Here is a 56176-nt window from a genome sequence, read left to right on the forward strand (position 1 = left end):
TGATACACGGAATAGCACGTATAAAATCCCATTTTTTAATTTAAAATCGTTTATGTGAAATTTTCAAGGTACAAACCGTTTTTTACGAGGTGGTTTTGACCCTCAAATCATTCAATTGTTTAAGTTTTATGAATCAGTTAGCAAACATTTGAGAATCAGCTAACTATTGACAGATAGGGGTGAAAGAAAATATAGCCTTTCTTTTTTCGGCAATCGTAAGCGGTATCTTTCTTTGCTTGTAATCGTTTCAAAAGAATTATATAATAGGCATATATGATTTTAGGAGAAGAAAGTATGGCACAGACTATAAGCATCGGAAAACAGGATTTTCTATACCTTCGTGAAAACAATTATTTTTATATAGATAAGACTGATTTTATCAGGCAATGGTGGGAGAGTGCGGATGACATCACGCTTATTACCAGACCACGCCGCTTTGGAAAAACTCTGAATATGAGTATGCTTAATTATTTTTTCTCAAATCATTATTCGGAAAAAAGTGAGATTTTTGAGAAACTTTCTATATGGAACAGCGTAAAATACCGCAAGCTACAGGGAGCATATCCTGTTATATTTATAAGCTTTGCTGATGTAAAGCAGGGAAATTATAAGGATGCGGTACAGAAGGTTAAGAAGATAATTGCGGATGTATACAGGCAGTATCGTTATCTGATAGATTATCCTGATTTCACAGTAGCTGATAGGCGTAAGCTGTCAGACATGACAGATAGGATTGATGATGTAACAGCTCAGGATTCCCTTAAAGATCTGTCATATTTTTTAAGCGAGTACTACAAGAAGAAGGTTATTATTCTACTTGATGAATATGATACACCTATGCAGGAAGCTTACATTCATGGATATTGGGATGAATTCGTTAATTTTATGAGAGGATTGCTGAACTCTACTTTTAAGACCAACCCATATATGGAACGTGCAATAATGACAGGAATTACGAGAGTCTCAAAAGAGTCTGTTTTTTCAGATCTGAATAACCTGGTAGTTGTTACGACTACATCAGAGCAATATGCTGATTGCTTTGGTTTTACTGAGAAAGAGGTTTTTGAGTCGATTGAAAAGTATGGCATGAGTGATAAAAAAGCTGTTGTTAAGCAGTGGTATGATGGATTTACCTTTGGTTCGCTCAAAGATATATATAATCCATGGTCTATCACTAATTTCCTGAAAGAAAAAAAGTTAAAGCCTTATTGGGCTGCTACCAGCTCCAATGCTCTTATAAGCAAACTTATACAGGAATCATCTGCAGAGGTAAAGAGCCTCATGGAAAGTCTGGTTAATGGAAAGAGTATTGAGGTTAATTTTGATGAACAGATAGTATTCAACCGGCTCGAAAAAGATGAGAGCGCTATATGGAGCCTTCTTCTGGCGAGTGGGTATCTGAAGGTTGATAGCATTGTCCATAAGGGAATTACTCTTGAGCCCTGGTATAGACTTAGTATAACGAATCTTGAGACTATAAGTATGTTTTCTAATCTGTTCAAAGGATGGTTTGCGGATGTATCATCCAACTATAATGAATTTGTGAAGGCTTTATTTAGTGGGGATGTAAAAGCAATGAACGTGTATATGAATGATGTGGCGATGTCTACTTTTAGTAGTTTTGATACAGGCAATCATCCATCAGAACGTAGTCAGCCGGAGCGTTTTTATCATGGCTTTGTGCTTGGACTTTTGGTTGATATACGTGATAATTATGAAGTCTTTTCAAATCGTGAAAGTGGCTTTGGAAGATATGATGTAGTTCTGGTTCCGAGGGAGAAGGGACGTGACGCATTTGTTATGGAGTTTAAGGTGTTTGATGACAGTGAAGAAAGTGGACTCGAAGATACGGTTGCGGCAGCACTCAGACAAATTGATGAGAAAAACTATGATACTCAATTGCTGGACAGGGGAATATCTGAGAATAATATCAAGCATTACGGATTTGCATTTTGCGGGAAAAAAGTGTTGATCGGATGCTGAGAGAAATTATGATACGAGAAATTGAAAAATATGATTATTTAGCAGGAGGTATTATATATGTACAATTTCACATTCAACATTCCAACAAAAATCCATTTCGGAAAGGATACCATTTCGAGTTTATCAGAGCTTAAGGCATATGGCAGCAAGGTGCTTTTAGTGTACGGAGGCGGCTCTATAAAGAAAAACGGTCTCTACGATACCGCAATGAAGATCCTTAAGGATGCGGAGCTGACCGTGTTTGAGCTTAGCGGAGTGGAGCCAAACCCAAAGATTGAGACAGTCAGAAAGGGTGTTGAAATCTGTAAAAATGAGGGTATCGACATGGTGCTTGCAATAGGAGGCGGCAGTACAATTGATTGCTCAAAGGTTGTTGCAGCAGGTGCAAAGTATGACGGTGATGCATGGGATCTGGTGCTTGATGGCTTAAAGGTCAAGGCGGCACTTCCGATATTTGATGTGCTTACTCTTTCCGCAACCGGAACAGAGATGGATCCTTTTGCTGTTATCTCTGATATGTCTAAAAATGAAAAGTGGGGAACAGGATCGCCGTATATGGTGCCAACTATGTCAATATTAAATCCTGAATATACTTTTTCAGTATCAAAAAAACAGACTGCAGCGGGAACCGCAGACATGATGAGCCATACAATGGAGAATTATTTTTCTATGGAGAATGCTGACTGCCAGAAATTTATGGCGGAGGGATTGTTACGTACAATGATTAAAAATGGACCGGTTGCCCTCGCACAGCCTGACAACTACGAGGCCAGAGCCAACCTGATGTGGGCAGGCACACATGCAATCAACGGTGTTGTGGGCGATGGCTGTTCACCTGCATGGTGCGTACATCCTATGGAGCATGAGCTGAGCGCTTTCTATGATATTACTCATGGAGAGGGACTTGCAATACTCACACCGGCGTGGATGGAGCACATACTAAATGACGACACACTTCCAATGTTTGTGGAGTTTGCAAAAAATGTCTGGGGACTTTCCGGTGATGATAACTATGCACTTGCACACGCAGGCATTGATGCACTGAAGAAATTCTTCTTTGAGACAATGGGCATTCCTGCAAATCTAAGAGCGGTAGGAATCACAGACGACAGGAACTTTGAGGTGATGGCAAAGAAGGCCTGCGAGGGTTCAAAGGGATCGTTTGTACCGCTTAGCAAGGACGATATTGTGGAGATATACAGAGCGGCATTCTAATCAATCATTCTTGCAAATAACCGGATTAATACCTTGATTGAAATTCTATTTGAGGTATGAGAACAAAATATATTTATCTTTAATAAGCCATGTTACCACCACAGCGGTGAGAACATGGCTTATTTTTATGTGCTATTATATAAAAAATCACTTTATAGGGAATGCAACAGACTCTATAATGAACATAATCACAAATAGAGCAAAAATCACTGCCACATCTAGCAGTATTATGCCGACGTAGTGCAGGAAACGGTTTTTGCTCTTGCAAAGTGGCAGTATATTCTGTACATTGAGATAGTTAAAGCCACAGAAAATCGTAAATATGAACATACCAAGGCAGAAAATTCTTTCAAGCCACAGCTTTGCTCCGTAAGTATTTTCTAATTCTAATGACAGGCAAAGCCATATTATGAACAGATATGCGACTGAGGATAGCAGCATTTTCCATGGAGTTCTCGTGCGAAATCCGGGTGGGAGGAAAAGGGAAGAACTGTCGTGGATAGCTCGTTTAGCAGTATTGGCATTGGCTGCATTGTTTGCATTATCATGGTTCTGGTGTGCATATTGACTTGAATTACCGGCAGCAGAAGTGCTGTGCTGCGCAGGATAATATGACTGCGATACGGCATTTTTTAACTCTGCCACAGACTGGTATCTTGCGGCTGGTGTCATCTGAGTACATTTTTCTGCAATCAGGTTAAGCCGGTGCAGAATTGGAGCAATGTCGGGAACCGGAGTGATGCTGCCAAGCATTTCGCGCAGTACTATGCCGAGAGAATATATGTCTGTTTTCGGAGATGAAGAACCAAAGCCATACTGCTCGGGAGCTGCATATCCGGGAGTGCCGATCAGCACGGTATCAGACTCGTTTTGTCCGGAAAATTGTTTTGCTGCATTGAAATCTAAAAGCATGGCATAGTTATAACTGGTGATTATGATATTTGAGGGCTTTATATCGCGATGGATTATAGGCGGAGTCATCGAGTGCAGAGCTTCAAGTATATTGCAGAGCATAATCATGTAGCTTCTGATATCGGAAACACTAAGGTCAGAGTTGTCTATTTTTTCCTGCAGGGAGGTTCCGCTTATATATTCTTCGATTACGATAAGCTGATTGCCATCTTCATAGTAATTGATAAGGCGCGGAATACCGGCCACAGGATTGCGATAAAGGTATTCGTACACGCGGATATTGTATATATCAAGGATTTTCTGGACATAAATATTGCCGGAAAGCGCAGATTGAACCAGATAAACCTTGTGTTCTTCATTTAAGGCTGAGATTATTTTGTAATCGCTCATGGTGCATGTATCCTTTCAGGTATCGCTAATGAGGTAGGAATAGTTACAAGTACAAGTATAACAGATGGGAGAAATTTATGAAGCAAAAAAATACAAAAGAATTGGATGATATCCTTGGAAAAACTCATATATCGGATTTTGATAAATTTTGTGTTGAGCAGAAGGACAGCATGAATCCGGAGCAAAATGCGTTTTCGGAGTACATAAAGGATTTGCTTAAGGAAAAGAAAATAACACAGCAGATGGTGTTTTTGAAGGCTGATATTCCGGAAAAATACGGCTACAAGCTTCTGTCAGGCGAAAAACATACCAGGCAGAGGGATATTATCCTGAGGATATGTTATGCTGCAGAGCTTACATTGGAGCAGACCCAGAGAGCCTTGAGAAAATACGAGATGCCGCAGCTCTATGCAAAAATCCCGAGAGATGCCCTTCTTATGCTTATTTTTAAAGACCGTCCGGGCGGAATCATAGAAGTGAACGAATTACTCAGCAAAAATGGTATGGAAATGCTCAGGACAAGTGGTGTGCAGGAGTAGGTTTAGAATATAATTTTACCACCGCTGCGGGGAGAACGGTATTCATACTGTGATGGTATAATAGTCCTACAATTTACAGAGGAGGACTTAACCATGAAAAAAAGAACTAATTTACTGGCTCTTGTACTGAGTATCACAGCAATTACTTTTACATTATTGGGATGCAGCTCGGATACAGGGCAAAAAAAGAGCATAGCTGCACCGGGAAGCGCAACAGAGACCGGTGGAGGCGCAGAGAGCAGCGGAACTAATGGAGGCGGCGCAGATCAGGCATCAGCAGATGAGAGCATCAATGAGCAGGTGCTTGTAGACCAGGATGGCATCAAAATAACTGCGACTGAATATGTGACGGACAGCATATGGGGAGACGGAATTAAGCTTCTGGTTGAAAATAATTCGGCCAAGGACTATACAATAGGCTGTGATGCACTTATCGTGAACGATTATATGATCACAGATCTGTTCAGCGCGGATGTTGCGGCAGGAAAGAAGGCGAATGAGGTTATGTATTTATCGTCAACAGAGCTTAAAGCAGCCGGAATAGATACAGTAGGACAAATTGAGATGTATTTCCACGCATACGATTCAAACTGGGATAATCTTTTCAAGAATGTATATTCAAAGCTTGAGACCTCTGAATTTGCAAACATGGATACGACACCAAACGATGCGGGACAGGAGCTTTACAATGCAAATGGTGTAAGGATTGTTGGAAAAACAGTTGATGAAAATTCCTTCTGGGGAACAGCAATTTTACTTTACATCGAAAACACCTCAGGTCAGAATGTCGGAATAAACGTGGACAATATGTCTATCAATGGATATATGATGACACCGCTGTTTTCAACCACAGTCTATGACGGAAAGAAGTCTATAGATGATATAACCATTATGTCAAGTGATCTTGAGGCAAACGGAATCACGTCGGTCGATCAGGTGGAGCTTAAATTCCATATATACAATGCTGAGAGCTACGATACAATAGCGGATTCAGATGAGATAACATTTACGGCACAGTAAATAATTTAAACATCATATGAAAGTATGATTATTAAACAGTAGAGCTACGCAATATTTAAATAGATAGGAGAAATTCATCATGAAGGTTTGGAAATTAGTTTCAGGTATTTTATCAATAATTTTATTTGTTTTTGTATCATTTCAGTCATGCGCTGCAGGAGTATCTAATGCATTGGAGGCCAATGGTGAGGCATCAGGAAGTGCAGGAATAATTGTGGCAATTCTTATGCTTGCAGGTGGAATTGTTTCAATCGCTACGAGAAAATCGTTAGGCAAGGGTGGGAATATCGCGCTCATAGTACTTTTTGGATTGGCAGCAATTATCGGATTTGCGGGTTATGGAAGTTTTTCGGATCTGGCTATATGGGCAGGCTGGTGTCTGATAAATGCAGTTCTTGCGGTAGTTGCACTGGTTATGGCAAAGAAGAACAATTAAATATTACTATTTGAATTCATATGAGGAAGATTCTAAGGAGAATCTTCCTTTTTTGATATTTAAACTAAGATGAAATATGATATAATTAACTCGATAGATTATATAATGTGTAAATGAGCATCAGCCAAAGAGCTATATTCATATGTGTATACAATATAAAATTATGAAAGGTGAGAGATATATGGCAACAAAGATAAGAAAAGTAGGGAAGATGTCCGTAAAAATTGTTACAGATAGAGGGAGACTGATAGATAATAATATTATAAGTGAACATGATGCTGAAATGGATAATAGGGCAGCAGCCGCAGTCAGATCAGCAATAGATAAAGCTAGGGTTTGTAAAAAACCTATAGCAAAATATGATCCTGTAACTCAGAGGGCCTATATAGAGTATTCTGATGGGGAGAAAAAGTATGTCAACTAGAAAACCAATGATCCTTGTATTAGCAGGACCTAATGGCTCAGGAAAGAGTACAATTACTCAATATTTTGAAAAAGTAGGAGAATACACTAACGCAGATGATGTTGTAGCATCAACAGGCATGGATAATGTAGAGGCGGCGAGATTTGTAGACGAAAAAAGATATAAGGCGATTTCAGGGAAAAAAGATTTTACTTTTGAGACTGTTTTGTCATCCGAATATAAACTTGAGATATTAAGAAAAGCTAAAAGAGAAGGTTACTTTATAAAATGTGTATTTGTATTAACCGCAAGTCCATATATTAATGTTGCAAGAGTTGAAGCAAGAGTTGCACAGGGTGGACATGATGTTGAGAAACAAAAAATTGTGTCGCGATATGAAAAATCATTGAAAAACATTAAGGAATTATTGCAGATTTGTGATATCTTACATGTATATGATAATACGTTTGAACCTGTGCGAATAATAAGAAAACACAAGGATGATATATCTATATTTGCAAATGAATTGTGGGATGAAGAAAAAATACTAAGTTTGATGAAATAATCTTAACCTGAAAGACCAAATAAGCGGCAGACTACCAGCAAAGAGGGTGTTTGCCGCCTGTTTTTTGTATAATTTCATATACAAACGATATGTAACAGCATATTTAAGTATGCAATTTAAGGCAGTCGGTGATATAATATCTCTGATTTTGATAACACGGAGGAACTATTATAATGAATACAGCCTCAAAGACAAGACATGTCTTTATTTTGTTTTTGGCAGATATAGTCTGGGGAATAGCCTTTGTAGCGCAGTCAAAGGGAGGGGATGCAGTTGGAGCATTTTCATTCAACGGCATCCGCTTCCTTATTGGTGCGCTCTGCCTTCTGCCGGTCATAAAAATACTGGATGTAAAAGAGCTGACGGTAAACAGGCCTGAAAGCAAAAAGCAAAAGAAAGAGCTTTGGATAGCCGGAAGCTGCTGTGGAATAGCACTTTTCTTTGCAAGCAACCTGCAGCAGCTTGGAATCAGCATGGGCGCAGAATCCGGCAAGGCAGGATTTCTTACAGCTACATATATACTTATGGTGCCTATACTTGGGATTTTCCTCAAAAGAAAATGCGGAGCCAAAATATGGATAGGTGTATTTATTGCACTGATAGGCATGTATTTTCTGTGCATGAATGGGGCATTTTCACTTAGTGGGTCGGATTTGCTCCTGTTGGCAGGAGCATTGTGCTTTGCGATACAGATACTTGTTATAGACCATTTCGTATCACATGTAGATGCGGTCAGACTTTCATGCATTGAGTTTTTTGTCACCGGACTTGGCTCATGTATAGTGATGATTTTTACTGATATGGGACCGTCTGCCAGCGGTATAGCGCAGTGGGCACAGTCGCTTTGCACATGGGATGCATGGATTCCGATTCTCTACGCCGGTATTTTCTCAAGCGGAGTGGGCTATACGCTGCAGATTGTCGGACAAAAGGGCCTAAATCCGGCGGTGGCATCGGTGGCGATGAGCCTTGAATCGGTGGTTTCTGTGATTGCAGGATGGATTCTGCTGGACCAGATGCTAGGTGGCAGAGAAATTTTTGGATGTGTGCTCATGTTTATTGCGATAATTATTGCACAGCTTCCGGATAGGGAGTATACTAAATAGGTTACAGTATAAAAATGAAATGTGATTATTCAGAATCACTGAGAACAAAAAAGCACAAGTATAGTGCGGTTTTGCGAATGTGCGTGGGGATGAATAGTTACAACGAAATAGGGATTGGATATGAGAAATAATAGCAGAAAAAATTACAGACGCCGCAGACGAAATACAGGAACTTCACAGATTAAGCTTGTAGGAATAGTGGCTGTGACAGTCGTTATAGCGATTATAATAGTTATATCGTGCTTTAATAAGGCAAAAAAAGACAGTAATAAGGCAAAAAACACAGGGACAGCCACAGAAAATGTGACCGCTGTGACTGAGCAGGTAAGTGAGACAGAGGAAGCAAAGGAGCTTTTTGTGCCAAAGGAGTCTGATGCTACAGCAGCAATCGGAGATGAGCTTGAGAGCTCTTATGCCGTAGTGATTGATGAGCAGGACGGCACAGTTGTTGCGGGAAAAAATGCTCATGAGAAAATGTATCCGGCTTCCATGACAAAGGTTATGACAGTGCTTGTAGCAGCAGAGCAGGCTGAGAAAAATGCAATTGCTGCAGCGGAGAATGAAAACACCGAAATAGACAGGCAGGCTGTGATAGAAAACAAGCTCAACGAGGTTGTTACAATTACAAGAGAAGCCACAGATTATTCATATGTGCATGATTGCAGTACAACAGGCTTTTTAGACGGTGAGCAGGTGCCGCTTCGCGATGTGTTTAACGGAACCATCCTGCCATCAGGTGGAGAATCGGCATATCAGCTTGCGGTTTATACAGCAGGCTCCATGGAAGCATTTGTCGATATGATGAACCAGAAGGCAGCAGAGCTTGGGATAGGTCAGACCACACATTTTACAAACCCTGTCGGCATATATGATGAGAACAATTACAGCACAGCCTATGATATGGCGGTCATCATGCAGGCAGCGATGCAGGACGACATTTGTAAAACAGTACTTTCAAATCATACATATAGCACGGCTGCAACACCGCAGCATCCGGAGAACCTGAACATATCAAATCTGTTCCTGCGCCGAATAGAGGACAGGATGACAAGTGGCGAGGTAATCGGTGCAAAGACAGGCTTTGTAAATCAGTCCGGCAACTGTGCGGTCAGCTATGAGAAGGCAGCAAGCGGAAAGACATATATATGTGTGACAGCAGGCGCTTCAAGCGGATGGCACTGTATAGATAATCATGTGTATTTATATAATACATACGGCAAGTAATCAGCACAGCTGATTTTAAGGAGCACGGATATGGCGGAAAATCAAGGCAATTACAGGGGAAAAACCACGCGTAATGAGAAAAAATACAAAAAAGCCAACGGACAGCCGAGACTAAAGGAGAAAAGCAACCGGGCAAAAAGCGATAACGTATGTCCGTATGCGAAGAAATGTGGAGGCTGCGACTATCAGGGCGTAGAATATAAGGAACAGTTAAAAACCAAGCAGGCATACATGAAAAAGCTGCTAAAGCCTTTTTGCTTTGTGGAGCCGATTGTCGGCATGAAAAATCCGCTCTATTATCGTTACAAGGTTCATGCAGCCTTTGACTGTACGAGGCGCGGTCAGATTGTGGCGGGAGCCTACAGGAAAAACACACATGATGTGGTGGATATCGAAAGCTGTATGATAGAGGAGCAGGAGTCAGATGAGATAATAAGGGACATAAAGGATATGCTCCGCTCATTCAGGATAAAGACCTATGATGAGGACACCGGCTATGGGCTTCTCAGACATGTGCTTGTAAGAAAGGGCTATGCAACAGGGCAGATAATGGTAGTGCTTGTCCTGGCATCGCCGATACTTCCATCGAAGAACAATTTCGTAAAAGCACTCAGGAAAAAGCATCCCAATATCACGACAGTGGTGCTCAACGTGAATGATAAAAAGACAAGCATGGTGCTCGGAGACAGAAACATCACACTTTATGGCAAGGGCTTCATAGAGGATAAGCTGTGTGGCTGCACCTTCCGCATCTCACCAGGCTCGTTTTATCAGGTGAATCCGGTACAGACGGAGCTTTTATACGAAAAAGCCATTCACGAGGCACACCTCACCGGCAAGGAACGTGTAATCGATGCATACTGCGGCACCGGAACCATAGGCATCATAGCAGCGAAAAATGCAGGTGAAGTCATCGGAGTCGAGCTAAATCGTGATGCAATCCGCGATGCAGTCATCAATGCAAAGCGAAACGACATCAGAAATATCCGCTTCTACAATGACGATGCCGGAAAATTCATGGTCGAGATGGCACAAAAGGGTGAGAAAGCGGATGTTGTCATAATGGATCCTCCAAGAACCGGCAGCGACGAGGCATTTTTATCATCGGTTGTCAAGCTGTCGCCGGAGAGAGTGGTGTATGTGTCGTGTGGTCCGGAAACACTGGCGAGGGATTTAAAGTATCTCACAAAGCATGGATATACAGTGAAGCGTGCAACACCATATGACTGCTTTCCATATACAGAGCACATAGAGACTGTTGTGTTACTTTGCAGGTAAAAGGTCAATAATAGTATTCCAATTCGCCGTCAAATGGTGTAGAATAAAAACTACTTTCCATGTATACTAATGAATGATTACAGCCCATATACGGAGGACAAACATGAGAACGCTATATACATTTGACAAACACAATTATTCCGATGATATGGAGGTATTTGAGCGCTTCGCGGTGCGCGCGGTTATTATCAGAGACGGAAAGCTTGCCATGCAGCAGGCCGGTGAGGGCTACTACAAGATACTGGGCGGCGGCATCGATGCGGGCGAGACCAACGAGGTGGCGCTGGCACGGGAGGTGCGCGAGGAGGCAGGGCTTCTTGTCGTGCCGGAAAGCATCAGGGAGTGCGGCAAGGTCATAGAAAAGAGACGCGATATATTTGAGGCTGACAAGATATATTACTGTCACACCTACGTGTATTTCTGTGATGTGAAGGACGAGCATGTGGCAGCACAGATGACAGACAGCGAGATAAGGCTTGAGTATCATCTGTCATGGGCCACGCCGGATGAGATAATAAAGGCCAACAGCGCTTTTCTTGATAAAGAATGGATAGCAAGAGATACTAAGATTGTTGAGTTGATAAAAGAAATGTGTTAAAATAATGCCTGGATGTAAATCCGGGCATTTAATATAAGGAGAAGCAGTATAAATGGATAAAAATAAAAATAAAATCAAAAATAAATTAAAGGATGATCCGGCCTTCACTCTTGAGGTGCAAAACCCGGAGGTTGAGGCGCTGCTGACACAGTATTCAAGCGACAAAAAGGCGGAGTCACTCAATAAGCTCATTGAAAAATGCACTAAGAGCAGATTTTTGGTGCCTGCAAATGTCGGAGAGAACAACAGGCCGATTCCGCTATTTATTAAAAACGGTGAGGGAGAGGCTTTCTTGCCGATTTATACATCAAAGGCACAGCTTTCTAAGGATCATCCGTCACCATGCATTGTAAATATGCCGTTTCTTGCAGTCAACAATATGGTGGCAAATAAAGAGTTAAAGATTGATGGTATCGCATTCAACCCGTTCACTCACAATCTGATTTTCAAAAAGCCTCTTGTAGAAAAGATTGAGGCAGTGGAAAAGGCCAGAAGAGAGGGACATCCTACATCACCGACAAAGGGCAAGACTGTACAGATGACAGCAGAGCAGTATGTCATCTTCGAGCGTATGCAGTATGAGCATATTTTCCTGCCGGCAAAGATGTTTGAGGGCGGAAAAGAGTTCATGGACCGACTTGCCGATGAGAAGGAAAAGCTAATAGATGAGCTGTACGAGGAGGCATATCAGCAGAAGCGTATGTATCCATATATGGAGGAGGATTTCTCTGTTATGTCTATGCAGATTTCTGATACGCTCAATATCACCAGAGTTGATTTCCCAACAAGAGATATGGCTCCAAACTGCGCAATCCGTGCTTATCTCGTGTGGGATGATGCTGCGTCACAGGGCAGATATTTTGTAATTGATGCGAAGGCCGATAAAACTACTGAGCTGGCCGAGATTACAGAAGATCACAAGCGTCTTGGATATGGAGCTGCACCGGTTGAGGGGGCTGAGCTTCAGACTGTTCTTGACCTGGTCAAGAAAAGTGCAGAGGAACAGAATCAGAAAAGTAATGTAGGGCAGGATATATAAAGGAGGTCGCGTATGAAGGAGTTTTTAGGCAGAATAAAGGCTGATTTTCTATTGTCATCAGTGCTTTGTATAGCGCTGGGACTGGTATTTATCATATGGAGAGCTTCGGTGCTCACGATTGTGGCCAATGTGCTTGCGGTAGTGCTTATCATCATCGGAGTGGTCTATATGTGCAGCTATTTTTTGAATATAGTCACGAATGGTTTGTCAGCGATGCTGGGGCTTGTGGTTTTAGCAGTGGGTATATGGTTTCTGGTACAGCCAAAGGTTGTTGTGAGCCTGATACCTATAGTAATTGGTCTGGTGCTCATTTTTCACAGCATCAGGAGCATTATTGAGGCAGTGGATGCCAGAAAATACGGTTACGGAGGCTGGAGTGTCGGCCTGATTTTTTCAATAATCAGTCTGATTTTTGGAATAATCTGCGTGACAAATGCATTTGATGTAATGAAGACAGCCACTGTTGTTGTCGGAATCATATTGATTTTCAACGGAGTGTCCAATATCTGGATTACAAGCCGTGCCACAAAGGCTGAGAGCGCTTACAATAAGCAAAAGGAGTATGAGTCAACGTTTGTTGAGGACAGAAAAGATGACAATTAAGCAGTAACAGAAAGGCGACAGAATGCGTCGGATGGAGTTTAAGATGGAGAGACCCGGACTTACCAAGGTCGGTGACCATCTGAAGGTAACAGAGAGCAAGCTTCCGACTTCATATTATTATACGATAGAGCATGCGATTGCCATGTCGGGAAACTACGTGGTCAGTGAGAGGCTCAAAAGCCGCGAGGGCGATGTCGTGGATGTGAGGGAGACCGAGAAGGGCTACTTTGTCACGATGGAGTTTGATGAGTAATGACACAGCAAGGTAAGAATGCAATAGATCTGGTGCTCGCTGAGAGCCTTATAGAGCTTTCAGCGAAAAAGCCAATCGACAAGATTACAATTAAAGAGATAACGGACAAGGCCGGAGTTATCCGCCCTACGTTTTACAATCATTTTCAGGACAAGTACGAGCTGATAGAGTGGATCATCAAAAACGAGCTGCTTGAGCCCATCAAGCCACTGCTCAATGCCGGAATGATTTTTGAAGCGATTGTGCTGATGCTCAATAATATCTCGGCAAACAGTGTTTTTTACAAGAAAGCACTAAAGCTGGAGGGCGCTGTGACGTTCAATCATATTGCCATGAAGTGCGTCTATGAGATGTTTATGAATATTATAAGCGAAAAGAGCACAGGAAAGAAATCCAAATACCGCTGGCTCACACCGGAGGTGATTTCTACATATTATGCGCAGTCGTTGTGCTTTATCACAGAGGGCTGGATAGCCCAGGGCATGGATGATATTGAGCCGAAGGAGATGGCTGAGGCATACATGTATCTGATTACGCGTTCGATGGATGATATACTAAGTGAGCTGTAGAGGACAATTACCATGTAAAATGACGGCTTAAGCAAGCTCATAAAGCAGAATCATAAAGAGGCATGCGTTCATATAAATATGAAAATGCTGTGAAAAAGTGTGAGAAATCAAATACAATATCATATATGTGTCATATCGGATATACAAATTGATGGATTTGTATATCTCACATGACAAATCGAAGAGATTGAATATTTATTTATTCGGTCTTTTTTTTTATACTTCAATACGAATAAAAGAAAGAGTGGTGAATCTAATGATTAAATTTGGAAAAGGAGTCGTAAAACATCGTGTGCTGATACTGATAGTTGCATTTGCACTGCTTATACCGTCGGGCATCAGCTTTATCAACACGAGAATCAACTTTGATATCCTTTCTTATCTGCCAAGCCAGATAGAGACTATGAAGGGCCAGGATATCATGGTAGATGAGTTTGGAACCGGAGCGTTGTCATTTGTGATCTTAGAGGATATGAAGGATCAGGACATAGAGACTCTGGCGGATGACATAGAGGACCTTAAGGGTGTAAATGCTGTCATCTGGTACGGAACAATCGCTGATTCCACATTGCCAAGAGAGGCAATTCCGGATGAGGTGTACGACGCATTTAACAACAAGGATGCAAACAGCCAGCTCATGCTCGTCACCTACAGTGACACAATGGGTTCGGATGAGACGATGGAAGCCGTTGACAAGATGAATAAGATGGTGAAAAACCATTGCTTCGTTGCAGGAATGGCGGCGGTTAATACCGATACCAAAAACCTTGTTATACAGCAGGCTCCAATATATGTCATCATAGCAGCATTGCTTTCAATGCTTGTCATGGGAATTACAATGGACTCAATAATTGTTCCGATGTTATTCCTCCTAAGCATAGGAATGGCTATTATCTATAACCTGGGAACAAACTTTATACAGGGACAGATTTCATATCTGACACTGGCACTGACAGCAGTATTGCAGCTCGCCGTAACAATGGATTATTCGATTTTCCTGTGGCACAGCTATCAGGAGCAGATAGACAGATATGACGGAGACAAGAAGCGAGCCATGGCACATGCCATTTCCCACACAATTGTCTCAGTAACAGGAAGTTCAATCACAACAATCGCAGGCTTCGTAGCCCTCTGCTTCATGAGCTTTACACTTGGACTTGACCTGGGAATCGTAATGGCAAAGGGCGTTGTATTCGGAGTTATCGGATGTGTAACTATCCTTCCTGCACTGATTCTTGCATGTGATAAGGCAATCGAGAAGACAAAGCATAAGATTCTTATGCCGGATGTTTCCAGGATTGCAAGCTGGGTAACAAATCATTATAAGATACTTGCAGTGATTTTCATCGTAGTGCTCATCCCGGCAATATACGGATACACTCATGATCAGGTCTACTATGACCTTGCAGGAACCATGCCTGACAGTGCATACAGTAAGCAGGCCAATGACAGACTCGACAAGGAGTATGCTATGGGTGCCACACATATCATCATCGCGCCGAGCGATATGCCAAAGGCAGACAGCATAAGCATGATAGATGATATCAATAAGGTCGATGGAGTAAAGCTTGCGGTATCGCTTGACTCAATACTCGGACCTACCATACCGGATGATATGGTGCCGGATGAGGCAAAGGAGATATTCAAAAACGGTGATTACCAGATGATGCTTGTTTCATCAAAATATGCGACAGCATCTGATGAGGTAAACAACCAGATTACAGAGATTAAAAAGATAGTAAAGAATTACAGCGAGGACGCAATGCTTATCGGTGAGGCACCTTGTACAAAGGATCTTATCACTATCACAGATACAGACTTTAAGCGTGTAAGTGCGGTATCAATCGTATTGATATTCCTTATCATCCTCATAGTATTCAAATCGGTATCGCTTCCAATCATACTTGTAGCGGTCATCGAGTTTGCAATCTTTGTAAACATGGGAATTCCGGGATTTACAGGAACGAAGCTTCCGTTTATCGCGAGCATCGTAATCGGAACCATACAGCTTGGTGCAACGGTTGACTATGCGATACTTATGACCACAAAGTACAGAAAGAACAGATACACCGGAATGGACAAAAAGCCGGCAATCACAAAGGCACTTGCAGATTCGACAAACTCAGTTATAGTCAGTGCACTCTGCTTCTTCGCCGCAACCTTTGGTGTAGGACTTTATTCAAACATTGATATGATCAGTGCTATCTGTATACTGCTTGCACGAGGCGCAATCATCAGTATGTTTGTAGTAGTATTTATACTTCCGTCAATGTTTATGATTTTTGACAAAGTAATATGTGCCACAAGCGCAGGCTTTAAAAACAAGAATCTGACAGCTTAGTAATCTGATTAATCATAAATGAGGGATAAAATACTTTTTGGCCCTCATAACATAAAAATATGACCTCAAAAACAAAATCAGGAGGAATAAGACATGAAATTACCAGAATTGAAAGAAAAGTTAAAAAGTAAATATATTGTCCGTGTTGTAGCCGGAGTCCTCACAATAGCACTTGTAGGTACAGGAATCGGAGCAACAGCGGTTTTTGCCGAGAAGGACAGCACAGCAGTCACAGCCGAGGCAGACAGCACAACAGGAAGCAGCAAGGATGCTGATGACATAGCAGATAAGCTCATGGACAGCGTATCATTAAAGGATAACGATGCAGACAAGGACGAGAGCGTATACCTCATCTCAGATGCAAACGGCAACGTGAACAAAACAATCGTAGTAGATCACCTTAAAAATAAAGACAAAAAGGATACCTTGGAGGATGCTTCAAACCTTACGGATATCGAGAACGTAAAGGGCAAGGAAAAGTTCACTCAAAGCGGTGATAAGCTCACATGGCAGGCCGGCGGCAAGGACATTTACTATCAGGGCACAGCAACAGAGGAACCGCCTGTAACACAGAAGGTTACATATTACCTCGATGGAAAAGAAATCGCACCTGAGGATCTTGCTGGAAAATCAGGAAAGGTTAAAATCCGTTTTGACTACACAAATACCACATCATATACAGAGACAGTAAACGGCGAGAAGCAGACAGTTTCCGTACCATTTGCAGCAGTAACAGGACTTGTACTCGGTGATGGCTTCGAGAATATCGAAGTGACAAACGGCAAGGCTGAGGTAAGCGACTCATCAAGCGTAGTGCTCGGCTATGCACTTCCAGGCTTAAAGGACAGCCTCGGAATCAAGGACAAAGACCTCGATGGCGATGTAAATATCCCTGAATACGTGGAAATGACAGCAGATGTGGAGAATTTCTCAATGCCTGCAGCCATGACCTTCGTGGTAAACGCATCTGATTATGTAAGCACAGACGGAATTGACACATCAGACCTCGATGATATGATAAATGACTTAAAGGATGCCTCAACACAGCTTCAGGATGGTTCAAAGACACTGGCAGAGGGTACCGACACACTTGCTGACGGACTTTCAACATTGCAGAGCAAGCTCGGCACATTCGCATCAGGAGTTGGTACACTGCAGAGTGGACTTAAGACATATACTGATGGTGTTAGTACATTAAGTGGTGGACTGAATACACTTGGAAACAGCACAGGAGCCCTTGTGTCAGGAGCAGATAAGCTTAATAGTGGAGCAGGTCAGCTTGCAAGCGGAAGTGCAACACTTAAGGATGGTTTGAAATCATATACGGATGGAGCAAATGGTCTTGCAAAGGGAGCAAGTGATTTAGATGCCGGTATTGGAACTTTGGCAGAAAAATCAGGAACATTGGTGGATGGAGCTACAAAGCTTAATGATGGTGCAGCAGATCTTGCAACAGGAGCTAAAGCTCTTTCGGACGGAATGGATAAATTAAATACAGGAATACAAGATGTCAATGCTGGCGCGGCGGATTTGGCTAGTGGAGCAGATCAGTTAAAAGCAGGGGCAGATAAGTTGAATGTTAGTGTAAATGGTGCTGTCGATGAAAATGGAAACAAGATAAGTGGTGATGTAGTTGAGACACTTTCTACAGACATGAAGGTTCAAATCCAGACAATGCTTGATTCAAAATTTAATAATAATGAGGTGATAAAACAATTATTACCACTTTTGAAAGTTGATAAAATAACTGTTGATAATGTGTCGACAGTTACAGAAGTAGTGGCTAAAAAAACTGACCTTGGTACAATTATAGGTGTAGAAAACTATAATAATTTATTAATTGGTTTGTATCAGATGCAGGGAGCTGTAACTCTTTATACACAGTTTTCATCTGAACTTCCAAGTAATGAGCAGATAAAAGCTCTTAAAGAGGGAGTATCATCATTAAGCACTGGAATTAATAGTATTGAAAGTGGATCAAATGCTTTGGCAGCTGGAACTAAACAACTTGCAGATAGCGCTCCAGCCTTAAAAAATGGAGCTATAGCATTGAAAAACGGAACTTCTAACTTGAAAGACGGAACAGACTCCTTGGTAAATTCAATTCCAACTCTTACAGGCGGAATCAAGCAGCTTAAAGATGGCTCGTCTCAGCTTAGCGCCGGAGCAGCAAAGCTTACATCAAACAATGATACACTTAATGCCGGAGCAACAGCACTCAATGCCGGAGCAAGCCAGCTTTCAGCCGGAACACAGTCACTCATGAACTCAGTACCAACCCTCACAAGTGGAATCAAGCAGCTTGTAGACGGCTCAAACACACTTGTAGCGAACAATGCACAGCTCAACAGCGGAGCCTCACAGCTTGCAGATGGAACAAATCAGATAGTTTCAGGTGTTGACCAGCTCACAACAGGCTCTAAGACACTTTCAGAGGGTGCACACACACTTGCAGATGGTATGGTACAGTTCAATGAGGAGGGAATCAACAAGATTCTTGACGCATACAACGGTGACTTAAAGCCATTCACCGACAAGCTTCAGGCAGTAATTGACGCAGGTGAGGAATATCAGACATACTCAGCAATTGCTGATGGACAGACGGGTAGCGTTAAGTTCATATATAAATTAGCTTCAATAGATGCTAAGGCAGATAGCGACAAATAATTATAATTAACAGTTACGGATGTTTAAATATCATGGGAGGCAAAAATGGGCTGGATAGAATATCTGTTAATCGTGGCGGGAAGCTCGCTGGAGATTTTCGTTGCGATGGAATGTCAGGGATCCCTGATCCAGAAAGTAAATAAGAAACAGCTTACAGCCATTTGCTTCATAGTTGCAGTTTGCCAGTTGTTAGCAATGTACATCGGGTATTTCCTGTCAAACTTTCTTAATGGGAAATACTCGGTGAAGGATGAAGCACTTTTAGGAGAGATAATTTCTATCGGAATACTGATAGGACTGGGGATCAGGCTTATAGGAAAGGCTATAAGAAACGAAAGGATTGAGGAGCATTGTCAGGCGCAGCTTGACATGAAAAGAGTGTTAAGGATAGCAGGAATCACCGCATTTTATACGGTTCTTGCAGGAATAGCATTCGGATTCCTCGGTACCGGACTTTTCACCATTATGATAATGGTGGCGCTGCTCACTGTCATCTGTATAGTGGCAGGCATTTACACAGGATACCACTTCGGTTTCGAGCAAAAGACAAAGGTATATATCGTGGGGGCGATACTCTTTTGGGCGGCTGGAATTGATGTGATAGTAAGACTTGTAAGTGCAAAATAATGCATAGGGCTCTGTTCGTAAGAATAGGGCTTTTTTGCTGTCCATTGAAGTATGAAATACTTTGCTTGCAATGTCAAAGTAAATGCTATAGAATATTTTCATACTTAATAACACGCAAATGAGGAGATTTAAAGTTATGAAACAGAAATTGAGAAAACTTTCGGCACCGGCAAATATAATATTTGCCATTCTTGCAGTTTTTATTTTCATTGCACCATTGCAGTGGAGCGGAAAAGTATTGGGACTGATTCCGGGCATGGAAAAGGCGGATGACTATCTGCTGCAGGCTATTGTAGAGACCGCTATTTTAGTTCTTTTTCTTGGCATCACATATATATTCGGGTTGTGGGATATCTTTAAGGAAAATGCAGCAGGATGGACAAGAAGCTTATACACAGGCGGTTTTTTCATAGTGTATTGTCTGTATGCTGTTGTTTCAAGCATATATTTGTGCTTTTTGAGCGAGCATGGTGATGTGAAGGCATTTTACAACATCATCTTTTTCTTTATTGCGGTCTGCCTTGTAGGGCTCGTTGAGGAGCTGGTGTTCAGAGGCGTGGTGTTCAATCTGTTGCTGAGAGCTTTTCCAAAGACGAAAGCTGGAATCACAGGAGCCGTAGTTTTGGGAGGCGTACTGTTTGGATTGATGCATTTTTCCAATATGGGCGCAGGGGTTAAGTTCAGCAGTTGTCTGATACAGGTTATTTCAGCAGGTCTCATGGGTGTGCTGTTTTGCATGATATACGCGTCTACACGTAATTTCTGGATGCTTGCCATTTTCCATACTGTTGTAGATATGGGAGGTCTTTTATCATCGGGAATATTTGAGGGAGGCGGAGTGGCCGACAGGATTAATGAGTTTTCGGCAATGAACTGTGTCGCATTTGTTGTACTAGGTATTCCTATGCTTGTTATGCTGCGTAAGTCAAGGCGTATCCGTCTTGAGATGCTCTACAATAATGAGACTATCATAGATGACGAGAGAGAGGGTGCTAAGCTTGCAGTGGTTTCACTGGTGCTTGGTATTTGCAGTATTATTTTCTCGTTTTTTGGATATCTGATGGGACTTGGAATTGTCGGCATGCTTGCTTCCAAAATGTCAAAAAAGGCAAAGCAGTATGACAATGCAATAGCAACTGCCGGTATGATTACATCGATAATAGGATTTGTGCTGTCGGTCATCTGCACGATTGGCATGATGGTGCTGTTTGCAAGCGGCATGTATGACAGACTTGTTAATATGTCGATGTAAATTAAAGTAACTGATTTGACAATATGGTAAAAATACCATATAATATTTTGTGAGAACAATGGAGAAGAGTTATGGGTGGATTTATTGCTGAATTTTATGAGAATGGGGATAAAATTCCGGTAAAAGATTTTTTAGATAGTTTAAATGTTAAGATGAGAGCTAAGCTATTAATGGAAATTAAACTATTGGAAGAAAAAGGTACGTTGCTGAGAGAACCATACAGCAAGCCGCTCGGTGATGGAATTTTTGAATTGCGAGCTAAGGTAGGATCAGATATTTCGAGAGTATTATATTTTTTCTATTATGAAGGAAGAATAGTATTGACACATGGATTCATTAAAAAAACTCAGAGGACACCGGCTGGTGAAATTGAAAAGGCTAAGAAATATAGAAGAGATTATATAGAAAGGCATGGTAAATAATATGAGATATGACGATTATTTACAGGAGCAGCTTAAAAATCCTGACGTAAAAAAAGAGTGGGACGATCTCCAGCCTGAGATGGATGTCATAAGGGCTATGATAGATGCGCGTATTAAAAATAATTTGACTCAAAAGGAGCTTGCAGCACGTACAGGCATTGATCAGGCGGATATTAGTAAGCTTGAGAATGGAACGAGAAATCCATCTTTGAAACTTTTAAAGAGGCTTGCGCATGGAATGGGGATGCAGTTGAAAATTGAATTTGTACCAATGCAGCCGTTAAAAAAATAAAATTGAACGGATGCTGCAATAATACGAAGCAGACCTTTGAATGTGGCATAAAGTCTACATTCAAGGGTCATTTTTTAAGGAGAAACCATGAATATTTTACTGACAGCAATCAATGCAAAATACATACATTCAAACCTCGCAGTTTACTCACTGCGCGCCTGTGCCGGGGAGTACAGGGATGCTGTGGAGCTTGCGGAATACACGATAAACAATCAGAAGGATTACATTCTTGAGGAGCTTTATAAGAGAAAGCCCGACGTACTTTGTTTTTCGTGCTATATATGGAATATTGATTATGTGACTGATATTGCACGCGAGTATAAAAAGCTTTGTCCGTCAGTGCCGATATGGGTTGGAGGCCCTGAGGTGTCTTACGAGGTGGAGGCATTTCTGAGGGAAAATCCATACATAGATGGTGTGATGATAGGCGAGGGTGAGGATACCTTTAGAGAGCTGTGCGGTTACTATGCGCATAAAAGAAAGCTGAGTGATATTGCAGGCATTGCTTTCAGAAAAAACAGCACAGGTAATAGTACAAGTAATAGAACATGTGTGAACAACGCAGGCTGCAAAGCGGATGAAATAGTATTTACAAGTCCCCGCCCAATTAAAAACATGAGTGGAATCCCATTCTGCTATGATACGCTTGATGATTTTTCAAACCGCATCATCTACTACGAGAGCAGCAGGGGATGCCCGTTTTCGTGCAGCTACTGTCTGTCATCGGTGGACAAGACACTGCGTTTCAGGGATACTGAGATTGTCAAAAAAGAGCTTAAGTTTTTTATAGACCAGAAGGTGCCACAGATTAAGTTTGTGGACAGAACTTTCAACTGCAATCATGCTCATGCCATGGAGCTGTGGCGCTTTATAAAAGCGAATGACAATGGTGTGACAAACTTTCACTTTGAGATATCAGCGGATCTGCTGAATCAGGAGGAGCTTGAGCTGATTTCTGATATGAGGCCGGGGCTGATACAGCTTGAAATCGGTGTGCAGTCCACCAATGAGGTCACGATTAAGGAGATTCACAGGACTATGAAGCTTGAGAGGCTTAAGGAGGTTGTGAGGCTCATTCAAAGCGGCAACAATATCCATGAGCATCTGGACCTGATTGCAGGGCTGCCATACGAGGACTATGACAGCTTTGGGCGTTCCTTTGATGAGATTTATGAGCTTAAGCCAAACCAGATGCAGCTAGGATTTTTAAAGGTGCTCAAGGGTTCGTATATGTTTGAGCATGCCACGGAATATGGTATTGTGTTCCATGACAAGCCACCGTATGAGGTAATGTCCACGAAGTGGCTTTCGTTTGATGATGTGATAAAGATTAAGCGCGTCGAGGATATGCTTGAGGTGTATTACAACAGCGGACAGTTTGAGATTACGATGAAGCTCATGGAGTGTATCTTTGACAGTGCGTTTGAGTTTTTTCAGGAGCTTGGAGATTTTTATGAGGCAAACGGCTATTTTGGAATGAGCCATTCGCGCATCAGAAGGTGTGAGATACTGCTTGAGTTTATGGCTTTATACCTGCATTGCCATGACAGCGATGCTATGACTTCTGTGGGATTATCCGAAAATCACGGAGATAGAGATGATACTGATTGTGACGAACATGCCGTAGATAGAGATAACACTGATTGTGACGAACATGCCGTAGATAGAGATAATACTGATTTTGATGAAAATGCGCAGATTTACAACATGATTCAGGAGTCACTCATTTTTGATTTGTACTATCGTGAGAACTGCAAGAGCCGTCCGGTGTGGGCCACAGATATAGGAAGCTTCAAGCATATGACACATGCATACTGTAAGAATGGAAAGCTGTCGCATGTGGAGCCGTTCCACTATATTTTTCCGGACAAGCACACGCGCAAGCTGGATGAGCTGCCAGAGTATCATAAGGAGCCGGTGTGGGCGCTTTTCCACTACGACATGAGAGACCCGCTTGACCACCAGGCGCTGGTGGAGTATATAGAATAACAGTAACGCGAAATGGCTATAGCGGAGTATATAAAATAGCAGTAAAGCGATATAACTATAGCGGAGTGTATAAAATAGCAGTAAAGCGATATGGCTATAGCGGAGTATATAAAATAGCAGTAACGCGATATGACTATAGTGTTAAAAGCCGGAAAGGTTTACGGACTAAGAAAAATGAGCAACATAGATAATATAAAAAATTACACGGTGATTGACCTGGAAATGACAGGGCTTTCAGCTAAAAATGACAAGATAATAGAGATAGGTGCGGCACGTGTGAGGGGCGGCGAGATAGTGGATACGATATCCACACTGGTAAATCCGAAGCAGCATATTCCACAACGTGTGCAGGAATTAACGGGAATTACCGACAGTGATGTGGAAAACGCGGCAGATATGGATGAGGCTGTGGATAACCTGCTTAATTTTATCGGAGATGATATCATACTCGGGCAGAATGTGACCTTTGATTACAGCTTTTTAAAGCAGTGGGCGGTAAATCACAAGCGAACCCTCTCGCTGAATGCATATGATACTCTGAAAATAGCCAGAAAATGTCTGCCTGCTGAGCAGTCGAAGAAGCTGGAGGATTTGTGTGGGTATTTTGGTGTGAGCAGGGAAAATGCCCACAGGGCGCTCGATGATGCGATAGAGACAAAGCTGATATTTGAAAAGCTGCTTGCACTGATGGATGAAAAGGGTGAGCCGGTGGAGTCAAAGCCACTTGTATACAAGGCAAAAAAACAGACACCTGCCACAGCACATCAGGTCAGACAGCTAAAGGAGCTGATGGCTGAGTATGGGATAGCAGATGTCATATCGTGGGATAACCTGACCAGAAGCCAGGCCTCAAGGCTGTACGATGAATATCGCAGTAAGTATATTAATATGTGTGTGGATGGCTCGGAATAAGTTTCAATACAATAAGATATAATACAATAGGCTATAACGAAAATAAGCTACAACAAAATAAGCTATAACGCAAATTAATTATCGGCCGGGGCGGCATCAGCCTGTAGGCTCTCAAGCATAGAAACGATTCCATCCCTTGAAAGAGAATTGAGCTGTTTTGCTTTCTGGATAAGCTCTGCAAGCCGGTCAGCTTTTGACATGCTGATGAAGGCGTTGGCTAACAGACTGTATACGTTCTTTGAATCGGCACCCTGCTCCACTGCAAAGTCGAGCAGCTCATTGGCCAGCGATTCATAGCCTGCCTCCTTAAGCCTATTGTAATAGTCCGGCAGCATTGAAACAAATTTCGTGAAATTATCATCATATTCAGACAGCTTTTTAAAATTGAGAATGCCATATTTAAGCTTTAAATCAGTGTTTGTCATTCCGGTGAGATTGACAAGGGTTTTATCCCTTAAATCATTTATTTTATCATTATTTAATGGAAAAAACTTTTCCGGTATGGTAATATAACACAGGTCAGTGGTATCTCCGCGGAGGGTTGAGTTGGCCTTACGCTCCTTTTCCCAGAACTCCTCGGTGACCTTTGCCTGGGCAGAATCAGCTCTCTTTATGGCAAAAGTAATCACTGCAATAAATAAAATGAATAAAATTAGACAAATTGGAATCATATGTTGGAAAATCCTTTCTCATATATGAAAATAGTATAACTCATTTTTGAACAGAGGTGAATAGCATGTACGATTTTAATAAAAAAAGAAATCAGAAGGTGGTTGCTATAGTGATAATAGTGGTTATAGCAGCGATGCTTGTGACAACATTTGTGTCAAGTCTTGTATAGCTTTTCTTGAAATATGGAAAAAATATGATAATATGATATAAAATGCAGTTCAGTTAAGCGATGACAGGGGCGTTTTTAACAGCCTCAGTAAAAGGAAGCGGAAATGAAGATTAATAAAAAAGCATTATTACTGGGTACAATGGCATTTGTGCTTGTGGCAGCATCAGGCATGGTAAGTGCATATGCAAGCGGTTCGTCAGGCACAAAGAAGGCAAAGGTACAGACAATTACAGAGGGTGTGTGCATTGGCAGTGTGGATGTAGGCGGTATGACAAAGGAAGAAGCAAAAAAAGCAGTTGATGCCTATGTTGACAGCATAAAGGATACATCCTTTTCATTAAAGGGCGCCAATGGTTCATTTGATGCAACCGCACAGGAAATGTCTGTTTCGGCGGACACTGATGCAGCGGCGGACGAGGCTCTTTCAGTGTGCCATGAGGGCAGCCTGATTGACAGATTTGTGGAGTCAGAGGAACTCAAAAAGGGCAATGTTGCCGTCAATATGTATCTGTCGGTTGATAAGCAAAAGACCGCAAATATGATTTATGACAAGAGCGACGAGCTCAATATAAAGGCAGTTAACAATTCGCTGCAGAGAAACGGTGACAGCTTCGATTTTGTCCCGGGACAGGAAGGCAAAGAGGTTGATGTGGTAAAATCTGTCTATGCCATAAATGATTTTTTGCAGAATAGCTGGGATGGTTCGGCGAATGAGATAGAGCTGGTCACAAATACGGTCCAGCCGAGGGGCTCAAAGGAGGAGCTCTCAAAGATTAAGGATAATCTGGGAGGCTTTTCTACAGATTTCAGCAGCTCGGCAGCAGGGCGTGCAGCCAATGTAAAGAACGCGTGCAGCCTGATAAACGGCAGTGTCATATATCCGGGTGAGCAGTTCTCGGTTTACGAGGCTATCAGCCCTATCACAACTGACAACGGCTATCAGATGGCAGGCGCATACGAGAACGGTCAGGTAGTGGACTCGGTAGGCGGAGGCGTGTGCCAGGTTGCTACCACACTCTACAATGCGGTTATAAGGGCTGAGCTTGAGATAGTGCAGCGCTACAACCATTCCATGATAGTAAACTACGTAAAGCCATCTGACGATGCGGCAATCGCAGGTACCTACAAGGATCTTAAGTTTAAAAATAATCTGGACAATCCGGTGTATATAGAGGGATATTGCAGTGGTGGAGTCATCACCTTCAATGTGTACGGAGTGGAGACGAGACCGGCAAACAGGGAAATTTCATTCAGGAGTGAGACGATTTCCGAGGAGGATCCGGTTACGCAGTTTAAGTTTGATGCAGGTCAGCCGGTTGGCTATTTCCACACTGAGCAGTCTGCGCACAAGGGACTTACAGCAAGGCTCTGGAAGACGGTTACAGTCGATGGTGCAGTGCAGAGTGATGAGGTATTCAACAACAGCAAGTACAAGTCATCACCAAAAATCCTGACGGTTGGCACAGGAGGAGCATCAGCGGAGGTTGTTGCGCAGCTTCAGGCGGCGGCAACGGCTAATGATGAGGGCTCGGTTAAATCCATTGCTGCGTCTGCGGCAGCACAGGCACAGGCGGCACAGGCACAGGCGGCACAGGCAGCACAGACTCAGACACAGGATTCGAATGCGGCAGGGCAGACACAGGGCGCGCAGACCCAGACTACAGATCCGAATGCAGCAGGGCAGACACAGGGCACGCAGACACAGCAGCCGACAGACCAGAATGCAGCAGGGCAGGCACAGGGCACCCAAACACAGCAGCCGGCGGGACAGACACAGGGAGCACAGACGTAGTAAATGCCCGCAGGTAGTTGTTTCTGATGTAGTTATTTGCAATCAATGCACCGGGCTGCAACAGTATACAAAACATATTATTATTAGGAACAGGAAAACACATGAAAAACGGTAAAATATCAGAGTCGGTTTTAAAGCGCTCTGTCTTAAAACAACTTCATACCAAAAGCGACAGAATACTTTTTAAACCGGCAGTAGGTGAGGACTGTGCGGTGATTTCCATGCAGGCAGGCGGCCAAACTAAGTTAGTTACTGCTACCCAGACGTTCACACTTGATGTATCGGATAAGCATGTGCGTGCTAACTGCGCAGTTTATGATGCATTGAACAATATTTATGCCATGGGGGCAGGTCCTATTGGGATAGAGCTGGCACTGCTTGTACCTACCACAGAAAACGAAGCCGTGCTTCGTGAGACGGTGAGAGCGATTGATGCTGTATGTGAGGAAGCAGGCATTGTGGTGCTTGGTGGGCATACACAGGTGAGCCGTGCGGTGAAGAATATAGTGGTGACAGTTACAGCAATAGGTGAGGCCTATGAGCAGGCGCTTACACCATCATCGGCAGCAGCACCGGGCATGGACGTAATAGTGACAGGCTATGTGGGGCTTGAGGGCACCGCAATTCTTGCAAATGAGAAAAGAGCCGAGCTTGAAACGAGATTTTCCAAGGCATTTATAGATAAATCAGCAGCATATATAGACCATATTTCCGCGGCAAGGGAGGCTGCATCCGCGATTGGCGCCGGTGTGGCGGCAATCCATGACGCTTCGCAGGGAGGCATCTTTGGAGCACTCTGGGATATGGCAGAGGCTTCGGGAATTGGTCTTGACATCGATTTAAAGAAGCTCCCTATCAGGCAGGATACGATTGAAATAAGTGAATTTTTTGACATAAACCCGTATAAGCTTTTGTCAGGAGGAAGTCTGATAATCATAGCTGCAGATGGTACCCGTGTGGTCAGAGAGCTTGAGAAAACAGGACAAAATGCTGTTATAGTCGGTGCCACAACCGATTCAAACGACAGAGTGCTGATTTCCGGCGAGGAGAGACGATTTTTGGAGACTGCCCAGACTGACGAGATATACAAGGTTTTCAACTAATATATTTGAATCAGGAGTTACTGGTCACACCTAACAGTGTGACCAGTAACGATTACAGCCCATTTAAAATGCCTCTACGAGGCAGGGGCTGTAATCACTCAATAATTAACACTATGGCGCATAGCTTGACAGCGTGGTGTCAAGCTTGCGTCTGAACAGTAACAATCAGGAGACTATATATCATGAGAGAAAAGATATTAACATTTATAGAGAAAAACAGCAGGATAAACCTGAAGGAGCTTGCAATCATGCTTGGTGTGGATGAGGCAAGTGTGGCAAACGAGATTGCTGCTATGGAGCAGGAGAATGTCATCTGCGGATATCACACACTGATTGACTGGGACAGGGCAGGTCTTGAGAAGGTCACAGCCATGATAGAGGTCAGAGTGACACCACAGCGCGGCATGGGCTTCGACAAGATTGCCGAGCGTATATACAACTATCCTGAGGTGAAGTCTGTATACCTTATCTCAGGCGGCTTTGACCTCATGGTCACACTCGAGGGCAAGACTCTGCGCGAGGTATCACAGTTTGTGACAGATAAGCTTTCTACACTGGATCAGGTGCTTTCGACAAAAACAAACTTTATTCTGAAGAAATACAAGGACCATGGAACTATCATGGCGGCACCTGTCAAATCCGATGAAAGGGGAATTATGTCATAATGAGAGACCCCTTATCCAGTACAATAAAGACTATCCAGCCATCGGGCATCCGTAAGTTTTTTGATATAGTGAGCGAGATGAAGGATGCGATATCGCTCGGAGTAGGTGAGCCTGATTTTGACACACCGTGGCATATCAGGGATGAGGGCATATATTCCCTTGAAAAGGGACGCACCTTCTACACCTCAAATGCCGGACTCAAGGAGTTAAAGGTTGAGATTGCAAGATATCTCGACAGAAGATACGGCATGACATATGATTACAACAAAGAGATCATGGTAACTGTCGGCGGCAGCGAGGCTATAGATATCGCACTGCGTGCTATGCTCGATCCTGGAGATGAAGTAATTATCCCGCAGCCAAGCTATGTTTCATATGTGCCATGTACTGTTCTGGCAGGAGGCACACCTGTGATTGTGGAGCTCAAGGAGGAAAATGATTTCAGGCTGACAGCCGAGGAGCTTGAGGCTGTTATCACTCCAAAGACAAAGATACTTATCATGCCTTTCCCTAATAACCCTACAGGCGCTATCATGGAAAAAGCAGACCTTGAAGCAATTATTCGGGTGGTTAAGGAGCATGATCTGTTTGTGATAAGTGACGAGATTTATTCTGAGCTTACATATGTGGATAAGCATGTATCTATAGCATCGTTTCCGGGAATGAAGGAGCGCACAGTGCTCATAAACGGTTTTTCAAAGGCTTATGCCATGACAGGCTGGAGGCTTGGATATGCATGTGCACCTGAGACCATTTTAAAGCAGATGCTAAAGATTCATCAGTTTGCAATCATGTGTGCGCCGACCACGAGCCAGTATGCGGCTGTCGAGGCTATGAAAAACGGCGATGAGGATGTTGCACAAATGAGGGAGGAATACAACGGCCGCAGACGCTATGTGCTTCATCGCTTTAAGGAGATGGGGCTTAAGTGCTTTGAGCCTTTCGGGGCCTTTTATGCATTCCCAAGCATCAAGGAGTTTGGCATGACATCCGATGAGTTTGCCACAAAGCTTCTAAACAGCAAGAAGATTGCAGTGGTTCCGGGAACTGCATTCGGAGAGTGCGGTGAGGGCTTTTTACGTATATCATATGCATATTCGCTTGATGATTTAAAGGAGGCGCTCGGCCGCATTGAGGAGTTTGTCACAGAGCTTCGCGCCGGGATGGATAATAAATAGTTTAAATTGACAGGAGACAAAATGGCAAAGCTTAACATAGTGTTACATGAGCCGGAAATTCCGGCAAATACAGGAAATATCGGAAGAACCTGCGTCGCGACAGGCACGAGGCTTCATCTTATAGAGCCGCTTGGATTCTCACTTTCAGAGAAGGCACTAAAGAGAGCCGGAATGGATTACTGGAAGGACCTCGACGTCACCACATATGTGGACTGGGAGGATTTCCTTGAGAAAAATCCGGGCGCAAAGATATATTATGCGACAACAAAGGGCAGACATGTGTACTCTGATGCTCATTTTGAGCCCGACTGCTATATTATGTTTGGAAAGGAAAGCGCAGGCATTCCGGAGGAGATACTAAAGGAGCATCCGGATGAGTGCATCAGGATACCGATGATAGGTGAGACAAGGTCACTTAATCTGTCAAATTCAGTAGCTATCGTGCTCTACGAGGCATTGAGACAGAATAATTTTGATCATATGAGGCTTGAGGGAGAGCTTCATCACATGAGCTGGGATGACTAAATCAAGCGGCAAAGCGCATATTTTTGGCAGCTATGTGGGCTTTAACAGCTATGATAATTGTAAATACGGTAGATTTTTAGGAAAAAGAAATGGGCATAATTAAAACAAGCAAATTAGTACATGAATTTATACGAAGAGACGAGGAAGGCAATGTAGAGTCAATCACTACAGCACTCGACAACGTAAACCTCGACATAAAAGAGGGACAGTTTATTGCAATCCTCGGTCATAATGGTTCAGGAAAATCAACTCTTGCAAAGCATATCAATGCACTTCTTGCGCCGAGCGACGGCACCATATGGGTGGATGGCATGGATGTGTCAAAGGAAGAAAATGTCATACCTGTCAGGAAAAGTGCAGGTATGGTTTTCCAGAATCCCGACAATCAGATTATCGCCAATGTCGTGGAGGAGGATGTGGGCTTTGGACCTGAGAATATCGGTGTGCCGACAGATGAAATCTGGCAGCGCGTGGATTATGCGCTAAGGGCTGTCGGTATGACAAAGTACCGCACACATTCACCAAACAAGCTCTCCGGAGGACAGAAGCAGCGTGTGGCAATCGCGGGAGTTGTGGCAATGGAGCCAAAATGTATAGTATTTGACGAGCCTACAGCCATGCTTGACCCAAACGGCCGCAAGGAGGTCATAGCCACAGCCCATGAGCTCAATAAGAAAAAGGGTGTGACCATCATTCTCATCACCCATTACATGGAGGAGGTGGTCGGCGCAGACCATGTCTATGTCATGGAAAAGGGCAGGGTGGTCATGGACGGCACACCGCGTGAGATTTTTTCAAGGGTGGACGAGCTGAAGGAGCACAGGCTTGATGTGCCGCAGGTGACACTGGTAGCCGATGAGCTCAAAAAGTCAGGGCTTGATATACCTGATGGAATCCTGACGAGAGAAGAGCTTGTAAATGCGCTTGTTGCGCTGAAAAACAGATAGGCGGGAGAAAATATGTCAATAATTCTAGATCACATAAACTATTGCTACAGTGCCGACTCAGCCTACAAGGTGCAGGCACTTAAGGATGTAAGCCTTGAGATAAATGATGGAGAGTTTATCGGAATAATCGGTCACACCGGTTCGGGAAAATCCACACTTATCCAGCATATGAACGGCCTTTTGAAGGCGACAAGCGGTCATATATACTACAATGGACAGGATATATATGACAATGATTATGATTTAAGCAAGCTGCGTCACAAGGTGGGGATGGTGTTCCAGTATCCGGAGCATCAGCTTTTTGAGACAACCAACTTTGAGGATGTATGCTTTGGACCGAAAAATCAGGGGCTCGATAGGAAAACAGTGGAGCTAAGAGCCTATGAGGCACTGCAGAATGTACATTTTCCGGAGGATCTCTACTATCAGCCGCCTTTTGATTTGTCCGGAGGACAAAAAAGGCGTGTAGCCATAGCTGGAGTACTTGCAATGCATCCTGATGTACTCATACTCGATGAGCCGACAGCGGGACTGGATCCTGCGGGCAGAGATGAGATACTGGGACTGCTTTTACAGATGAAAAAGGATCTGGGTATCACAATCATACTCGTATCACACAGCATGGAGGATGTTGCGGAGTATGTGGACCGCATCATTGTTATGAATTCAGGAGAGGTGATGTTTGACGGAGTGCCGAAGGAGGTATTCTCACACTACAAGGAGCTCGAGGCAGTCGGACTTGCAGCACCGCAGGTCACATATCTGATGCATGATCTGGCGGAAAAGGGTATACCGGTTGACCTTTCGGCAACGACAGTTGCGGAGGCGAGGAACTCAATACTAAAAGCCTTTAAATAGCTCACCAATGCTGACATTTTGATACAAATTATGAGGAAGGAATACAAAAATGATTCGTGATATTACCATAGGCCAGTATTATCCGGCTCAGTCGCCAATACATAAACTGGACCCAAGAGTAAAGCTTTTCGCAACACTTATATATATTATTGCGCTGTTTTCCTACAAGGGAATAGCCGGTGTGCTGTTTATAGTTGCCGCGCTTGCCGCAGTTATAAAGATTTCGAAGGTGCCCTTTAAGTTCATGGTAAAGGGACTCAAATCCATTATAATACTGCTGCTTTTTACAGCATGCTTCAGCGTGTTTTTCACACAGGGAGAGTACACAATCTGGGAGTACGGTATACTGCACATTTCTGACACCGGACTGATAAATGCAGCAACCATGATGATACGACTTGTGCTGCTCATTATAGGAACCTCACTCATGACACTCACCACCACACCAAACCAGCTCACGGACGGTCTTGAGAAATCACTGGGCTTTTTAAACAAAATACATGTTCCGGTGCATGCGATAGCCATGATGATGTCGATAGCGCTTCGTTTTATTCCAATCCTTATTGAGGAGACGGACAAAATAATGAAAGCACAGATGGCAAGAGGTGCTGATTTTGAGCATGGAAATATCATAAAAAGAGCAAAGAGTATGGTGCCTCTTTTAGTGCCGCTTTTTGTATCGGCCTTCAGGCGTGCAGATGACCTCGCAATGGCCATGGAGGCCAGATGCTACAATGGTGGAGAGGGCAGGACAAAGATGAAGCCGCTCGTATATGAAAAGAATGATAAAATAGCATATCTTTTCATATTTGCGTTTTTAGCGGTTGTGATAGTGCTTAGAATCTTTCTGCCGGTGAATCTGGGTAATCTTATTTTCAGATAGTGAAATAGATAGTGCAGCCATAACAGGAGAGATATATGCGTGTAAAAATGATTGTAGCCTACGATGGCACAAATTACTGCGGCTGGCAGATACAGCCAAACGGCATAACAATTGAGCAGGTATTAAACGAGCACCTGAGCCGCCTGTTAAAGGAGGATATAAAGGTGACAGGAGCAAGCCGCACTGATGCGGGAGTGCATTCACTTGGAAATGTGTGTATGTTTGACACCAATACCCGCATGCCGGCGGAAAAGATATCGTATGCACTGAATCAGAAGCTGCCGGAGGATATAGTGGTGGTCGATTCCTGTGAGGTAAGCGATGATTTTCATCCACGCTTCTCAAAGAGCCGTAAAACCTATGAATACCGCATATTAAATGCGAGGTTCAGAAATCCGACACGCAGGCTTGACACATATTTCTATCATTATCCGCTTGACACAGAAAAGATGAGTGAGGCTGCAAAATATCTCATAGGAGAGCATGATTTTGCAAGCTTCTGCTCGGCAAACTCACAGGCACAGACCACAGTCCGCACGATATATGACTGTACGGTGTCAAAGGCCGGTGACATCATCACAATACGTGTGACAGGAAACGGCTTTTTGTACAATATGGTGCGCATAATCGCAGGAACACTTGTGAAGATAGGTGGAAGCGATATGCCGGCCGATGCGATGAAGGGCATAATAGCCGCAACAGACAGGGCAGCAGCAGGTCCTACTGCCCCGGCACATGGGCTTACAATGATAGGACTCAAGTACGAGTAACAGCTTTAGATTTTTAATATTGTATTAAGATTTTTGGAATATCCGTTTTTAGCTTCAATAATAGGCTATAATGTCGTTACTGTTAATACACGGTACGGTAAAAAGAAGCTTGGAGATGAAGACGGTTATGAGATTTACAAAAGTAAAAGAGAAAATTATAAAAAACAAACCCATAAACAGCACAGACGAAGGAAAAGGCAGACACCGTAAGGTAATCCGTATAGGAGCGTTTGCCCTGGTATTTGTCGTGCTGTTTTCGTTTGTCTCGACATTTTTTAAGATGACGGATGCTGTCAATATTGCGACTATAGAGGGCTTTTATAAGGAGCCGAAGAACACAATTGATGTGATGATGATAGGAGCCAGCGAGGTATACGCTGATTACAGTGCCACCGAGGCCTGGAAGAATTATGGATACACATCATACTCGCTTGGGGTATCAGGGGTGCCCGGCAGCCTGTACAAATCAATGCTCAGAGAAGCTCTCACCAGACAGCATCCGAAGGTTGTGGTTTTTGAAGTGAATGGCTTTTTACAAAATGACAGCTATTACGACAGGACGGTAAAGCTGCATAGCTGGATAGACAATATCCACAATAAGGAAAACAGGTTTGATACAATACAAGAGATTGTGCCAAAGGATGAGCAGGACAACTTTACAAATCCTTTAAAGCTGCATCATAGCAACTGGAAGGATATAGGCAAGTGTGCACACACCTTTGCCACAAGAGTTGGAATGTATTTTGCAAAAACATCATGCATGAAGGGATTTTCATCTATTGCAAAATATTCCGATTGTCCATCAGACAAGCAGAAAAAGCTCTACTTTACCGACAAGAGCAGAGCGTATATGACTGATCTGCTTGAGTATTGTAAAGCACAGGGGGTGGAAAAGGTGCTTTTTGCGAGGTTCCCTCATGAGAAGAAGGTAAAAAATCCGCAGGTGCTTTGCGACGTGAAGGAGCTGGTGGAGTCTTATGGCTATGATTTTGCGAGCTTTGAAGGCGATAAGGAACTTATCGGAATCAATGAGAGGGATGATTTCTACAATTCAGAGCACCTGAATATAAATGGAAGCTGCAAATTCACTGCATATATGGGAAAATATCTGTCTGATAATTACAGGCTTAATGCAGACCACTCATCGGAGATTCAGAGTGCATGGGGCGAGTGCGCAAGGCGCGCTGACAAGGTGATAAGTGCCTGCGCAAAGGATACGGATCTGAGTCTGGGCAATCATTATTTTGAGATGTCCGTTTATCTGCCTTATAATTTTTCGTCAAGCCTTGCGACAAATAAGGTAGCAGATACGAACAACGATGCAAAGCCTGCAAAGGAGTTAAAGACCCCGGTAAAAAAATAGCATGATAGTGTATGGACTTTAAAATAAATACTGGCTGTTAATTAAAGTATGTATGGCAGTATTACTTTAGAAAATAGATTTGGAGTAAATAAAATGGAACTCATTTCATTAAAATATGCGATATTTGTAATAGCATTGCTTGTACTATATTATTGCTTTCCGAAGAAATGCCGCTGGTATGTGCTTCTGGCAGGAAGCATGGCATACTATGTGATTATATGTAAGTGGTATGTACTTTTTATCATTTTCACAATATGCACCACCTATGGCTCAACAATATGGATTGACAAGCTGCTAAAGGAGCAGAATGCCATCGTAAAAAGCCATAAGGAGGACTGGGACAGGCAGACCAGAAAGGAATACAAGGAAAAGGGCAGAAAAAAGAGAGTGGCAGTCATGCTTTTTGCGCTGCTTTGCAATTTCGGCATATTGGCATTCCTTAAATATATACCATATGCGGGGGAACTTGGACTTTTGCTTCCACTTGGCATATCCTTCTACACCTTCCAGTCCATGGGCTATGTGATGGATGTATACAGGGAAATTGTCGAGCCTGAAAAGAATTTCCTTAAGGTAGCGCTGTTTGTATCATTTTTCCCTCAGATAATACAGGGACCGATTGCGATATATGATAAGCTTGCTGGACAGCTTTACGAGGGACATTCCCTGAGACTTGAAAATCTGCAAAAGGGTGCGCTCCTGGTGCTCTGGGGAGTCATGAAAAAGCTTGTGATAGCAGACCGCGCGGTAAATATCATCAATTTTGTAATGGATAAGCCGATGGATTTTTCGGGTACTTATGTATTTTTGGCGGCAGTAGTGTATGCGCTGCAGCTTTATGCGGATTTCTCGGGAGGAATCGATATAGTGCGCGGTATTGCGGAGATGTTTGGCATAACGATGTCAACAAACTTCAATCATCCGTATTTTTCGCGCTCGCTCACTGAGTATTGGCACCGCTGGCATATGACTCTTGGAGATTGGTGCAGAAACTATATCTTCTACCCGCTTTCAATCTCAAAGCGTTTCCTGAACTTTGGAAAATGGCTAAAGCCGAGATTTGGTGCGCATATCAGTAAGGTGCTGCCGGGCTGCATCGCGAGTGTCATCACATTTATCGTCATCGGAGTATGGCACGGTGCCAATATGAAATACCTGTATTTCGGACTCTGGAACGGCATTGTCATCATGCTTGCAGAGCTTTTTGCTCCGGTAAACAAAAAGGTGGTAGGCGGCTTTTTTAAGCTGACCGGCCTAAGGGAAAAGGGCATATTTGCAACGATTGTATCAGTGCTTTGGACCTTTATGCTCATACTGGTAGGCTACTATTTTGACATAGCGGCAAATGCGTCGACAGCATTTCATATGCTTTTTAAATCAGTCACGGATTTCCATATCAGCGAGCTTGGAATAAATAACATCATTTTGAATCTCGGAGCATGCGGACTGGACGAGTACGATATACTTTTACTTATAATATGTACGCTACTGTGGTTCTTTATCAGCTTCGTTGAGGAAAATAAAAAGCTCGACATGCGCGATTTCATACTTTCAAGAAAGCTGCCGCTTCGCTGGGCGATAATATACCTTGGCATCTTTATAGTAATAATATTCGGTTACTATGGACCGGGAGTGAATCCGGCTGATTTTGTATATATGCAGTTTTAAAATAAAAGTTTAAAGAAAAAGTATAAACATAAAGAATAAACTTAAAGAAAAAGTTTCAAGAAATAGCTTAAAGAAATAGCTTAAAGAAAAAGCCGAAAATAAGGGTGAAAAACACTTGACAACAGTCGGTTACGCAAGTATAATATCTAGGTCTGTAAAAGTAGATAAATGGAAGCCAAAGCCCCGGCAACCATTTAGTATAGATAATGATAGTCATCTGAGATGGAACAGAGGACTATAAGATGTCAAAAGGGAAGTGGCGTCCGGACATACGCGATTTCAAGAGGCATCGGCATTAAAAGTAATCGAATCATTTAAGGAGGAAAACCGATGAAAACATTTATGGCTAGTCCTGCTACAATCGACAGAAAATGGTATGTAGTAGACGCTGAAGGTAAGACATTAGGACGTTTAGCATCAGAAGTTGCTAAAGTATTAAGAGGAAAGAATAAAGCAATCTTTACACCACACATTGACACAGGTGATTATGTAATCGTTGTCAATGCTGACAAGGTTAAGGTTACTGGTAAGAAATTAGACCAGAAGATTTACTATCATCACTCAGATTATATCGGTGGTATGAAAGAGACAACATTAAGAGAGATGATGAACAAGCACCCAGAGCGCGTTATCGAGTACGCTGTAAAGGGAATGCTTCCAAAGGGACCTCTTGGACGTCAGATGTATACAAAGTTATTCGTATACGCTGGACCAGATCACAAACATGCAGCTCAGAAGCCTGAGACATTAGAGTTTTAATAGGAGGTAAAGTAAATTGGCTACTACAAAGTATTACGGAACAGGAAGAAGAAAATCATCTGTTGCTAGAGTATATTTAGTACCTGGAACAGGAAAGATTACAATCAATAAAAGAGATATCGATGAGTACCTTGGTCTTGAGACATTAAAGTTAGTTGTTCGCCAGCCATTAGTTGCAACTGAGACAGTTGACAAGTTCGACGTTTTAGTTAACGTTCGTGGTGGTGGATATACAGGACAGGCCGGAGCAATCCGTCACGGAATCGCTCGTGCACTCCTTCAGGTAGATTCAGAGTACAGACCAGTTCTTAAGTCAGCTGGATTCTTAACACGTGATCCACGTATGAAAGAGCGTAAGAAATACGGTCTCAAAGCAGCTCGTAGAGCTCCTCAGTTCTCAAAACGATAATTCAAGCGAATATCACAAAAGAGCAAATTTCCCCGAAAACATCGAGTTTTCGGGGATTTCTTTATATTCAGATAAATCTATCAGACACCACAAAAACACACGAAATTTCAACGGTAACTAACACATAACTAACAGGTAACTAACACGGAAAACCTTGTCTTGTGTAAGACATTACAAGTCTTATGTAAGACACATTTTGCAATAAAAAAAGGACGAATCAATCGCCCTTTTCGTTGCAGTATTCAATGATACATGACCGGACATCCTTTTTCGTCCGGCAATGGCAGGAATGACCGTCCTTGAAAATGATGTCATATCCGTCGTGCATGTTTCCGGTGATTCCGGAAATCATTTCTCTGTTCTTTTCTGCAATCTGCATTGTATCAAATAAACCGCATTGGTCTTTTCTGACAAGGTCTTGCATGTACGCATTGACCGACATCCCTTTACTGGATGCAAGAGCCTTGATGATGCCTTTCATGCCTTTAGGTACAACGAGATTGATTCGTTCGTAATGCTCACGCCCGAAATTGTTTTTGTATTCAGTTCTATTCATGGCACACCTCTATATTTTGTTGATAGCGTCAATCAGTTCCTCAATTTCAAAATGTGTATATACGACCTCTGTCACACCCTGCCCTTTATGACCGACAATTTTCTTGATGACCTTGTCTGACACTCCGGCAACCGTCAACATGGAAATGCATGTGTGACGGGTATCGTGAGGGCGGTGTTTCATTCCGAGGGTCTCAATAAGTGGCGACCAGTACGAATCATAATAATTCCGGTATTTGAAATGTTCACCCTCCGGAGTAGAGAGGAGATATTCACAATCATTGAGGTTGTACCAGTATTCAAAGAACGGATAAACCTTTTCGGAGATTGGAGCAGTACGGATTCCGGCAGCAGTTTTCGAGGCGACAATCTTGAAATATCTTTCCTCAAGGTTCACATTTTCTTTCTTGAGGTCGAGGAGTTCGCCGATTCTGCATCCGGTATATATCAACATGAGGATGACAGTATAATATATATTTGAATCCTTGACATCCCATAATTTCGCAACCTCTGTTTTTGAGAACGGTTCACGGTTGTATGCGTTGGGATTGCCCGCCTTTTTAATGTCGAGGTATTCGACAAGGTTTCGTTCTTTTGGAATAATCTCATGAATCACAGCGTATTTGTACATCAGACCGAATAATATTTTTAATTTCCGTAGGGTAGGATAATTTTTGCCGGATTCATCAACGACCATTTGCAGGTGGTCGAGTTTTACATCAACAAAACGCATCCGTGCAAGTTTATCACATAACGCCCATGCTGCACGGTAGCCTTTGACGTTGGAATCACTGACAGTCGGAAAATGTTCATCAGACCATCGCTCATATACATCCTCGAATGTAACCTTTGCAGCATTCACATCATAAGGATTTGCATTGAACTCCGCAAGTGCGGTCAATGCCTCTTTGCGGGTCGGGTAATATCCGACGACCGTATATAATTGTTTTGATTTACCTGTTTTCGGGTCGTTTTCCCATCCTTTTGTCTTTTTGGCGACATAAGGATTCCGGCGATTTCCCGATAATTTGTAAACCGTTCCGAATCCGTTCGGTAGTTTCATAAAATCACCATCCTAAAAAAGAGTATAAAAAATAAAACCAATGCAAAAAGCACGGTTTTATGATAGAATGGTGTTTGCAGGAACATTCTGTCGGTGCTTTTTGCAGGAGCATGAGACGGAGGTTTCACAAAGGCGATTCACGTTGCAGCGTGGGTCGTCTTTTTTTGTTGTGCATTATTCATTTGCACGGCGTTCTTTTGCGACTTTTCTATACTTGCGACCAATGACGACACATGCGACACCGACCACAACAGCAATTATTCCGGCAACCGGAACAGCAAGCAATAGAATCAATCCTAAAAGTGCAAGGACAGCACCGAGAACAATCATGAGGATTCCGCAAACACTGTATGTATTTGCAGAGTATTCCTTTTTCTGCGGTGCATTTGTTGAACTGGATGCAGCAGGATTTCCGTTTGCAGCCGTCAATCCTTTTGCAATGTCGGACACGCCGACGGTAGTTCTGTTATACACTGCGTTGTATGCTGCCTTTTTCGGGTCGTTGACGATTCCCATTCCCTTTTTACCATAAAGGGGATTGACCGCCTTTTTGACCTGCCGTTTGACTTTTCCTGTTGTTCTTGCCTTAATGCTTTTCTTGATGTTTGGTTTTCTGACACCGTATTTCATGAACACACCTCCGTTTCTTTATAAAATCAACATTCTGTAAACTTTCCTCAAGAGAGGAGGTGAGCAGAATGAAAATCCTTGTGTGGGAAGTGAGAACCTCAAAAGGGTTCACATTGATGGAGTTATCGAAGAAATCCGGAATCGGAAAATCTACGATAAACAACATCGAAAATGGTAAGGTGTCACCGACATTGTTTCAACTTGAAATGATAGCGATTGCATTAGGCGTGAACATCACCGACCTGTTTGAATCCGAATACAAATAATTGTACCATAATGCAGCGGGATTCCGGCAGCAGGAGGAACGATTTCCATGATTATGGAAATCAACCTCGATATTTCCACAATCATGGAAATATATGATACAATGCAATTCGGAAAGGGGGTGGTGTCTCCCTTGAATTACAAAGAGGCTATTGTCGAAATAGTCGGAAAGATACACAGCGAACGCATCCTCAAGAGGATATACAAATTCGTGTTGTATCTCTACACCCAGGAGACTGGCAGTTGAAAGACTGTCAGTCTTTTTTTGATGCAAATAAATCTATGATTCTTTGAAATGCTGCGATGTCCTCGTCGCTTGCCTCAAGTAGTGCCTTGAAAAGATTCTTGCGGGCATCGTCCTCACCTACCATGATGCGGTCAATTCTTTCGATGAAATCATCGTCAGTATCAACGAACATCTCTCCGTCACCAGTAGTCAACCATATATAATCAACGCCGAACTCACGGCAGATTGCTTTTATATTGGCATCAGTAACGGAGTTTTTTCCGTTTTCAATAAGACTGACGGCACTTTTTTTCAAACCGATACGCTCACCGAATTTATCAAGTGTAAGACCGAGCGATTTTCTAACTTCTTTTATACGCTCATTCTGTGTCATATAGATTCACCTCCTCTGTTTTATAAAGCATAACACCCATCGAAACAAAAATCAATAAAAAAGTTTATTCAACAAACAAAAAAGTGTTGACAAAGTTTGTTTAACAAAGTATGATGTTTACAGAACAAACAGAAAGCAGGAAGATGGGATGTGCGAGAAGTGAAAACGATGTTCAACCTGCCCCATTGAATGCCCCGATTGTGAAAAGGCGAACGGCTTGTGATGGAGAGTTCAACACTTATGCGGGGGAGCGAGATGACACAGCACTGTTTGTTCTAATAAAGAACAGGAGGAGACAGAACGATGAAAAAAACAATTTCAGAGGAGACAAGAGAAATTTTTTGCTACATAAAAAGAAAAGTGCGGAACGGAGAAAATGTGATTCCGTATTTATCCGGAACGAAAAGAAAAAGAACAATGATGTACAAAGAAACAAGCAGATATGAAAAAGATGCAAAGATTGATTATGAACTGGGAGTGATAAATAAAGAGGAATATGAAATCGAGATAAAATCAGTTCGGTTATTAGAACAGGCACTTGCAAATTATTCAGTTTATTAGAAAGGGAAAACATGAAAAAACAAGAAGTTATTGATTTAGCAAACAGGAGAGGGCTGTGCGTGTATGAGCAATATGAGGGAAGAAAAGTATATTACAAAGTAAGGATTCCGGTATTTACAGACGGAAAAGAGATTCCAACAAATTATAGAGATGAATTAGTACAGAACATAAAAGAAGTCAAAAAGATAACAGAAAAGATGTGGGAGGATGACGAGTACAGATTAAAAGCGTCGAACTGGATAAGGAAATATTAAAGCCGAAACGGGGCAGCAGTCGCCCCGTCAGTGTCCGGATGGCAACCGACACTCTGACGATGGCAAGCCGAAAGACATCGTGCAGCGATACCGTGGGAAACATGGCAGCGGTCGCACCTGCTAGAAAGTGCGTGGATGGTCAACAGGTTTTCGATGATTTTTAATGTGAAAAGCATCAACACGGTGTACATTGCCGGAAAAGAGGTGGACGGGATGAAAAGACCGAGAGAACCACCAACAGGAGGAAACAGGATGGAAATAGGACGAATATTGCCGACAGAGGCAGCAGCAATCCTCAATGTATCACCGCAATTCGTGAGGGTAGCAATGCAGCAGGGAAAACTCCCGATAGGAACGGCGGTGCAGATGTCCTCAATTTGGACGTATCACATTTCGGAAAAACTGCTTGCAGATTATTCCGGAAAGAACATAGAAAAAGAGATTGAGCGAATCCGAGGAGGTGTTGAAAAATGACGAGAAACGAGAAAAAGGCAGTGATTGAGAGCATGGCAGAAAAATTCATGAATATTGACGACCTTGAGGGAAAGTCAATGACCATTATGGTGATGTCTGCGTATGCCGAGGGTAAGGCAGCAGGAAAAGCAGAGGAGCGTCGCAGATGGGAACAGAAAGAGGCGGTTGCAGCCGTTTAATGAAAACGCCCCGTCATAACGGCGGGGCAGTACATAGCAGGAGCATGAGAGCAAAGAAAAAGGACAACCATTGCAGTGGTCGTCCTTGTGATAAGAGCAGAGGAGGAAGATGCGACAAGAAAAGAGAACTTGCGGTTGCGACCGTATAAAAGACAACAGCAAAGGAGTGAGAAAATGAGATTTTATCATGCAGCACCAAAAGAAACAATGATGAAGATATACGCCGAGGGCGTTCTCAAAAAGTCGTGGGATGGCGTTGTCTATATGTGCAAAGACCCGATTGACGCTTGCAAGTTTCTTGTGATTAGAGGAATGAGACAAATGAGCGTCATTGAGTTGGAACTTGATGAAAAGGAGGTTGAGGAATCACACGACCATTCAGAGACATTTTTCAAATGCAAGGCATACATAAAACACGGAGACATTGTTCTCTCCGGAGACGAGAGAATATTCGACTATGATTTTGAGTAAAGAAAAAGGACATCCGTTGCGAGCAGATGTCCGGTGCAAGTCGTGTCAGACTTGAAATTCACTAGAAATATTATAGCAAATCTGACACAAAAAAACAACTTGAAAAGAGACCGAAAAGGTCTATAAAATCAAGGGTTTTCGGAACTTTTATCGTCCTTGTAATAGATAATAACAAGTCTACGAAAACATAACAGGAGGTATGTGTCAGATGGCAAGAAAAAGAGGGATGCAATATATCCCGTATGACTATGAGGCAGCATATAACAAAGCGATGGAGGACATGCATGAGTGGTTCATTGAGAACCTGTTCCAACATCGAAAGAAAGTTATATATGCACTGAAAGAGATAACAGCAGGAGACCAGTTTGAAATTGAGATATATCCGCAGTTCCGGAGCATGGATGAAGTACCTCCGGAGGGGAGGACAATCAAGAAAGACAACAACAAGGCTCAAAAGAATCTGAATGATAAGAATGCACGGAAATATGTTGAGAGGCTAATCAATGAGAATTTCAGCGACCGTGACATTTGGATGACATTGACCTATGATGACGAGCATCTACCACCGGACGGGGATGTGGATGCAGCAATCAAGAATGTGCAAAATTACATCCGACGCATCAACTATCAGAGAAAAAAGAGAGGTCTCCCGAATGCAAAATATGTCTATGTGACCGCATACAATCCGGATGCGGAAATCAGATGGCATCATCACATTGTCATGGATGGGGCATTAGACATGGAGACGGTTGAATCCTGTTGGAAACAGTCAAGCAGGAATGAGGTTCGCCGATTACAGACAGACGAAAACGGTTTGTCCGGTATGGCAAATTACATCGTCGAGGAAAAGAACCGTGTTCCGTCGGAAAAGAGGTGGAACAGCTCACAGGGATTGAGAGACCCACGAATCAAGGTCGTTCATTCCAAACGTCCGGCAGCAGGAGGAAGTTATAAAAAAATAGGCTCATTCGTTGACAAGATGGTCAAGGACATGGATTCCATTCCGGAGATACTGAAAAAGTGGTATCCGGACATGGATTTCACAAATGCAGCAGTGTACTACAACGATTTTAATTGCATGTTTTATATACATGCACGAATGAGGAAAAGGAGGTCGACAGGTGAAAAGACGGATAAGACGGATAAGACGGGCATTGAAAAGAGCAGGTTTGTATGATGCGTTTCACATCACATTGATTGCGGTGTTACTGACGGGATTTTGCGTGATATTGTTCAATGTCAAAGAACCGGAGCAGCAGGAGAAAGAGCCGGAGGAGACACAAGCGGAAGTGACGCAGAATCCGGAGACAATGACACAGACAGCAGAGAGCATCGAGGACAAATACAAGGTGTTTGACACAATGTACGAGGACTGGGGGAGTGATGACCTTGAGGGATTCGTGTTCTACGACCTGCCGGAGAAGTATGCAGACAAAGGCTATTTTCCGGAGAAAATGCAGATATACACAAGATGTCTATGCAAGCAATACGACGTTCCGTATGCCCTTGTATTGGCAATCATAGAGCAAGAATCCGGATATGAGTTCGACAAAACCGGAGACGGCGGGCAGTCAAAGGGATATATGCAGATATATGAGAAATGGCACACCGACCGGATGCAGAAACTAGGATGCACCGACCTCATGAACCCATATCAAAACGTGAGGGTCGGGATTGATTTCCTCTCATACCTGCTCAAGAAATACGGCACGATTCAAGATGCACTTGCAGCGTACAACTACGGTGAAAAAGGTGCGAGGGAACATTTGTGGAGCAATGGCGTGTATGTCTATTCATACAACACGGCAATCATGCAGAGAATGAAAGAGATTGAGGAGGTGGTCGGGAAATGAGATTTGACTGGAAACCGGAATCAAAAGAGAGATATTTCAGAAAAGCAGAGGCAGCAGTCAAGGCAGTGGGATTCGATGACATCCTGCGGGTAGACAGAGACCAGTTTTCCATCGTCAAAGGAACGGTCAAGGTACATTTCAAGCCGATTTCAAGAGACGGAAAGACACGCCGATGGTGGGAGGCAAAGAGAACGATTGAGAATATGCATGAAGTGCCTCAGGCAAAAGACCAGTTCGGCAGGAAACACAAGAGCATTTTCATTCACACCTACATGATTTTAGAAATGGAGGAGCAGGACAAATGAGGACATACAGACAGAAACATCCATACATTGCACAAATCGGCTATATTATGCGATACAAGCTGCAACGGTTCACATGGATGTTCAAGGTCAAGGATTGCAGACACATTTGTTTGTTCTGCGAATATTATGACACATGCAGACAGGAGGGCAAAGGAAAATGAACATGAAATATGCAATGAGAAGTGAGGACACAGAGCAAATCAATGTCGTGTCGTGGGCGAATTGGAATGCGAACCGTTATCCGGAATTGAGGTGGTTGTTCCATGTACCGAACGGAGGCAGCAGAAACAAGCAGGAGGCAGTCAAATTCAAACAGATGGGCGTCAAGGCGGGCGTGTCTGATTTGTGCCTCCCATATCCAAAAGGGATTTACTGCGGATTGTTTATCGAAATGAAATACGGCAACAACAGGCAGCAGGACACGCAAAAAGAGTTCCTTGCAGCGATGGCAACGGCAGGACATTTTGTCGCAACCTGTTATTCAGCAGAGGAGGCAATCAAAGTCCTTGAGGAATATCTGAAGCTAGAGAAAGAAACAAGAACAGGATTTTTCGAGGATGCGGAAAGAACGACAATGAGCATCCCAAACAACAGCATCCTCAAGGATGGAAAAGTCAAAGGAGGCAGGTCATGACGCTTGAGGAATTGATTGACACATTGGAGAGTGCAAACATGCTCCGGATATTCAAAGGCGACGAGGAAATATTTGTCGGGTATCTTGCATTATTTGCACCGGAGGTCGGTCATACAAATTGCAAACTATATGAGCAATACAAAAATGACAAGGTCATAAGATTCAGAGCAGTTCCGGAGATTACACATCGCAGGTGGAAAGAACTGAATCTCATGTCACCATTAAAACCGGACGAAACGCCGGATTTTAGATTTCAAGAATTGCAAATGAAACTGTATTACACAATTTATCTATAACAGGACAATAACAGGAGGAAAAGACATGAAAATTATTGCAGTAATGTCACCAAAAGGAGGAATCGGGAAAACAACGACATCCGATTCAATCGCCTATATGTTAGGCGAGGAACAGGGAAAGAGAGTGCTTGTGTTAGATGGAGACCCGCAGGGAGACACATCAAAGACGTTCGGAGTGTATGAACCGGACGGAATCGGCATGAGTGAACTGCTTGAGAAACATGAGTGTGTCGGAGGTACATATAAAACAGGCGACTTGATTCGCCCGACAGAGTATTCACACGTTGACATCATTCCGGCGAATGGCTATCTCATGAAAACGGACATGAATTTGCTGCTCAAGTCAGAGGACAATCAAGTCACACGATTGCGTGAGGCGTTGGAGGAGGTCTCTGATGCATATGATTATTGCGTTTGTGATTGCGGGCGATTGCTTGACATGGTAGTCATTAACATTCTGATTGCAGCAGAACTCATCATTGCTCCGGTAAAGGTCGGAGGATATGAAATCGAGGCATTGCAGAACCTTGAGGAGCAGATTGAGGACTTGAGAGACATCAATCCGGATTTGAGAATCAAGGCACTCATGACCATGCGACAGAAAAACAAGACCTCTCTTGAGGTTGAGGAGTGGTTAAAAGCAGAATCCGGATTTGATATGTTTGTCACGCCGATTCGCCGTTCTATCATCGCAGAGAAATCCACAACGGCAATGATACCGCTCCCGAAATTTTCAAAGCGTGGGATTGTGTCTCAAGATTACAGATGCGTTGTGAATGAGTTACTCAAGGAAATGGAGGAATGACAATGGGAAAATTAAAAAAAGGCGACACAATCCAATGCAGAGACAAAGAGGATTTATTGAACACGGCTCTTGAGTTGGATAAGCTGCACATAAAAAACGATTTTCTGTATGAAAAAGACGGTCAAAAAGGTTACTGGATAGAGATTTTAGAAACGGAAGCGTGAGACATGGAAAACGACACAATACAAACAGAAACTCACAGAGTAATAACAGGAGGTTGAACAGATGGCAGCAGGATTCAGCGTGAAAGACGCACTCAACAAGAACAGCAAAGCGGGGATTGATGAATCTCCGAGAGCGAGATTCCGGACAAAGGACATTTCAATTTTCAAGATGTACCGGAACGATATGAATTTTTACAGTGTAGAACAGATTGAGGAACTGGCAGGAGATATCCTCATGTATGGGTTGAAACAGAACCTTGAACTTGTATATGCGCCATGCGACAAGGGCGAATATAGAATCGTAGCAGGTGAAAGACGGTGGGAGGCTCTCAAGTACCTTGTGTCAAAGGGATATAAAGAGTTTGAACTTGCAACCAGTAAATTGACAACGCCACAGGATAACGACGAGGAGCAGGTTGAAATCATAATTGCGAACGCATACCGTACAAAGACGACCTCCGACATGATTGAGGAGGAAACACGCCTCAAGGCATCTCTTGAACGCATGAAAGCAGCGGGAAAGAAAATCAAGGGATATGACCTGCAATCCGGACGATTGAGGGATGTGATTTCCTCAATGATGCATGTGAGCAAAACAAAGATTGCTCAAATCGAGGCGGTCAACAACAATCTGATTCCGGAATGGAAAGAGGAACTCAAGGGAGAACGCCTCACATTTTCCGCAGCTTATGAATTGAGCGGTATGACAGCAGACGAGCAGCGGGAGGCACTGGGAAAATTCACAGAGACCGGAGAACTCACACACAAAGATGTGAAAGGCATGAAAGCAGAAAAGGCAGCAGGGCAGCAGGTGTCAGAATCAGACACAGAGACAGAAATCGGCATGAACCCGCCGGAAGTGAGAGCGGGCGACGATTACGAAACACCACATCCGGAGGGAATCACATCTCTCTGTTATTCCTGCACCGAATATGAGACATGCAACGTCAAAACCGGAACATGCACCTCATGCGACCAATACAAGAACCGTACAGAGGCATACAAGACCGACGAACAGAGATATTCAGAGGAACAGGATGCAATCGACCGTGAGACGAAAAAGAAACTCCGTGAACAGGCAGAGGAGGAGAAGATGAACAACCTCCCGTCAGATGCAACGGGGGAGATAAAGAGCATCAGAGTATCAAAAGAGAAATTCGAGGAATACACGGGAGAACATAGAAAACCGTATATGATAACAAAAGACGACGGATTCAAGGTCGGAAATGTCGTCAAATTGGTAGTATTTGCAGCAGGTAAGGCAACCGGAGAAACAGCAGACATGAGAATTACATGCAAAGACGATGACATCACTTGCAGCGGATTGACAGACGGATGGTGCGTCATTGGTCTTGTAGCAGAAAAGGAGGAATAATCATGAGCGACATCAAAAGAGGCGAAATGTTCTATATCAGCAGAGGGGGGGCATCCTACAACGGGAGCGAACAACACTCCGACCGTCCGGCGGTAGTTGTGAGCAATAACAAGAACAATGAGAACAGCAATGTTGTTGAAATCGTATATATGACGACACAACCGAAAACAGACCTCCCGACACATGTGACAGTGAGGTCAACAGGGAGAATCAGCACGGTATTGTGTGAGCAGGTCTATTCGGTATCAACGGAGCGTGTAGGAACATACATCGGAGAGTGTACAGACAAGGAAATGGAGAACATCGACATTGCTCTCATGATTTCCTTGCAGCTTGACGGCAACATGAAAACCTCAAAGAAATACAATGAGACAATCAAAGAGCAGCAGGAGGAAATCGACAGTCTCAAGAAAGAAATCGAGATGTTGCAGCAGGAGCATGAGTACACAATCGCAGAGATTGAACAGGATGCAGCAGTCTATGTTGAGGAAAACAAGAAGATTGCGAACATGACACAGACAGAGGAGACAATCAGATTACAGACAGAAAGAGACACATACAAGACCATGTATGAACAGTTACTCAACAGATTAGTGAATGGAGGAGCAGCATGAACAAAAGCGAATTAAAAGCAATATTTATCAATGCAAAGGCAACAGATGCGAAATACATCGGCGTGAGCATTCAGACAGAGGGCAGCAGTCAACCGGAAATCATCATCAATCCGAATCCGAATTTTGATGCGAAATTTGACTACTACATGGAGGCATACGACGACGATTTGATTCTGATTGCAGCAAAGGGCAAAAAGGACATCAGAATCACGGCAGCAGGACAAGGAAACCGTTTCGAGGATATTGAATGTCAGTTATTAGGAGAGCGGGGCAAGGGTTGGAAAGAACTCATTGCAGGAGCGATTGACAATGCGTATGAGAAAATGATTGCAACCACACCTCCAACGACAGAGGAGGAACAGACCCATTGTGAAATGATAAAAGAGGCAGTCAAGGGAATGTTCATCAATGAGAGCAGGACGGCAGCAGAGGCAGAGTTCATCAAGACACACATTGTCGACTATGAGAAAATATTCGATGTGTGCATGAATGGTGATGACCTTGAGTTCAAAAAAGGACTTGTCAGATTGCAGAAAATGCAAAATGAATATGTTATGCAGCGGGAAAATGACTGATAGAGAAAAAGAGACATTCATCGGCGGGATAGAATTTGAGAGACTGGAATCTCGACATCCCGCCGGATGATTTGCGTTTATACGAGAGATTGATTCAAGAAAGGACAAAAAAGAGAATGAACAAAGTCATATTGATGGGTAGGCTCACAAGAGACCCGAATGTAAGATACACACAGCAGAACAGCACACAGGAATCCATGTGCGTGGCACGTTATACACTGGCGGTCGACCGGAGAGGTGCAAGAGACGGGCAGCAGTCGGCAGATTTTATCTCATGCGTGGCATTTGGAAAAAACGGCGAGTTTGCAGAAAAATATCTGAAACAGGGAACAAAAATTGTTGCTACTGGCAGGATTCAGACAGGCTCATACACCAACAGAGACGGGCAAAAGGTATATACGACGGATGTTGTGATTGAGGAACAGGAATTTGCAGAAAGCAAGAAAGCAACAGGAGAACAGGCAGAAAACGCCGGGTATACAGACACAGGAGACGGATTCATGAGCATTCCGGACGGCATCGACGGCGATTTGCCTTTTATGTAAGCGAAAAGGAGGGTTGTGATAATATAGGAGTCTTAAAATGCATAATTGACAGATTTCGGGCGATGGGAAAGACAGAAAATGAGATTTCGGGCATCGTTGAGGCAGCAGCAGACAAGGCGACAGTGAATCCGGATGTTGCAAAGAATGAAAATCCACAAAAACCGGAAATCAAGGTCGAAACAACAGCAGAGGCGTTTGTCGAGGCAGCATTGCAGACAGGCGTGACAATGGAACAGGCAAAAACGGCAATTTTGAAAATGAGCAGTTCACGAAATGCGGAAAATCGCAAAAACACGAATAACTGGCGTAAAATGCACGGTCTGCCTATGAGAAGAAAGCAGAAAGCGAGGAAAAAGCATGAAAGAGGAAAAGGAGCAGACGGTCATTGAAAAAACCTTGCTATATCTTGAGAATTATCGTGAAATGGAACGATATATCAACGAGGCGGTATCAGAGACCTCTCAAGTGCCGGATATAGGCAAATACAACATATCAGCAGAAAAGGCGTTCTTGCAATCGGTCAGAGAGTGCCGTGCAGAGACGGTCATTCTGTTTGAACACTTGAAAAAGGCTCTTGCATCGCTCAAGGAAGATGCAGAGGCAGCAGGTGAGGGGTACAAATACGACGCTCTTGAGGCGGTCTATATAAAGGGCATGTCATACGAGGATATAGTGAGGGAGACAGGATGCGGACGCAACTCACCGAAAAAGTGGTGCAGGGTGATGATTCAGCGGTTGTCAATCAAGTTATTCGGTGCAAAAGCGATTGAAAATGATAAAAACGGAGTGAAAACAGGGTGAAATGAGGGTGAAAACAGGGGTAAAAAGTGGGTGAACAAAAGACAAAATAAACGTGATAATATGTTAGCGTGAACAGTTGAGACGAGCGATTGCAGATGTGCAGTCGCTTTTTTCTTGCCTGTTTGCCCTCCTGTTATATAGCGGGTGGGATATACACAGTAATGTGCATTACTGCCCGCCTCTTGTGGATAACACAGCAGGAGAATGATGCAAGAGAGGAGAACACAGATGCTTTTGAAATCATGCAGGTGTGGGAAGTTAATACCGCAGTCAATGAAGATGTGCGAGGAATGTGAGCAACGGCAGCAGTCGAGGCACATGATATATAACAACACACGGAGAGACGAGAGAGCAGCAGAGTTCTATGTATCAAAGGAATGGCGGGCGATGCGGGAGCGTATCATTGAGGTCTATGACAACGTAGATATATACGCATTATATGTCGAGCATGAGTTGCTCACATGCAATCCGGTTCACCATATCATTGAACTTGAGGACGACTGGGAACAGCGTTTGAATCCGTTCAACCTCATACCTCTCAACCATAAGACACACAACACAATCACTGCTTTATATAAGCAGAGCAAAGCAAGTATGAGAGCAACACAAAAACAGTTGAGGTCACTGATTGAGTACCACTTTCGAGAGGCAGGGGGATATAAAAAAGTTTTGTGCGATTCGTTTTTAGTCGCACCCCCTCTTTTCCTTGGAGAAAACTCCCCACGGGAATTTCAGTAGAAAGGTATATCCGAAAGAGGTGTCAGAATGTGACACAAAATACTGAAATGCTGACGGAAAGGAGGTTTGTTGCATCATGGCAGGACAGAGACAACCCACAGATTTGGTTGTAATGAACGGGCGAAAACACCTCACAAAAGCAGAAATTGAGGCACGGAAAAACGCCGAGGTCACAGCACCATGCGACAAAGTGAGACCTCCGTCATATTTGACACCGGAACAAAAGAAACAATTCCGGAAGATTGCGAAAGAATTACTCGAAATCAAACTGATTTCAAACCTTGATTGCGACGCATTGGCAAGATTACTCATTGCACAAACACAGTACATCGAAATCACGGAACAAATCAGAGAAACTCCATTGATGGAGGATGTTCCTGTCTATGAGACGAGGGAAAATCCGGACACAGGCGAAAAAGAACGTGTGCAGGTCGGTACAAGACAGGTCGTGAACGGAGAAAGAGAACGCCTCATGATAATTCAAGACCGCTGCATGAAACAGTGCAGACAGGGAGCATCAGATTTCGGATTGACAGTTTCCTCCCGTTGCCGTTTGGTTGTACCGAAACCACAACAGCAAAAGCCGGAGAATAAATTTGCAAAATATGCAAATTAAGGCATGGCGAAAGCAGGAGAAACACAAGACCGCTGCACACAATACGCCCTTGATGTCGTATCGGGCGAGATAACAGCCGGAGAATATGTCCGTCTTGCGTGTCAGAGACATCTTGACGACATTGAAAAATCAAAAGCAGCACCGTACAAATACTATTTCGACGTTGAAAAGTCGGAGGAAATAATCAATTTTGCAGAGGAGTTGACCATTGCAGAGGGTGAGGAAAATGAGCATGTGACGGCATATCCGTTCCAGTGTTTTATTTTAGGGTCACTCAATGGATGGAGAACAAAGGAAAAGTCATATAGACGTTTTAGAACATCCTATGTGCAATTAGGTAGACAGAACGGAAAATCGTTCATCAATGGTATTCTTGCGTGTTATTATGGCAATTTTGACGGGTACAAGTACGGAAAAATCTTTTGTACGGCTACAAAGCAAGACCAAGCGAACATTGTTTTTGACGAGGTTGCAAAATTCATCAACTCTGACGAGGATTTGTCAGAATGGTTCAAGGTACATGACCACAACCACACGATTGATTGTCTGTTGACACATTCAGAAATCAAAGCGTTGTCCGGTGATACAAAGTCACTCGACGGACATCGTGCATATTTGGGAATTGTCGACGAGTATCACGCACACAAAACAAATCAGATGTACAAGTTGCTTGAGGGTGGTATCAAGAAACTCAAGTCGGCGTTGATATCGGTCATCACGACAGCGGGATTCGACCTCAAGTCGCCGTGTTACAAGTTATATGAGTATTGCTGCAATCTACTCAAGGGCGTTTTCGAGAACGACAGTCAATTTGTGTATATCGCACAGATGGACGAACACGATGACAGATACACGCCGGAGAATTGGATAAAAGCAAACCCGATTCTTGAATTTGACAGGGATGCACTTGAAAATCTGATACCGATTGCACACACTGCCCGGGACATGGGCGGTGAGGACTTGAGAGATTTCCTTGTCAAGCAGCTCAACATGTGGATGCAGTGGTCAAATTCATTGTACATCAAGGACATTGCATCATGGAAAGCATGTGCAGTTTTGAAATCACTCAAGGATTTCAGAGGGTCAAAGTGCTATGTCGGCGTTGACTTGTCATCCGGAGGAGACTTGACATCAATCGCAATCGTGATTCCGTTCATGGTGGAGGACACGAAAAAATATTTTGTTCACACACATTCGTTCATCCCGTCCTCAAGGGTGGATGAACACATCAAGACTGACAAAGTACCATACGACGTATGGATTGAAAAAGGTCTTGTGACGGTAACGGAAACACTGGGAGGAATCAAGACAGATTACAAATACATCATCAGATACCTTGAAGATTTAGTGAGGGAATACAACCTCAAACCGCAGTTGATTTGTTACGACCCGCACAACGCATCGGCGTTCCTGTCAGACATTGAGGCGATGGGATTCGATTCAATCTCTGTCACACAGACAGCAAAAGAATTGAACGATGCGACCGTTGATTTCAGACTTGAGATTCTTGCGGGCAATGTGGAGATTGAGGGAATGGAAGTCGGCAAAGAGGGCAACAAGATAGTTGTTCCGGTTGACAGCCTGCTTGTTTGGTCGATTGCGAATGCAAAGACCATTTCAAACAATTACGGTGAAATAAAGATTGACAAAGACATCACGACAGAACGAATCGACCCGATTGACGCTATCATCGACGCATGGAAACACGCAATGAAAGAGGAATACCGTCCGGATGTGAACGAAACTGTCAATGAATGGCTTGAGCAATATGAAAAATACATGAAGAAAGGCGGTGAGAAATAAATGAATCCGTTTCAGAGATTGGGAGTAAAAATTTCAAATTGGTGGAGAGGCGAACCACAGAACGACGGAGGGAAAATGACATTGAACTCACCGTCGTTCCTTGAGCGAATAGGATTGAAAAGAAAAGGGAAACCGACATCAGAGGTCACATATTTCACTTGTCTCAAGATGCTGTCGGAGACCCTTGCAAAAATGCCTATCAAATATTATCAGAAAACGGACAAGGGCATCATCGAGGCAGAGGCGACGGACACATCGAAACTGTTATCAAAGAGACCGAATCCGTTTATGACACCAACAACATTTTGGAACACGGTTGAAATCAACCGAAACCATTACGGGAACGCCTATGTGTATATGAGAAAAAAGTTTGACCGAAAAAAATTCGGCGGTGAAATCAAAATCGTTGATTTGTGGGTCATGCAGTCAAATTGTGTGCAGATAGTCGTTGACGATGCAGGGATATTCGCAGGAGTGGGGCGTTTGTGGTACGTCTACACAGACCCGACATCCGGTCGTCAATATGTGTTCAGTACGGACGAGGTAATGCATTTCAAAACATCATTCAGTTTCGACGGAATCACAGGACTACCAGTGCAGCAGATTTTGAGAGACACGGTTGCAGGTGCATCCGAATCACAGGCGTTCATGAATAACTTGTATGAGAGTGGTCTGACAGCAAAAGCAACACTCGAATACACGGGAGAGTTAAACGAAAAGGCAAAAGAGGCACTTGTCAAATCGTTTGAGGAGTTCGGCAGCGGGGCAAAGAATACAGGAAAAATTCTGCCTGTTCCGTTAGGAATGAAACTCACGCCCCTTGACATCAAACTGACTGATTCACAGTTCTTTGAACTGAAAAAATATAATGCCCTGCAAATCGCCGGAGCGTTCGGAGTGAAACCAAATCAAATCAACGATTATTCAAAGTCGTCATATAGCAATAGTGAGATGCAGCAGTTATCATTCTACGTCGACACGGAACTGTTCATCATCAAGCAGTATGAGGAGGAAATCAATTTCAAAATGCTACCGGATGAAGATGCAGACGACGGATATTATTACAAATTCAATGAAAAGGTATTGTTCCGCACCGATTCAAAAACGCAGATGGAATATTTGAGAAACGGTGTCGGTGGAATGATTATAAAACCGAATGAGGCAAGACGTAAACTCGACATGGAAGATGCAGAGGGAGGCGATGTCCTACTTGCGAACGGTAGCATCGTACCGTTGACGATGGCGGGTGCAGCATATTTGAAAGGCGAATCCGAACAGGAGAACGCCGATGAACCGGAACAGCCGGAAGAAGAAAAAGAGCCGGACACAGAGCAGCCGGACACAGCAACAGAACCGGACGAAACCGACGAGGCAGAGGACGAGGATGAACAGGAGGGAGGTGAATAATCATGCCAAAAAAGAGACGTTTTGATTTTACAAAGAAGAATAAACGCAGCGGGAAAGTTGAAAATGTCGGCTATTTGGATTTAGAGCAGGACGAGGAGCAGAGCAGATGTTCCTTGTATTTCTACGGTGACATTGTATCAGCGACATGGGAATCCATGTGGTACGAGGAGGATAGATG

70 protein-coding genes (1 of these 70 cut by a window edge) are annotated in these 56176 nt (G+C 43.2%); 64 read left to right on the forward strand and 6 right to left on the reverse strand.

The features are described 5' to 3' along the window. Positions 1–294 precede the first annotated feature (294 nt). Complete coding sequence (locus tag ACTQ1L_RS11370) at positions 295–1983, forward strand: AAA family ATPase (RefSeq protein WP_441367229.1); 1689 nt, start codon at positions 295–297, stop codon at positions 1981–1983. Between the two features lie 57 nt (positions 1984–2040). Continuing rightward, positions 2041–3198 (forward strand): iron-containing alcohol dehydrogenase, encoded by a 1158-nt coding sequence (locus tag ACTQ1L_RS11375; protein ID WP_441367231.1) that lies wholly within the window; start codon positions 2041–2043, stop codon positions 3196–3198. 147 nt (positions 3199–3345) lie between these two features. Here ACTQ1L_RS11375 and ACTQ1L_RS11380 read toward each other — a convergent pair whose 3' ends face one another. Next, positions 3346–4500, reverse strand: a complete 1155-nt coding sequence (locus ACTQ1L_RS11380; protein WP_441367233.1) for a serine/threonine-protein kinase — start codon at positions 4498–4500, stop codon at positions 3346–3348. A gap of 77 nt (positions 4501–4577) precedes the next feature. Between ACTQ1L_RS11380 and ACTQ1L_RS11385 the strand changes: the two genes are divergently transcribed. The 21 genes from ACTQ1L_RS11385 (at position 4578) to ACTQ1L_RS11485 (ending at position 24635) form a co-directional block, all read left to right on the forward strand. After that, positions 4578–5039 carry a hypothetical protein gene (locus tag ACTQ1L_RS11385; RefSeq protein WP_118004506.1) on the forward strand — a complete coding sequence of 154 codons (462 nt, stop codon included), beginning with the start codon at positions 4578–4580 and terminating at the stop codon, positions 5037–5039. A gap of 93 nt (positions 5040–5132) precedes the next feature. Beyond that, positions 5133–6059, forward strand: coding sequence for a hypothetical protein (locus ACTQ1L_RS11390; protein ID WP_441367235.1), 927 nt, complete (start codon positions 5133–5135; stop codon positions 6057–6059). 79 nt (positions 6060–6138) lie between these two features. After that, on the forward strand, positions 6139–6495 hold the full coding sequence (locus tag ACTQ1L_RS11395; protein ID WP_012743788.1) for a hypothetical protein: 357 nt from the start codon (positions 6139–6141) through the stop codon (positions 6493–6495). 181 nt (positions 6496–6676) lie between these two features. Further along, entirely contained in the window at positions 6677–6919 is a 243-nt protein-coding gene (locus tag ACTQ1L_RS11400; protein ID WP_441367237.1) for a hypothetical protein, read from the forward strand. Further along, a complete protein-coding gene (locus tag ACTQ1L_RS11405; RefSeq protein WP_441367239.1) occupies positions 6909–7463 on the forward strand; it encodes a zeta toxin family protein in 555 nt (184 codons plus the stop codon). The genes ACTQ1L_RS11400 and ACTQ1L_RS11405 overlap by 11 nt, the downstream gene beginning before the upstream one ends. A gap of 173 nt (positions 7464–7636) precedes the next feature. Next, the gene (locus tag ACTQ1L_RS11410) at positions 7637–8569 is read left to right on the forward strand and encodes a DMT family transporter (RefSeq protein WP_441367241.1); all 933 of its coding nucleotides are present in this window, start codon (positions 7637–7639) and stop codon (positions 8567–8569) included. A 120-nt stretch (positions 8570–8689) separates the two neighbouring features. Beyond that, the gene (locus ACTQ1L_RS11415; protein ID WP_441367243.1) at positions 8690–9793 is read left to right on the forward strand and encodes a D-alanyl-D-alanine carboxypeptidase family protein; all 1104 of its coding nucleotides are present in this window, start codon (positions 8690–8692) and stop codon (positions 9791–9793) included. Positions 9794–9823: 30 nt separating this feature from the next. Continuing rightward, the gene (rlmD, locus tag ACTQ1L_RS11420; RefSeq protein ID WP_441367245.1) at positions 9824–11071 is read left to right on the forward strand and encodes a 23S rRNA (uracil(1939)-C(5))-methyltransferase RlmD; all 1248 of its coding nucleotides are present in this window, start codon (positions 9824–9826) and stop codon (positions 11069–11071) included. A 103-nt stretch (positions 11072–11174) separates the two neighbouring features. Then, positions 11175–11669: an NUDIX hydrolase gene (locus tag ACTQ1L_RS11425; protein ID WP_015568499.1), complete on the forward strand. Its 495-nt coding sequence runs from the start codon at positions 11175–11177 to the stop codon at positions 11667–11669. A 52-nt stretch (positions 11670–11721) separates the two neighbouring features. Beyond that, positions 11722–12708: an SseB family protein gene (locus tag ACTQ1L_RS11430; protein ID WP_441367247.1), complete on the forward strand. Its 987-nt coding sequence runs from the start codon at positions 11722–11724 to the stop codon at positions 12706–12708. 12 nt (positions 12709–12720) lie between these two features. Beyond that, entirely contained in the window at positions 12721–13311 is a 591-nt protein-coding gene (locus ACTQ1L_RS11435; RefSeq protein ID WP_321110088.1) for an HdeD family acid-resistance protein, read from the forward strand. A 22-nt stretch (positions 13312–13333) separates the two neighbouring features. After that, positions 13334–13564, forward strand: coding sequence for a hypothetical protein (locus ACTQ1L_RS11440; RefSeq protein WP_022292855.1), 231 nt, complete (start codon positions 13334–13336; stop codon positions 13562–13564). Continuing rightward, the gene (locus ACTQ1L_RS11445; protein ID WP_321110089.1) at positions 13564–14133 is read left to right on the forward strand and encodes a TetR/AcrR family transcriptional regulator C-terminal domain-containing protein; all 570 of its coding nucleotides are present in this window, start codon (positions 13564–13566) and stop codon (positions 14131–14133) included. The genes ACTQ1L_RS11440 and ACTQ1L_RS11445 overlap by 1 nt, the downstream gene beginning before the upstream one ends. Positions 14134–14389: 256 nt before the next feature. Further along, positions 14390–16474 carry an efflux RND transporter permease subunit gene (locus ACTQ1L_RS11450; protein ID WP_441367250.1) on the forward strand — a complete coding sequence of 695 codons (2085 nt, stop codon included), beginning with the start codon at positions 14390–14392 and terminating at the stop codon, positions 16472–16474. Between the two features lie 93 nt (positions 16475–16567). Further along, positions 16568–19141 carry a hypothetical protein gene (locus ACTQ1L_RS11455; RefSeq protein WP_441367252.1) on the forward strand — a complete coding sequence of 858 codons (2574 nt, stop codon included), beginning with the start codon at positions 16568–16570 and terminating at the stop codon, positions 19139–19141. A 45-nt stretch (positions 19142–19186) separates the two neighbouring features. Continuing rightward, positions 19187–19768 (forward strand): manganese efflux pump, encoded by a 582-nt coding sequence (locus ACTQ1L_RS11460; RefSeq protein ID WP_441367254.1) that lies wholly within the window; start codon positions 19187–19189, stop codon positions 19766–19768. Between the two features lie 136 nt (positions 19769–19904). Continuing rightward, positions 19905–21020: a CPBP family intramembrane glutamic endopeptidase gene (locus ACTQ1L_RS11465; RefSeq protein ID WP_441367255.1), complete on the forward strand. Its 1116-nt coding sequence runs from the start codon at positions 19905–19907 to the stop codon at positions 21018–21020. A gap of 71 nt (positions 21021–21091) precedes the next feature. After that, positions 21092–21442 (forward strand): type II toxin-antitoxin system RelE/ParE family toxin, encoded by a 351-nt coding sequence (locus ACTQ1L_RS11470; protein ID WP_441367257.1) that lies wholly within the window; start codon positions 21092–21094, stop codon positions 21440–21442. Further along, entirely contained in the window at positions 21432–21734 is a 303-nt protein-coding gene (locus ACTQ1L_RS11475; RefSeq protein WP_012743765.1) for a helix-turn-helix domain-containing protein, read from the forward strand. The genes ACTQ1L_RS11470 and ACTQ1L_RS11475 overlap by 11 nt, the downstream gene beginning before the upstream one ends. 87 nt (positions 21735–21821) lie before the next feature. Further along, the gene (locus tag ACTQ1L_RS11480; protein ID WP_441367259.1) at positions 21822–23723 is read left to right on the forward strand and encodes a B12-binding domain-containing radical SAM protein; all 1902 of its coding nucleotides are present in this window, start codon (positions 21822–21824) and stop codon (positions 23721–23723) included. A 129-nt stretch (positions 23724–23852) separates the two neighbouring features. Further along, complete coding sequence (locus tag ACTQ1L_RS11485; RefSeq protein ID WP_441367261.1) at positions 23853–24635, forward strand: 3'-5' exonuclease; 783 nt, start codon at positions 23853–23855, stop codon at positions 24633–24635. Between the two features lie 74 nt (positions 24636–24709). Here ACTQ1L_RS11485 and ACTQ1L_RS11490 read toward each other — a convergent pair whose 3' ends face one another. Next, on the reverse strand, positions 24710–25306 hold the full coding sequence (locus ACTQ1L_RS11490; protein ID WP_441367263.1) for a hypothetical protein: 597 nt from the start codon (positions 25304–25306) through the stop codon (positions 24710–24712). 273 nt (positions 25307–25579) lie between these two features. Between ACTQ1L_RS11490 and ACTQ1L_RS11495 the strand changes: the two genes are divergently transcribed. From ACTQ1L_RS11495 to rpsI, 13 genes are all read left to right on the forward strand, one after another. Next, on the forward strand, positions 25580–27268 hold the full coding sequence (locus tag ACTQ1L_RS11495; RefSeq protein ID WP_441367265.1) for a VanW family protein: 1689 nt from the start codon (positions 25580–25582) through the stop codon (positions 27266–27268). 101 nt (positions 27269–27369) lie between these two features. Further along, entirely contained in the window at positions 27370–28371 is a 1002-nt protein-coding gene (locus ACTQ1L_RS11500) for an AIR synthase related protein (protein WP_441367267.1), read from the forward strand. A 182-nt stretch (positions 28372–28553) separates the two neighbouring features. Then, complete coding sequence (locus ACTQ1L_RS11505) at positions 28554–29036, forward strand: Lrp/AsnC family transcriptional regulator (protein ID WP_321110355.1); 483 nt, start codon at positions 28554–28556, stop codon at positions 29034–29036. Further along, the gene (locus ACTQ1L_RS11510) at positions 29036–30214 is read left to right on the forward strand and encodes an aminotransferase class I/II-fold pyridoxal phosphate-dependent enzyme (protein ID WP_441367268.1); all 1179 of its coding nucleotides are present in this window, start codon (positions 29036–29038) and stop codon (positions 30212–30214) included. The genes ACTQ1L_RS11505 and ACTQ1L_RS11510 overlap by 1 nt, the downstream gene beginning before the upstream one ends. Positions 30215–30235: 21 nt before the next feature. Continuing rightward, positions 30236–30739 (forward strand): tRNA (cytidine(34)-2'-O)-methyltransferase, encoded by a 504-nt coding sequence (locus tag ACTQ1L_RS11515; RefSeq protein WP_441367270.1) that lies wholly within the window; start codon positions 30236–30238, stop codon positions 30737–30739. A gap of 89 nt (positions 30740–30828) precedes the next feature. Beyond that, positions 30829–31686, forward strand: a complete 858-nt coding sequence (locus tag ACTQ1L_RS11520; protein ID WP_441367271.1) for an energy-coupling factor transporter ATPase — start codon at positions 30829–30831, stop codon at positions 31684–31686. 12 nt (positions 31687–31698) lie between these two features. Beyond that, entirely contained in the window at positions 31699–32544 is an 846-nt protein-coding gene (locus ACTQ1L_RS11525; protein ID WP_441367272.1) for an energy-coupling factor transporter ATPase, read from the forward strand. Between the two features lie 49 nt (positions 32545–32593). Further along, positions 32594–33427, forward strand: a complete 834-nt coding sequence (locus ACTQ1L_RS11530; protein WP_441367273.1) for an energy-coupling factor transporter transmembrane component T family protein — start codon at positions 32594–32596, stop codon at positions 33425–33427. Positions 33428–33462: 35 nt separating this feature from the next. Continuing rightward, positions 33463–34197, forward strand: coding sequence for a tRNA pseudouridine(38-40) synthase TruA (truA, locus tag ACTQ1L_RS11535; protein WP_022292868.1), 735 nt, complete (start codon positions 33463–33465; stop codon positions 34195–34197). A 127-nt stretch (positions 34198–34324) separates the two neighbouring features. Then, on the forward strand, positions 34325–35560 hold the full coding sequence (locus ACTQ1L_RS11540) for a hypothetical protein (RefSeq protein WP_441367275.1): 1236 nt from the start codon (positions 34325–34327) through the stop codon (positions 35558–35560). 93 nt (positions 35561–35653) lie between these two features. After that, positions 35654–37228, forward strand: a complete 1575-nt coding sequence (locus ACTQ1L_RS11545; RefSeq protein WP_441367277.1) for an MBOAT family O-acyltransferase — start codon at positions 35654–35656, stop codon at positions 37226–37228. Between the two features lie 330 nt (positions 37229–37558). Continuing rightward, positions 37559–37987, forward strand: a complete 429-nt coding sequence (rplM, locus tag ACTQ1L_RS11550) for a 50S ribosomal protein L13 (RefSeq protein ID WP_012743749.1) — start codon at positions 37559–37561, stop codon at positions 37985–37987. A 16-nt stretch (positions 37988–38003) separates the two neighbouring features. Then, positions 38004–38396, forward strand: a complete 393-nt coding sequence (gene rpsI, locus ACTQ1L_RS11555) for a 30S ribosomal protein S9 (RefSeq protein WP_321110360.1) — start codon at positions 38004–38006, stop codon at positions 38394–38396. Between the two features lie 217 nt (positions 38397–38613). Here rpsI and ACTQ1L_RS11560 read toward each other — a convergent pair whose 3' ends face one another. The 3 genes from ACTQ1L_RS11560 to ACTQ1L_RS11570 all read right to left on the reverse strand — a co-directional run bounded on the left by ACTQ1L_RS11560 (position 38614) and on the right by ACTQ1L_RS11570 (position 40644). After that, entirely contained in the window at positions 38614–38952 is a 339-nt protein-coding gene (locus ACTQ1L_RS11560) for a hypothetical protein (protein ID WP_441367279.1), read from the reverse strand. 9 nt (positions 38953–38961) lie between these two features. Beyond that, positions 38962–40014 (reverse strand): tyrosine-type recombinase/integrase, encoded by a 1053-nt coding sequence (locus ACTQ1L_RS11565; RefSeq protein WP_178294337.1) that lies wholly within the window; start codon positions 40012–40014, stop codon positions 38962–38964. A gap of 174 nt (positions 40015–40188) precedes the next feature. Further along, positions 40189–40644 carry a DUF3040 domain-containing protein gene (locus ACTQ1L_RS11570; RefSeq protein WP_306856611.1) on the reverse strand — a complete coding sequence of 152 codons (456 nt, stop codon included), beginning with the start codon at positions 40642–40644 and terminating at the stop codon, positions 40189–40191. A gap of 68 nt (positions 40645–40712) precedes the next feature. Here ACTQ1L_RS11570 and ACTQ1L_RS11575 point away from each other — a divergent pair, with 68 nt between their 5' ends. Both ACTQ1L_RS11575 and ACTQ1L_RS11580 read left to right on the forward strand, forming a co-directional pair. Beyond that, positions 40713–40910 carry a helix-turn-helix domain-containing protein gene (locus tag ACTQ1L_RS11575; RefSeq protein WP_022164642.1) on the forward strand — a complete coding sequence of 66 codons (198 nt, stop codon included), beginning with the start codon at positions 40713–40715 and terminating at the stop codon, positions 40908–40910. Between the two features lie 47 nt (positions 40911–40957). Beyond that, positions 40958–41155 carry a hypothetical protein gene (locus tag ACTQ1L_RS11580; RefSeq protein ID WP_441367281.1) on the forward strand — a complete coding sequence of 66 codons (198 nt, stop codon included), beginning with the start codon at positions 40958–40960 and terminating at the stop codon, positions 41153–41155. Between the two features lie 7 nt (positions 41156–41162). Here the strand turns inward: ACTQ1L_RS11580 and ACTQ1L_RS11585 are convergent, their stop codons facing one another. Continuing rightward, complete coding sequence (locus ACTQ1L_RS11585; RefSeq protein ID WP_441367283.1) at positions 41163–41528, reverse strand: helix-turn-helix domain-containing protein; 366 nt, start codon at positions 41526–41528, stop codon at positions 41163–41165. Between the two features lie 303 nt (positions 41529–41831). Between ACTQ1L_RS11585 and ACTQ1L_RS11590 the strand changes: the two genes are divergently transcribed. The 26 genes from ACTQ1L_RS11590 to ACTQ1L_RS11715 all read left to right on the forward strand — a co-directional run. Beyond that, the gene (locus ACTQ1L_RS11590) at positions 41832–42089 is read left to right on the forward strand and encodes a hypothetical protein (protein ID WP_441367285.1); all 258 of its coding nucleotides are present in this window, start codon (positions 41832–41834) and stop codon (positions 42087–42089) included. 11 nt (positions 42090–42100) lie between these two features. Further along, the gene (locus ACTQ1L_RS11595; protein ID WP_441367287.1) at positions 42101–42343 is read left to right on the forward strand and encodes a hypothetical protein; all 243 of its coding nucleotides are present in this window, start codon (positions 42101–42103) and stop codon (positions 42341–42343) included. Between the two features lie 38 nt (positions 42344–42381). Further along, positions 42382–42507, forward strand: coding sequence for a hypothetical protein (locus tag ACTQ1L_RS11600; RefSeq protein WP_306768924.1), 126 nt, complete (start codon positions 42382–42384; stop codon positions 42505–42507). Between the two features lie 49 nt (positions 42508–42556). Further along, positions 42557–42817, forward strand: coding sequence for a hypothetical protein (locus ACTQ1L_RS11605; protein WP_441367289.1), 261 nt, complete (start codon positions 42557–42559; stop codon positions 42815–42817). After that, the gene (locus ACTQ1L_RS11610) at positions 42814–42996 is read left to right on the forward strand and encodes a hypothetical protein (protein WP_055287211.1); all 183 of its coding nucleotides are present in this window, start codon (positions 42814–42816) and stop codon (positions 42994–42996) included. Before ACTQ1L_RS11605 ends, ACTQ1L_RS11610 begins: the two co-directional genes overlap by 4 nt. Positions 42997–43170: 174 nt before the next feature. Next, positions 43171–43467 (forward strand): hypothetical protein, encoded by a 297-nt coding sequence (locus ACTQ1L_RS11615; protein ID WP_101874765.1) that lies wholly within the window; start codon positions 43171–43173, stop codon positions 43465–43467. 208 nt (positions 43468–43675) lie between these two features. Further along, positions 43676–44644: a rolling circle replication-associated protein gene (locus ACTQ1L_RS11620; RefSeq protein ID WP_441367291.1), complete on the forward strand. Its 969-nt coding sequence runs from the start codon at positions 43676–43678 to the stop codon at positions 44642–44644. Then, a complete protein-coding gene (locus ACTQ1L_RS11625) occupies positions 44589–45320 on the forward strand; it encodes a transglycosylase SLT domain-containing protein (protein WP_441367293.1) in 732 nt (243 codons plus the stop codon). The genes ACTQ1L_RS11620 and ACTQ1L_RS11625 overlap by 56 nt, the downstream gene beginning before the upstream one ends. Then, the gene (locus ACTQ1L_RS11630; protein ID WP_441367294.1) at positions 45317–45625 is read left to right on the forward strand and encodes a hypothetical protein; all 309 of its coding nucleotides are present in this window, start codon (positions 45317–45319) and stop codon (positions 45623–45625) included. The genes ACTQ1L_RS11625 and ACTQ1L_RS11630 overlap by 4 nt, the downstream gene beginning before the upstream one ends. Beyond that, the gene (locus ACTQ1L_RS11635; RefSeq protein WP_441367295.1) at positions 45622–45786 is read left to right on the forward strand and encodes a hypothetical protein; all 165 of its coding nucleotides are present in this window, start codon (positions 45622–45624) and stop codon (positions 45784–45786) included. Before ACTQ1L_RS11630 ends, ACTQ1L_RS11635 begins: the two co-directional genes overlap by 4 nt. Further along, a complete protein-coding gene (locus ACTQ1L_RS11640; protein WP_441367296.1) occupies positions 45783–46259 on the forward strand; it encodes a VRR-NUC domain-containing protein in 477 nt (158 codons plus the stop codon). The genes ACTQ1L_RS11635 and ACTQ1L_RS11640 overlap by 4 nt, the downstream gene beginning before the upstream one ends. Then, the gene (locus tag ACTQ1L_RS11645) at positions 46256–46555 is read left to right on the forward strand and encodes a hypothetical protein (RefSeq protein ID WP_441367297.1); all 300 of its coding nucleotides are present in this window, start codon (positions 46256–46258) and stop codon (positions 46553–46555) included. Before ACTQ1L_RS11640 ends, ACTQ1L_RS11645 begins: the two co-directional genes overlap by 4 nt. 25 nt (positions 46556–46580) lie before the next feature. Next, positions 46581–47360 carry a ParA family protein gene (locus ACTQ1L_RS11650; protein ID WP_441367299.1) on the forward strand — a complete coding sequence of 260 codons (780 nt, stop codon included), beginning with the start codon at positions 46581–46583 and terminating at the stop codon, positions 47358–47360. A gap of 2 nt (positions 47361–47362) precedes the next feature. Then, a complete protein-coding gene (locus ACTQ1L_RS11655; RefSeq protein WP_441367300.1) occupies positions 47363–47524 on the forward strand; it encodes a hypothetical protein in 162 nt (53 codons plus the stop codon). Positions 47525–47585: 61 nt separating this feature from the next. Then, entirely contained in the window at positions 47586–48899 is a 1314-nt protein-coding gene (locus ACTQ1L_RS11660) for a ParB/RepB/Spo0J family partition protein (RefSeq protein ID WP_441367302.1), read from the forward strand. 2 nt (positions 48900–48901) lie between these two features. Further along, the gene (locus ACTQ1L_RS11665; RefSeq protein WP_441367304.1) at positions 48902–49513 is read left to right on the forward strand and encodes a type II toxin-antitoxin system PemK/MazF family toxin; all 612 of its coding nucleotides are present in this window, start codon (positions 48902–48904) and stop codon (positions 49511–49513) included. Beyond that, positions 49510–50088, forward strand: coding sequence for a hypothetical protein (locus ACTQ1L_RS11670; RefSeq protein WP_055287234.1), 579 nt, complete (start codon positions 49510–49512; stop codon positions 50086–50088). Before ACTQ1L_RS11665 ends, ACTQ1L_RS11670 begins: the two co-directional genes overlap by 4 nt. A 116-nt stretch (positions 50089–50204) precedes the next feature. Further along, the gene (locus tag ACTQ1L_RS11675; RefSeq protein WP_441367331.1) at positions 50205–50633 is read left to right on the forward strand and encodes a single-stranded DNA-binding protein; all 429 of its coding nucleotides are present in this window, start codon (positions 50205–50207) and stop codon (positions 50631–50633) included. Positions 50634–50695: 62 nt separating this feature from the next. Then, entirely contained in the window at positions 50696–51022 is a 327-nt protein-coding gene (locus ACTQ1L_RS11680) for a hypothetical protein (protein WP_441367305.1), read from the forward strand. After that, on the forward strand, positions 50991–51434 hold the full coding sequence (locus tag ACTQ1L_RS11685; RefSeq protein ID WP_101874776.1) for a hypothetical protein: 444 nt from the start codon (positions 50991–50993) through the stop codon (positions 51432–51434). The genes ACTQ1L_RS11680 and ACTQ1L_RS11685 overlap by 32 nt, the downstream gene beginning before the upstream one ends. A gap of 161 nt (positions 51435–51595) precedes the next feature. Next, positions 51596–51730, forward strand: a complete 135-nt coding sequence (locus tag ACTQ1L_RS11690; protein WP_441367307.1) for a hypothetical protein — start codon at positions 51596–51598, stop codon at positions 51728–51730. A 22-nt stretch (positions 51731–51752) separates the two neighbouring features. Next, a complete protein-coding gene (locus ACTQ1L_RS11695) occupies positions 51753–52172 on the forward strand; it encodes a hypothetical protein (RefSeq protein WP_243273979.1) in 420 nt (139 codons plus the stop codon). Between the two features lie 76 nt (positions 52173–52248). Then, positions 52249–52788 (forward strand): phage terminase small subunit P27 family, encoded by a 540-nt coding sequence (locus ACTQ1L_RS11700; protein ID WP_173772085.1) that lies wholly within the window; start codon positions 52249–52251, stop codon positions 52786–52788. 3 nt (positions 52789–52791) lie between these two features. After that, positions 52792–54591 carry a terminase large subunit gene (locus ACTQ1L_RS11705; RefSeq protein WP_441367309.1) on the forward strand — a complete coding sequence of 600 codons (1800 nt, stop codon included), beginning with the start codon at positions 52792–52794 and terminating at the stop codon, positions 54589–54591. Further along, positions 54592–55998: a phage portal protein gene (locus ACTQ1L_RS11710; RefSeq protein WP_441367311.1), complete on the forward strand. Its 1407-nt coding sequence runs from the start codon at positions 54592–54594 to the stop codon at positions 55996–55998. It begins immediately after the preceding gene. 2 nt (positions 55999–56000) lie between these two features. Beyond that, positions 56001–56176, forward strand: partial view of a head maturation protease, ClpP-related gene (locus tag ACTQ1L_RS11715; protein WP_441367312.1) — the beginning only. 652 nt of this gene lie beyond the right edge of the window; only the first 176 of its 828 coding nucleotides appear in the window; the start codon lies at positions 56001–56003; its stop codon lies beyond the right edge, outside the window.

Source organism: Agathobacter sp. LCP21S3_B2 (genome assembly GCF_052118705.1).
GTDB lineage: Bacteria > Bacillota > Clostridia > Lachnospirales > Lachnospiraceae > Roseburia.

Coding starts and splice junctions, on each gene's coding strand:
- ACTQ1L_RS11610 (WP_055287211.1), top strand. CDS start 42,814: ATGACGAGAAACGAGAAAAAGGCAGTGATTGAGAGCATGGCAGAAAAA.
- ACTQ1L_RS11415 (WP_441367243.1), top strand. CDS start 8,690: ATGAGAAATAATAGCAGAAAAAATTACAGACGCCGCAGACGAAATACA.
- ACTQ1L_RS11635 (WP_441367295.1), top strand. CDS start 45,622: ATGAGGACATACAGACAGAAACATCCATACATTGCACAAATCGGCTAT.
- ACTQ1L_RS11600 (WP_306768924.1), top strand. CDS start 42,382: ATGGCAACCGACACTCTGACGATGGCAAGCCGAAAGACATCGTGCAGC.
- rplM (WP_012743749.1), top strand. CDS start 37,559: ATGAAAACATTTATGGCTAGTCCTGCTACAATCGACAGAAAATGGTAT.
- ACTQ1L_RS11665 (WP_441367304.1), top strand. CDS start 48,902: ATGAGCGACATCAAAAGAGGCGAAATGTTCTATATCAGCAGAGGGGGG.
- ACTQ1L_RS11530 (WP_441367273.1), top strand. CDS start 32,594: ATGATTCGTGATATTACCATAGGCCAGTATTATCCGGCTCAGTCGCCA.
- ACTQ1L_RS11545 (WP_441367277.1), top strand. CDS start 35,654: ATGGAACTCATTTCATTAAAATATGCGATATTTGTAATAGCATTGCTT.
- ACTQ1L_RS11655 (WP_441367300.1), top strand. CDS start 47,363: ATGGGAAAATTAAAAAAAGGCGACACAATCCAATGCAGAGACAAAGAG.
- ACTQ1L_RS11445 (WP_321110089.1), top strand. CDS start 13,564: ATGACACAGCAAGGTAAGAATGCAATAGATCTGGTGCTCGCTGAGAGC.
- ACTQ1L_RS11690 (WP_441367307.1), top strand. CDS start 51,596: ATGTGCATTACTGCCCGCCTCTTGTGGATAACACAGCAGGAGAATGAT.
- ACTQ1L_RS11615 (WP_101874765.1), top strand. CDS start 43,171: ATGAGATTTTATCATGCAGCACCAAAAGAAACAATGATGAAGATATAC.
- truA (WP_022292868.1), top strand. CDS start 33,463: ATGCGTGTAAAAATGATTGTAGCCTACGATGGCACAAATTACTGCGGC.
- ACTQ1L_RS11375 (WP_441367231.1), top strand. CDS start 2,041: ATGTACAATTTCACATTCAACATTCCAACAAAAATCCATTTCGGAAAG.
- ACTQ1L_RS11515 (WP_441367270.1), top strand. CDS start 30,236: ATGGCAAAGCTTAACATAGTGTTACATGAGCCGGAAATTCCGGCAAAT.
- ACTQ1L_RS11425 (WP_015568499.1), top strand. CDS start 11,175: ATGAGAACGCTATATACATTTGACAAACACAATTATTCCGATGATATG.
- ACTQ1L_RS11675 (WP_441367331.1), top strand. CDS start 50,205: ATGAACAAAGTCATATTGATGGGTAGGCTCACAAGAGACCCGAATGTA.
- ACTQ1L_RS11700 (WP_173772085.1), top strand. CDS start 52,249: ATGGCAGGACAGAGACAACCCACAGATTTGGTTGTAATGAACGGGCGA.
- ACTQ1L_RS11670 (WP_055287234.1), top strand. CDS start 49,510: ATGAACAAAAGCGAATTAAAAGCAATATTTATCAATGCAAAGGCAACA.
- ACTQ1L_RS11380 (WP_441367233.1), bottom strand. CDS start 4,500: ATGAGCGATTACAAAATAATCTCAGCCTTAAATGAAGAACACAAGGTT.
- ACTQ1L_RS11410 (WP_441367241.1), top strand. CDS start 7,637: ATGAATACAGCCTCAAAGACAAGACATGTCTTTATTTTGTTTTTGGCA.
- ACTQ1L_RS11565 (WP_178294337.1), bottom strand. CDS start 40,014: ATGAAACTACCGAACGGATTCGGAACGGTTTACAAATTATCGGGAAAT.
- ACTQ1L_RS11570 (WP_306856611.1), bottom strand. CDS start 40,644: ATGAAATACGGTGTCAGAAAACCAAACATCAAGAAAAGCATTAAGGCA.
- ACTQ1L_RS11645 (WP_441367297.1), top strand. CDS start 46,256: ATGACGCTTGAGGAATTGATTGACACATTGGAGAGTGCAAACATGCTC.
- ACTQ1L_RS11620 (WP_441367291.1), top strand. CDS start 43,676: ATGGCAAGAAAAAGAGGGATGCAATATATCCCGTATGACTATGAGGCA.
- ACTQ1L_RS11440 (WP_022292855.1), top strand. CDS start 13,334: ATGCGTCGGATGGAGTTTAAGATGGAGAGACCCGGACTTACCAAGGTC.
- ACTQ1L_RS11505 (WP_321110355.1), top strand. CDS start 28,554: ATGAGAGAAAAGATATTAACATTTATAGAGAAAAACAGCAGGATAAAC.
- ACTQ1L_RS11395 (WP_012743788.1), top strand. CDS start 6,139: ATGAAGGTTTGGAAATTAGTTTCAGGTATTTTATCAATAATTTTATTT.
- ACTQ1L_RS11500 (WP_441367267.1), top strand. CDS start 27,370: ATGAAAAACGGTAAAATATCAGAGTCGGTTTTAAAGCGCTCTGTCTTA.
- ACTQ1L_RS11695 (WP_243273979.1), top strand. CDS start 51,753: ATGATATATAACAACACACGGAGAGACGAGAGAGCAGCAGAGTTCTAT.
- ACTQ1L_RS11385 (WP_118004506.1), top strand. CDS start 4,578: ATGAAGCAAAAAAATACAAAAGAATTGGATGATATCCTTGGAAAAACT.
- ACTQ1L_RS11470 (WP_441367257.1), top strand. CDS start 21,092: ATGGGTGGATTTATTGCTGAATTTTATGAGAATGGGGATAAAATTCCG.
- ACTQ1L_RS11540 (WP_441367275.1), top strand. CDS start 34,325: ATGAGATTTACAAAAGTAAAAGAGAAAATTATAAAAAACAAACCCATA.
- ACTQ1L_RS11510 (WP_441367268.1), top strand. CDS start 29,036: ATGAGAGACCCCTTATCCAGTACAATAAAGACTATCCAGCCATCGGGC.
- ACTQ1L_RS11390 (WP_441367235.1), top strand. CDS start 5,133: ATGAAAAAAAGAACTAATTTACTGGCTCTTGTACTGAGTATCACAGCA.
- ACTQ1L_RS11525 (WP_441367272.1), top strand. CDS start 31,699: ATGTCAATAATTCTAGATCACATAAACTATTGCTACAGTGCCGACTCA.
- ACTQ1L_RS11465 (WP_441367255.1), top strand. CDS start 19,905: ATGAAACAGAAATTGAGAAAACTTTCGGCACCGGCAAATATAATATTT.
- ACTQ1L_RS11450 (WP_441367250.1), top strand. CDS start 14,390: ATGATTAAATTTGGAAAAGGAGTCGTAAAACATCGTGTGCTGATACTG.
- ACTQ1L_RS11650 (WP_441367299.1), top strand. CDS start 46,581: ATGAAAATTATTGCAGTAATGTCACCAAAAGGAGGAATCGGGAAAACA.
- ACTQ1L_RS11495 (WP_441367265.1), top strand. CDS start 25,580: ATGAAGATTAATAAAAAAGCATTATTACTGGGTACAATGGCATTTGTG.
- ACTQ1L_RS11595 (WP_441367287.1), top strand. CDS start 42,101: ATGAAAAAACAAGAAGTTATTGATTTAGCAAACAGGAGAGGGCTGTGC.
- ACTQ1L_RS11575 (WP_022164642.1), top strand. CDS start 40,713: ATGAAAATCCTTGTGTGGGAAGTGAGAACCTCAAAAGGGTTCACATTG.
- ACTQ1L_RS11455 (WP_441367252.1), top strand. CDS start 16,568: ATGAAATTACCAGAATTGAAAGAAAAGTTAAAAAGTAAATATATTGTC.
- ACTQ1L_RS11585 (WP_441367283.1), bottom strand. CDS start 41,528: ATGACACAGAATGAGCGTATAAAAGAAGTTAGAAAATCGCTCGGTCTT.
- ACTQ1L_RS11580 (WP_441367281.1), top strand. CDS start 40,958: ATGATTATGGAAATCAACCTCGATATTTCCACAATCATGGAAATATAT.
- ACTQ1L_RS11705 (WP_441367309.1), top strand. CDS start 52,792: ATGGCGAAAGCAGGAGAAACACAAGACCGCTGCACACAATACGCCCTT.
- ACTQ1L_RS11460 (WP_441367254.1), top strand. CDS start 19,187: ATGGGCTGGATAGAATATCTGTTAATCGTGGCGGGAAGCTCGCTGGAG.
- ACTQ1L_RS11490 (WP_441367263.1), bottom strand. CDS start 25,306: ATGATTCCAATTTGTCTAATTTTATTCATTTTATTTATTGCAGTGATT.
- ACTQ1L_RS11640 (WP_441367296.1), top strand. CDS start 45,783: ATGAACATGAAATATGCAATGAGAAGTGAGGACACAGAGCAAATCAAT.
- ACTQ1L_RS11590 (WP_441367285.1), top strand. CDS start 41,832: ATGAAAAAAACAATTTCAGAGGAGACAAGAGAAATTTTTTGCTACATA.
- ACTQ1L_RS11680 (WP_441367305.1), top strand. CDS start 50,696: ATGGGAAAGACAGAAAATGAGATTTCGGGCATCGTTGAGGCAGCAGCA.
- ACTQ1L_RS11710 (WP_441367311.1), top strand. CDS start 54,592: ATGAATCCGTTTCAGAGATTGGGAGTAAAAATTTCAAATTGGTGGAGA.
- ACTQ1L_RS11480 (WP_441367259.1), top strand. CDS start 21,822: ATGAATATTTTACTGACAGCAATCAATGCAAAATACATACATTCAAAC.
- ACTQ1L_RS11405 (WP_441367239.1), top strand. CDS start 6,909: ATGTCAACTAGAAAACCAATGATCCTTGTATTAGCAGGACCTAATGGC.
- ACTQ1L_RS11560 (WP_441367279.1), bottom strand. CDS start 38,952: ATGAATAGAACTGAATACAAAAACAATTTCGGGCGTGAGCATTACGAA.
- ACTQ1L_RS11430 (WP_441367247.1), top strand. CDS start 11,722: ATGGATAAAAATAAAAATAAAATCAAAAATAAATTAAAGGATGATCCG.
- ACTQ1L_RS11660 (WP_441367302.1), top strand. CDS start 47,586: ATGGCAGCAGGATTCAGCGTGAAAGACGCACTCAACAAGAACAGCAAA.
- ACTQ1L_RS11605 (WP_441367289.1), top strand. CDS start 42,557: ATGAAAAGACCGAGAGAACCACCAACAGGAGGAAACAGGATGGAAATA.
- ACTQ1L_RS11435 (WP_321110088.1), top strand. CDS start 12,721: ATGAAGGAGTTTTTAGGCAGAATAAAGGCTGATTTTCTATTGTCATCA.
- ACTQ1L_RS11475 (WP_012743765.1), top strand. CDS start 21,432: ATGGTAAATAATATGAGATATGACGATTATTTACAGGAGCAGCTTAAA.
- ACTQ1L_RS11370 (WP_441367229.1), top strand. CDS start 295: ATGGCACAGACTATAAGCATCGGAAAACAGGATTTTCTATACCTTCGT.
- ACTQ1L_RS11685 (WP_101874776.1), top strand. CDS start 50,991: ATGAAAGAGGAAAAGGAGCAGACGGTCATTGAAAAAACCTTGCTATAT.
- rlmD (WP_441367245.1), top strand. CDS start 9,824: ATGGCGGAAAATCAAGGCAATTACAGGGGAAAAACCACGCGTAATGAG.
- ACTQ1L_RS11485 (WP_441367261.1), top strand. CDS start 23,853: ATGACTATAGTGTTAAAAGCCGGAAAGGTTTACGGACTAAGAAAAATG.
- ACTQ1L_RS11520 (WP_441367271.1), top strand. CDS start 30,829: ATGGGCATAATTAAAACAAGCAAATTAGTACATGAATTTATACGAAGA.
- ACTQ1L_RS11630 (WP_441367294.1), top strand. CDS start 45,317: ATGAGATTTGACTGGAAACCGGAATCAAAAGAGAGATATTTCAGAAAA.
- ACTQ1L_RS11400 (WP_441367237.1), top strand. CDS start 6,677: ATGGCAACAAAGATAAGAAAAGTAGGGAAGATGTCCGTAAAAATTGTT.